Annotated in this window: 54 protein-coding genes (2 of these 54 running past the window's edge); 21 read left to right on the plus strand and 33 right to left on the minus strand. The window is 60.6% G+C overall.

Going from position 1 to position 55,863, the window contains the following annotated elements:
- The 4 genes from AC1Q9F_RS01960 to AC1Q9F_RS01975 all read right to left on the minus strand — a co-directional run.
- On the minus strand, nt 1-1,387 hold the 5' portion of the coding sequence (locus AC1Q9F_RS01960) for an aldehyde dehydrogenase family protein (protein ID WP_492619144.1). Its footprint begins 1,064 nt before the window's first position; 1,387 of the gene's 2,451 nt are visible here — the first part of the coding sequence; its start codon is at nt 1,385-1,387; its stop codon lies off the left edge, out of view.
- A gap of 1 nt (nt 1,388) precedes the next feature.
- Nucleotides 1,389-2,519, minus strand: a complete 1,131-nt coding sequence (locus tag AC1Q9F_RS01965) for a LuxE/PaaK family acyltransferase (protein WP_492619143.1) — start codon at nt 2,517-2,519, stop codon at nt 1,389-1,391.
- A gap of 15 nt (nt 2,520-2,534) precedes the next feature.
- Entirely contained in the window at nt 2,535-3,782 is a 1,248-nt protein-coding gene (locus tag AC1Q9F_RS01970; protein ID WP_492619142.1) for an MFS transporter, read from the minus strand.
- 261 nt (nt 3,783-4,043) lie between these two features.
- Nucleotides 4,044-4,181 (minus strand): hypothetical protein, encoded by a 138-nt coding sequence (locus AC1Q9F_RS01975; RefSeq protein WP_007957554.1) that lies wholly within the window; start codon nt 4,179-4,181, stop codon nt 4,044-4,046.
- A 157-nt stretch (nt 4,182-4,338) separates the two neighbouring features.
- On the opposite strand from AC1Q9F_RS01975, the gene AC1Q9F_RS01980 reads away from it, so the two are divergent.
- The gene (locus AC1Q9F_RS01980) at nt 4,339-4,527 is read left to right on the plus strand and encodes a hypothetical protein (RefSeq protein ID WP_007957552.1); all 189 of its coding nucleotides are present in this window, start codon (nt 4,339-4,341) and stop codon (nt 4,525-4,527) included.
- An 18-nt stretch (nt 4,528-4,545) separates the two neighbouring features.
- Here the strand turns inward: AC1Q9F_RS01980 and AC1Q9F_RS01985 are convergent, their stop codons facing one another.
- Nucleotides 4,546-4,923 carry a fe2+ zn2+ uptake regulation protein gene (locus AC1Q9F_RS01985; RefSeq protein WP_207982607.1) on the minus strand — a complete coding sequence of 126 codons (378 nt, stop codon included), beginning with the start codon at nt 4,921-4,923 and terminating at the stop codon, nt 4,546-4,548.
- Nucleotides 4,924-5,217: 294 nt separating this feature from the next.
- Here AC1Q9F_RS01985 and pvdQ point away from each other — a divergent pair, with 294 nt between their 5' ends.
- Nucleotides 5,218-7,554, plus strand: coding sequence for a bifunctional acylase PvdQ (gene pvdQ, locus AC1Q9F_RS01990; RefSeq protein ID WP_492619141.1), 2,337 nt, complete (start codon nt 5,218-5,220; stop codon nt 7,552-7,554).
- A gap of 62 nt (nt 7,555-7,616) precedes the next feature.
- On the opposite strand, the gene AC1Q9F_RS01995 is transcribed toward pvdQ, so the two are convergent.
- Nucleotides 7,617-8,618, minus strand: a complete 1,002-nt coding sequence (locus AC1Q9F_RS01995; RefSeq protein ID WP_492619140.1) for a FecR family protein — start codon at nt 8,616-8,618, stop codon at nt 7,617-7,619.
- Between the two features lie 154 nt (nt 8,619-8,772).
- Between AC1Q9F_RS01995 and AC1Q9F_RS02000 the strand changes: the two genes are divergently transcribed.
- Nucleotides 8,773-9,042: a PepSY domain-containing protein gene (locus tag AC1Q9F_RS02000; protein WP_085745803.1), complete on the plus strand. Its 270-nt coding sequence runs from the start codon at nt 8,773-8,775 to the stop codon at nt 9,040-9,042.
- Nucleotides 9,043-9,096: 54 nt separating this feature from the next.
- On the opposite strand, the gene AC1Q9F_RS02005 is transcribed toward AC1Q9F_RS02000, so the two are convergent.
- Complete coding sequence (locus AC1Q9F_RS02005) at nt 9,097-13,920, minus strand: dermonecrotic toxin domain-containing protein (protein ID WP_492619139.1); 4,824 nt, start codon at nt 13,918-13,920, stop codon at nt 9,097-9,099.
- A 189-nt stretch (nt 13,921-14,109) separates the two neighbouring features.
- Here AC1Q9F_RS02005 and AC1Q9F_RS02010 point away from each other — a divergent pair, with 189 nt between their 5' ends.
- Complete coding sequence (locus AC1Q9F_RS02010) at nt 14,110-15,141, plus strand: Ldh family oxidoreductase (RefSeq protein ID WP_492619138.1); 1,032 nt, start codon at nt 14,110-14,112, stop codon at nt 15,139-15,141.
- 56 nt (nt 15,142-15,197) lie between these two features.
- Here the strand turns inward: AC1Q9F_RS02010 and AC1Q9F_RS02015 are convergent, their stop codons facing one another.
- The gene (locus AC1Q9F_RS02015) at nt 15,198-15,515 is read right to left on the minus strand and encodes an ElaB/YgaM/YqjD family protein (protein ID WP_007957537.1); all 318 of its coding nucleotides are present in this window, start codon (nt 15,513-15,515) and stop codon (nt 15,198-15,200) included.
- Between the two features lie 153 nt (nt 15,516-15,668).
- Here AC1Q9F_RS02015 and AC1Q9F_RS02020 point away from each other — a divergent pair, with 153 nt between their 5' ends.
- A complete protein-coding gene (locus AC1Q9F_RS02020; RefSeq protein ID WP_007957535.1) occupies nt 15,669-15,923 on the plus strand; it encodes a hypothetical protein in 255 nt (84 codons plus the stop codon).
- Here AC1Q9F_RS02020 and AC1Q9F_RS02025 read toward each other — a convergent pair whose 3' ends face one another.
- Complete coding sequence (locus AC1Q9F_RS02025) at nt 15,924-16,838, minus strand: LysR family transcriptional regulator (RefSeq protein ID WP_492619137.1); 915 nt, start codon at nt 16,836-16,838, stop codon at nt 15,924-15,926.
- A gap of 84 nt (nt 16,839-16,922) precedes the next feature.
- On the opposite strand from AC1Q9F_RS02025, the gene AC1Q9F_RS02030 reads away from it, so the two are divergent.
- Complete coding sequence (locus AC1Q9F_RS02030) at nt 16,923-17,846, plus strand: carbon-nitrogen hydrolase family protein (protein WP_492619136.1); 924 nt, start codon at nt 16,923-16,925, stop codon at nt 17,844-17,846.
- Here the strand turns inward: AC1Q9F_RS02030 and AC1Q9F_RS02035 are convergent.
- The 4 genes from AC1Q9F_RS02035 to AC1Q9F_RS02050 all read right to left on the minus strand — a co-directional run bounded on the left by AC1Q9F_RS02035 (nt 17,836) and on the right by AC1Q9F_RS02050 (nt 21,453).
- Nucleotides 17,836-18,393: a GNAT family N-acetyltransferase gene (locus tag AC1Q9F_RS02035; RefSeq protein ID WP_492619135.1), complete on the minus strand. Its 558-nt coding sequence runs from the start codon at nt 18,391-18,393 to the stop codon at nt 17,836-17,838. The two genes, AC1Q9F_RS02030 and AC1Q9F_RS02035, sit on opposite strands and share 11 nt — an antisense overlap.
- A gap of 50 nt (nt 18,394-18,443) precedes the next feature.
- Nucleotides 18,444-18,917, minus strand: coding sequence for an LEA/WHy family protein (locus AC1Q9F_RS02040; RefSeq protein ID WP_007957522.1), 474 nt, complete (start codon nt 18,915-18,917; stop codon nt 18,444-18,446).
- Between the two features lie 70 nt (nt 18,918-18,987).
- On the minus strand, nt 18,988-20,454 hold the full coding sequence (locus AC1Q9F_RS02045; protein ID WP_492619134.1) for a nucleobase:cation symporter-2 family protein: 1,467 nt from the start codon (nt 20,452-20,454) through the stop codon (nt 18,988-18,990).
- Nucleotides 20,455-20,553: 99 nt separating this feature from the next.
- A complete protein-coding gene (locus tag AC1Q9F_RS02050; protein ID WP_492619133.1) occupies nt 20,554-21,453 on the minus strand; it encodes a LysR family transcriptional regulator in 900 nt (299 codons plus the stop codon).
- A 99-nt stretch (nt 21,454-21,552) separates the two neighbouring features.
- Between AC1Q9F_RS02050 and AC1Q9F_RS02055 the strand changes: the two genes are divergently transcribed.
- The 7 genes from AC1Q9F_RS02055 (at nt 21,553) to AC1Q9F_RS02085 (ending at nt 27,164) form a co-directional block, all read left to right on the plus strand.
- The gene (locus AC1Q9F_RS02055) at nt 21,553-22,644 is read left to right on the plus strand and encodes a polyamine ABC transporter substrate-binding protein (protein WP_492619132.1); all 1,092 of its coding nucleotides are present in this window, start codon (nt 21,553-21,555) and stop codon (nt 22,642-22,644) included.
- 26 nt (nt 22,645-22,670) lie between these two features.
- On the plus strand, nt 22,671-23,630 hold the full coding sequence (gene speB, locus AC1Q9F_RS02060) for an agmatinase (protein ID WP_085745795.1): 960 nt from the start codon (nt 22,671-22,673) through the stop codon (nt 23,628-23,630).
- A gap of 88 nt (nt 23,631-23,718) precedes the next feature.
- Nucleotides 23,719-24,435, plus strand: a complete 717-nt coding sequence (locus AC1Q9F_RS02065; RefSeq protein ID WP_492619131.1) for a helix-turn-helix transcriptional regulator — start codon at nt 23,719-23,721, stop codon at nt 24,433-24,435.
- Nucleotides 24,436-24,486: 51 nt separating this feature from the next.
- Entirely contained in the window at nt 24,487-24,828 is a 342-nt protein-coding gene (locus AC1Q9F_RS02070) for a nuclear transport factor 2 family protein (RefSeq protein ID WP_134019821.1), read from the plus strand.
- Between the two features lie 22 nt (nt 24,829-24,850).
- Entirely contained in the window at nt 24,851-25,969 is a 1,119-nt protein-coding gene (zapE, locus tag AC1Q9F_RS02075; protein ID WP_207982618.1) for a cell division protein ZapE, read from the plus strand.
- Between the two features lie 17 nt (nt 25,970-25,986).
- Nucleotides 25,987-26,568 (plus strand): DinB family protein, encoded by a 582-nt coding sequence (locus AC1Q9F_RS02080; RefSeq protein WP_207982619.1) that lies wholly within the window; start codon nt 25,987-25,989, stop codon nt 26,566-26,568.
- 98 nt (nt 26,569-26,666) lie between these two features.
- Nucleotides 26,667-27,164 carry a GNAT family N-acetyltransferase gene (locus AC1Q9F_RS02085; RefSeq protein WP_007957513.1) on the plus strand — a complete coding sequence of 166 codons (498 nt, stop codon included), beginning with the start codon at nt 26,667-26,669 and terminating at the stop codon, nt 27,162-27,164.
- Between the two features lie 83 nt (nt 27,165-27,247).
- On the opposite strand, the gene AC1Q9F_RS02090 is transcribed toward AC1Q9F_RS02085, so the two are convergent.
- The 4 genes from AC1Q9F_RS02090 to AC1Q9F_RS02105 form a co-directional block, all read right to left on the minus strand.
- Nucleotides 27,248-27,454, minus strand: a complete 207-nt coding sequence (locus tag AC1Q9F_RS02090) for a hypothetical protein (RefSeq protein ID WP_085603949.1) — start codon at nt 27,452-27,454, stop codon at nt 27,248-27,250.
- 185 nt (nt 27,455-27,639) lie between these two features.
- Nucleotides 27,640-29,886, minus strand: a complete 2,247-nt coding sequence (locus tag AC1Q9F_RS02095) for a TonB-dependent siderophore receptor (RefSeq protein ID WP_492619130.1) — start codon at nt 29,884-29,886, stop codon at nt 27,640-27,642.
- A 147-nt stretch (nt 29,887-30,033) separates the two neighbouring features.
- Nucleotides 30,034-31,785 carry a phosphoethanolamine transferase CptA gene (locus AC1Q9F_RS02100; RefSeq protein ID WP_207982621.1) on the minus strand — a complete coding sequence of 584 codons (1,752 nt, stop codon included), beginning with the start codon at nt 31,783-31,785 and terminating at the stop codon, nt 30,034-30,036.
- A 212-nt stretch (nt 31,786-31,997) separates the two neighbouring features.
- A complete protein-coding gene (locus AC1Q9F_RS02105) occupies nt 31,998-32,180 on the minus strand; it encodes a DUF6026 family protein (RefSeq protein ID WP_007957508.1) in 183 nt (60 codons plus the stop codon).
- A 272-nt stretch (nt 32,181-32,452) separates the two neighbouring features.
- Here AC1Q9F_RS02105 and gnd point away from each other — a divergent pair, with 272 nt between their 5' ends.
- The 3 genes from gnd to AC1Q9F_RS02120 are packed head-to-tail and all read left to right on the plus strand — an operon-like array spanning nt 32,453 to nt 35,759.
- The gene (gene gnd / locus AC1Q9F_RS02110) at nt 32,453-33,433 is read left to right on the plus strand and encodes a phosphogluconate dehydrogenase (NAD(+)-dependent, decarboxylating) (RefSeq protein ID WP_207982622.1); all 981 of its coding nucleotides are present in this window, start codon (nt 32,453-32,455) and stop codon (nt 33,431-33,433) included.
- On the plus strand, nt 33,430-34,953 hold the full coding sequence (gene zwf, locus AC1Q9F_RS02115) for a glucose-6-phosphate dehydrogenase (RefSeq protein ID WP_207982623.1): 1,524 nt from the start codon (nt 33,430-33,432) through the stop codon (nt 34,951-34,953). Before gnd ends, zwf begins: the two co-directional genes overlap by 4 nt.
- Nucleotides 34,950-35,759, plus strand: coding sequence for an HAD family hydrolase (locus AC1Q9F_RS02120; RefSeq protein ID WP_492619129.1), 810 nt, complete (start codon nt 34,950-34,952; stop codon nt 35,757-35,759). Before zwf ends, AC1Q9F_RS02120 begins: the two co-directional genes overlap by 4 nt.
- Before the next feature lie 45 nt (nt 35,760-35,804).
- On the opposite strand, the gene nhaB is transcribed toward AC1Q9F_RS02120, so the two are convergent.
- The 3 genes from nhaB to AC1Q9F_RS02135 all read right to left on the minus strand — a co-directional run bounded on the left by nhaB (nt 35,805) and on the right by AC1Q9F_RS02135 (nt 39,224).
- Nucleotides 35,805-37,307: a sodium/proton antiporter NhaB gene (gene nhaB, locus AC1Q9F_RS02125; RefSeq protein ID WP_492619128.1), complete on the minus strand. Its 1,503-nt coding sequence runs from the start codon at nt 37,305-37,307 to the stop codon at nt 35,805-35,807.
- Nucleotides 37,308-37,381: 74 nt separating this feature from the next.
- Entirely contained in the window at nt 37,382-38,671 is a 1,290-nt protein-coding gene (locus AC1Q9F_RS02130) for a hypothetical protein (RefSeq protein ID WP_492619127.1), read from the minus strand.
- Nucleotides 38,672-38,957: 286 nt separating this feature from the next.
- Nucleotides 38,958-39,224: a hypothetical protein gene (locus AC1Q9F_RS02135; RefSeq protein WP_085683766.1), complete on the minus strand. Its 267-nt coding sequence runs from the start codon at nt 39,222-39,224 to the stop codon at nt 38,958-38,960.
- 345 nt (nt 39,225-39,569) lie between these two features.
- Between AC1Q9F_RS02135 and AC1Q9F_RS02140 the strand changes: the two genes are divergently transcribed.
- The gene (locus AC1Q9F_RS02140; RefSeq protein ID WP_096820316.1) at nt 39,570-40,895 is read left to right on the plus strand and encodes a sigma-54 dependent transcriptional regulator; all 1,326 of its coding nucleotides are present in this window, start codon (nt 39,570-39,572) and stop codon (nt 40,893-40,895) included.
- 82 nt (nt 40,896-40,977) lie between these two features.
- On the opposite strand, the gene fapF is transcribed toward AC1Q9F_RS02140, so the two are convergent.
- The 9 genes from fapF to AC1Q9F_RS02185 form a co-directional block, all read right to left on the minus strand.
- Entirely contained in the window at nt 40,978-42,282 is a 1,305-nt protein-coding gene (fapF, locus tag AC1Q9F_RS02145; protein ID WP_085603928.1) for a fibril amyloid transporter FapF, read from the minus strand.
- 45 nt (nt 42,283-42,327) lie between these two features.
- Nucleotides 42,328-43,074 carry a fibril amyloid subunit FapE gene (gene fapE / locus AC1Q9F_RS02150; RefSeq protein ID WP_207982627.1) on the minus strand — a complete coding sequence of 249 codons (747 nt, stop codon included), beginning with the start codon at nt 43,072-43,074 and terminating at the stop codon, nt 42,328-42,330.
- Between the two features lie 43 nt (nt 43,075-43,117).
- On the minus strand, nt 43,118-43,798 hold the full coding sequence (fapD, locus tag AC1Q9F_RS02155) for a fibril amyloid maturation endopeptidase FapD (RefSeq protein WP_007957477.1): 681 nt from the start codon (nt 43,796-43,798) through the stop codon (nt 43,118-43,120).
- A gap of 63 nt (nt 43,799-43,861) precedes the next feature.
- A complete protein-coding gene (gene fapC, locus AC1Q9F_RS02160) occupies nt 43,862-44,881 on the minus strand; it encodes an amyloid-like fimbrin subunit FapC (RefSeq protein WP_207982628.1) in 1,020 nt (339 codons plus the stop codon).
- A 68-nt stretch (nt 44,882-44,949) separates the two neighbouring features.
- Nucleotides 44,950-45,522 (minus strand): fibril amyloid subunit FapB, encoded by a 573-nt coding sequence (gene fapB, locus AC1Q9F_RS02165; RefSeq protein WP_492619126.1) that lies wholly within the window; start codon nt 45,520-45,522, stop codon nt 44,950-44,952.
- Nucleotides 45,523-45,972 (minus strand): functional amyloid chaperone FapA, encoded by a 450-nt coding sequence (gene fapA, locus AC1Q9F_RS02170; protein ID WP_179695100.1) that lies wholly within the window; start codon nt 45,970-45,972, stop codon nt 45,523-45,525. It lies immediately after the preceding gene.
- Between the two features lie 356 nt (nt 45,973-46,328).
- Nucleotides 46,329-46,853: an AAA family ATPase gene (locus AC1Q9F_RS02175; protein WP_207982630.1), complete on the minus strand. Its 525-nt coding sequence runs from the start codon at nt 46,851-46,853 to the stop codon at nt 46,329-46,331.
- Nucleotides 46,850-47,413: a nicotinamide riboside transporter PnuC gene (pnuC, locus tag AC1Q9F_RS02180; protein ID WP_492619125.1), complete on the minus strand. Its 564-nt coding sequence runs from the start codon at nt 47,411-47,413 to the stop codon at nt 46,850-46,852. Before pnuC ends, AC1Q9F_RS02175 begins: the two co-directional genes overlap by 4 nt.
- An 82-nt stretch (nt 47,414-47,495) precedes the next feature.
- Nucleotides 47,496-49,130, minus strand: a complete 1,635-nt coding sequence (locus AC1Q9F_RS02185) for a methyl-accepting chemotaxis protein (protein WP_492619124.1) — start codon at nt 49,128-49,130, stop codon at nt 47,496-47,498.
- Between the two features lie 304 nt (nt 49,131-49,434).
- On the opposite strand from AC1Q9F_RS02185, the gene AC1Q9F_RS02190 reads away from it, so the two are divergent.
- Both AC1Q9F_RS02190 and AC1Q9F_RS02195 read left to right on the plus strand, forming a co-directional pair.
- Entirely contained in the window at nt 49,435-50,265 is an 831-nt protein-coding gene (locus tag AC1Q9F_RS02190; RefSeq protein ID WP_179695096.1) for an undecaprenyl-diphosphate phosphatase, read from the plus strand.
- Nucleotides 50,262-50,690 (plus strand): DUF1294 domain-containing protein, encoded by a 429-nt coding sequence (locus AC1Q9F_RS02195; protein WP_492619123.1) that lies wholly within the window; start codon nt 50,262-50,264, stop codon nt 50,688-50,690. Before AC1Q9F_RS02190 ends, AC1Q9F_RS02195 begins: the two co-directional genes overlap by 4 nt.
- On the opposite strand, the gene AC1Q9F_RS02200 is transcribed toward AC1Q9F_RS02195, so the two are convergent.
- Together AC1Q9F_RS02200 and AC1Q9F_RS02205 are read right to left on the minus strand one after the other, a co-directional pair.
- Nucleotides 50,687-51,046 carry an MmcQ/YjbR family DNA-binding protein gene (locus tag AC1Q9F_RS02200; protein ID WP_127798052.1) on the minus strand — a complete coding sequence of 120 codons (360 nt, stop codon included), beginning with the start codon at nt 51,044-51,046 and terminating at the stop codon, nt 50,687-50,689. The genes AC1Q9F_RS02195 and AC1Q9F_RS02200 overlap by 4 nt on opposite strands.
- A complete protein-coding gene (locus tag AC1Q9F_RS02205; RefSeq protein WP_207982634.1) occupies nt 51,043-51,951 on the minus strand; it encodes a LysR substrate-binding domain-containing protein in 909 nt (302 codons plus the stop codon). Before AC1Q9F_RS02205 ends, AC1Q9F_RS02200 begins: the two co-directional genes overlap by 4 nt.
- Before the next feature lie 127 nt (nt 51,952-52,078).
- On the opposite strand from AC1Q9F_RS02205, the gene AC1Q9F_RS02210 reads away from it, so the two are divergent.
- Complete coding sequence (locus tag AC1Q9F_RS02210) at nt 52,079-52,690, plus strand: FMN-dependent NADH-azoreductase (protein ID WP_085745771.1); 612 nt, start codon at nt 52,079-52,081, stop codon at nt 52,688-52,690.
- A 235-nt stretch (nt 52,691-52,925) separates the two neighbouring features.
- Nucleotides 52,926-53,963, plus strand: a complete 1,038-nt coding sequence (locus AC1Q9F_RS02215; RefSeq protein WP_007957461.1) for an alpha/beta hydrolase family protein — start codon at nt 52,926-52,928, stop codon at nt 53,961-53,963.
- A 4-nt stretch (nt 53,964-53,967) separates the two neighbouring features.
- Here the strand turns inward: AC1Q9F_RS02215 and AC1Q9F_RS02220 are convergent, their stop codons facing one another.
- Both AC1Q9F_RS02220 and AC1Q9F_RS02225 read right to left on the minus strand, forming a co-directional pair.
- Complete coding sequence (locus AC1Q9F_RS02220; RefSeq protein WP_492619122.1) at nt 53,968-55,155, minus strand: MFS transporter; 1,188 nt, start codon at nt 55,153-55,155, stop codon at nt 53,968-53,970.
- A gap of 143 nt (nt 55,156-55,298) precedes the next feature.
- On the minus strand, nt 55,299-55,863 hold the 3' portion of the coding sequence (locus AC1Q9F_RS02225) for an ABC-F family ATPase (RefSeq protein WP_115077870.1). The gene runs 1,022 nt beyond the window's last position; the window shows 565 of its 1,587 coding nt (coding positions 1,023-1,587); the start codon falls outside the window, past its right edge; it ends in the stop codon at nt 55,299-55,301.

The raw sequence follows: 55,863 nt of genomic DNA on the forward strand, positions 1-55,863 counted from the left end.
GGAAATACAACCGCGCCGCCGGATGGATCGGGCGGGCGACAAAGGTGTCCTTGCTCATGATCGGCAGATTGGCCACGCAGGATGGCGTCGGCAGCGGATCGAGCGTGACACGTGTGGCCAGCTCTGTAGCCGGCAGACTGACCGACACCCGTCGGCTCAAGCGCTGCAAGGCATACACACCGTCGTGGGGTTCGCCCTCATAGCCCTCGTGAATCGCCTGCACCGGGGTGACCCGCGTGACGCCTGCAGCGATCAGGGTTTGAGCCAGTTCGGCCATTTCGTGTTCGGCACACATCAACCCGGCGCTTTGCAGCACGTTTCGCCAGGGCAGCAGCGCCTCGGTGATCCGTGCGCGCGGCATAGGTTTGAGCAAAAGGCTGCGAAACAGCGGCGAGGGGCCGAGTGTCTGGTCGTGGCTCCAGATGACGCGCCAGTCCGGGGTTTGCCAGACCTGACCGCTGACACCGGCAAAGCTGTGAGCCAGTCGCGCCATCGCCGTGCGGGTGGTGATTTCCGAGGTCTCCTGAATCGACGGCAACAGGGCTGGCCAGTGTCGGGCGCGGCGCTCGAACGCCTCGGCCAGTCCCTCGCCGATTGAACGCAAAGTGTTTTCATCGTCACTGTCCACCAGCAGCCATTGCGGGCTGGAGCAGGCCTGCTGATCGAGGCGACAGACTTCATCGGCCACGGCGTCCAACGAGTCTGGCGTGACCGCTACCGGTGTCAGGTAGATGAAGCTGATGCGGTGGCCCCAGTCGATCCAGCGACATCCGGGCGCCAGTTGCTGGCGGATGGCTTGCAGCGCCGACTCACCGCCCCACGCCGATACGCCGTTGGCTTGTTGGCACAGCTGACCGATCCGGGCCGTGCTGGCCGGAACGACGGCGACATGCCCGGCGATCTGGCCGCTCGCATCGCACTGCGCCAGTCCATGAAGCAATTGAGCGGTCACCCCCTGATCGCTGCTGCTGGGGCGCAACCAGTTGACGTTGCCGGCCAACAGGCCTTCGATCACCGCGCAGAAGGCCAGCAGCGGCGCATTGCCGGGGGTGATGTGAACCACGAGACCCAGCGGGCTCCAGCGTTCGAAGCGCGGCTGGCGATAATCGATGCGGCGCAGGCTGCCCGGTTGTTCGCCGAGTTCACGCTCAAGCTTGCGCCGCAGGGCAGCGGGTTGGCAGAACTCGATCAGTGACTGGCGTTGCTCGGGATCGATGGGCAATGCCGTGTCCGGATCCTGCAGACGTTTGGCAAAAGCGGCTGCTGCGCCCAGCACGGTCGCTGTTTCGAGTGTTTTGGCCAATCGTTCCGACAACTCCAGGTAAAGCTGTTGCAGTGCGCCGTCGAGGGTGAAGTCGTCGTGAAGCTGTCCGTTGATCAAGTACATATCAGTGCTTCCCCAGCAGTTCAGAGGCGGCCATGGCGCAGCTTCGGCCAGCCGTGGTGGCGGCGCGGCCATGCAGTTCGAACCAGTCGCCAGGCAGCCCGCAGCCACAGCTGGCGCCGGGGTACAGAGTGGCGAGATCGCTCATGACCACCGCGTGCGCGGGGCTCGATGAAATGTACGGCGAGACAAAACTCAGCAAGCCCTGACGACCGTAAGGCTGCACCGTAAAGTCAGCGGGATGACGCACGAAAACCTTCGAATAGACCGGCACATGGAAATGATGGTGAGCACACTCGAGGTAAGGCACCGCATGCTCGACCGCGCCATAACCATCCCGGCAGCGGGACATCTCGATGCCCAATTGGCGGTGAATGCGCTCGTACAGTTGCTGGCGGGGAATCTCTTGCGCCGCGTGGGTTTTCCAGCCGCCGCCAAACAGCGTCAACGAGCCTTCTGCCAGTTGCAGGTCCGCCACCCCGGTGGCCTGCATGCGTTGCAGTGTCTGCCAGAGAAACGCCGGGAAGCCGAAAATCCGTACCGGCAAACCTTCTTCGGCGAAGGACTGCAAGGCTGCGATCACGCCAAAGCCGTCGAACTCATGACCGCCGCCCGTACGGCGCAGTGCGTAGGCCACGCGATTGACGGGAGCAAACCGGCACAGGAACTGATCGGTAAAGGACGTTCCCAGGCTGATGCTGCCCTCGGGCTCATAGCTCAGCAGCAGGTAGTTGCACGGGGAGTGCGGGGTGTTCCAGTCGTAGTGTTGGAAGATTCGTTCGACCATGTTCTGGGCCGCCCCCAAACTACGTTCGTCGTAACGCATGCGGCTTTTCTCGCCGCTGGTGCCGGAGGAAGTAAGTTCCAGTGCGTCCGTTGCGGTGGAGCTGAGCAAGGACTGGCGCTTGAAATAACTGGCGAAAACGGGCGGGAGCCGTGACCAGTCATCAAGGTGATCCAGGTCACCTACTGTCAGGCCATTGGCGTTCAGCCAGTGTTCGTAGCCGGGAGTGTGCTGGCAGTGAAATCGACTGATCTCGGCCATGGCCTGGTCGAACAGGCCGTCCGGCACTGAATCCGGACAATAGGGTTGCGTCAACGCGCAAAGCGCGTCGCTGTGGGGGAAGTGGTTCATCAGGCGTCCTTGTTGTTATGTGGAAGTGGCGGAGTCTGTCGGGATGTGTGGCAGAAACCGGTACAGCAGGGGCAGGCTGAGCAGACCGCCCAGCGCCGCCAAGATGGCGAAGGATTCAAGACGGGTGCCGCCACCGATAGCCGCGATCAGCGAACCACCGATACCCATCACGGCAATCGAGATCATGCCGATCGCGGCGGAGACCAGACCTTTGCTGTCATCGCTGGAAAACAGTGCCAGTCGGTACAGGGCGGCGTTGCTCATGCCCAGCCCCACGGCATACAGCGCAAGGCCGGTCATCAACCCTGCAAGGGACATACTGGTCAGTGCGATGACGATCAAGGTCAGCAAACCCAGGCAGAACGGCCAGAGCGCCAGACGAATCAGTTGCGGCAGATCCCGTGACGCGAGCAGTCGATCGAGGATCAGATTGCCGACGATGACCGCCGAAAAAACCGGAATCTGCCACAGCGCATATTCGCGCGTGGTCAGTCCCAGCAACTGGACGAGCAGCAGCGGCGCCAGTCCGATCCAGGCAATCAGCGGCAGGCTCATCAGACCCAGTGCCAGGCAGATGCCGACGAACCGCTGGTTGCGCAGCAGCGCCAGATAACGGCTGCTGATCTGGCGAAAGGAGAAGGGGATCGGCGCTTGCTGACCGCCGTCGTGACGGACAACGCCGATCGTCTCCGGCATACAGGCATACAGTCCGATCCAGGTCAGCGTCGCGATCAGGCCCAGACCGAGGAACAGCTCGCGCCAGCTCAGCCATTCCAGCAGCAGACTGCCGAGCAACGGGCCGAGCAGGGGCGAAAGCAGGGCGACATTGCCCAGCAGCGCCATGAGGCGCACCGCATCCGCCTCGCAGAAGACTTCCTGAAGCGCGGGGTAACTGACGGCCACGACAAACCCCAGGCCCATGCCTTGCAACAGGCGCAGGGCGTTGAACACTTCGATGCCGGGCGTGGCGACAGCTGCCGCGCAGGTCACGCCGAACAGTGCGCAACCGCCCAGCAGCAACGGGCGCCGGCCGAACCGATCGGACAGCGGCCCGATCAGCCATTGCAGGCAGATGCCACCGATCAGATACAGATTGAACGCGTTGGGGATGTGAGCGGCCTCGGCTTTCAGATCACGGGTGACGGTCAGCATGGCCGGCATGACCATGTCGCTGGCCATGTAAGTCAGCCATTCGAACAGCGTGATCGCCAGACAGAAGCCGAGCGCTTGGCGTGGCGGGAGGTTGATAAGAGTTTTTTGCATGCGCTTTCACGATCGTCGAGAGGGAGCGCAAAGGGTAGGGAGGAGAAGGGATTGATCCTACGTCGTTGGTGTGACGGCCTGTGACGCGGTTATGCGTGATGTTGCGGAGGGCGACATTCCCGCTCGACCAGGCGAAATTCCCTACATCAGTAATCGCCGAGCCATAAAAAATGCCCACATTCCTGTGGGCATTTTTCCTGACGCTAAAATCCGTTGTTGCATTTGAACGGACGGATACGGGCATCCTTTCCGTGAGATGACTTAACGATGGTAGTAGTAGCCCGGGCCAGGCCCATAGTGACGATGATCGCCATGCCAGCCGCCGTGGGGAAAGATGATGCAGCCGCTCAGGGTGAGCAGTGCAAGGACAGGAATCAGCCAGGTGATTCGACGCAGCATTTCAAGGATCCTCATGGTTAACGCCGTTTGAAGCCAAAGCTCTTCATCGGCTGTAACATGAGACCCCGTTTACTGCGGCGCATCCCCGTCAAAGGGTATGCGCATGGCATCAACGCCGATACAAACCCGATACATTCCAACGGTTCAGGAACCTGTAATGACCCATAAGCAACGCTTGATATATTCGATTCTGATCGCCGTCGCCGTACTGCTGATCATGCTTGGCCTGTCCTGGCTGCAAAACGCCGGCAAGCTCAGCGAACAAACCTTCCAGTACATCGCCATCGGCGTGGCAGTGGTGGTCGTGGTGATCAACGGCGTGATGCGCCGCAAGGTCAAGCCCTGACGGCGTCTGCCGGGCGCGTCAGTCGTTGTTGAGCACCGCGGCAGCCTGGGGATGGAGGCTGTAGCTCTTGTCATCGTTGAACGTGATCACGCCTTCGGCGCACAGGCGCTTGAGTACTTCGCGCACGCTGAGGAAGGACAACGGAATGTCAAGATCCAGCAACTGACTGTGGACACCACGCACACCCAGACGACGGTCGTCCTCGGCGGCGACCAGCAGGGTGTCGATGACCTTGAGGCGAATCAGGCTGGTGCGCAGGCCGAAGCTTTTGAGCAGCAAGCGGATGCGTTCATTGCCGTGACGCTCGACCCGTTGCCCGAATACGTCAGCGTGTGAACCCATGTGCGCTCCTTGTGGGGTCTGGCTACCTTCCGATGGTAGGGGTGGGTTGTACATGCGATTACTCCTTTCAGAGCCTGATCAGGAAAGGTTTTTTGTGCTCTCTCTAAACAAGACGTTTCAGCTCGACAAATCATGAAGCGAAAAATGTAGAAAATTTGTCGCCGTTTTGTCTTTTCCCCGTGATTACGGTGCGAGAGGGCTGTGTGACCGACTAAATTTTTTTTCCGCGGCTTCGTTTTCTGGACAGGCTCATTGCGCGTGACGCGTGGGTGATTTCAGAGCGAGCCGGGCCCGACGTGTTCACGGTGGCGGGCGGTTCGCTCTTCGGCATTTCGATCAGGAGCGAGCGTGACTATTTCCAGGCAATTCACCGGACTGACCCTTGCCGGCCTGTTTCTCGGGCTGAGTCTGTCGGCGCAGGCGTTCAGCCCTTCCGGCCAGACCGGCGCCGACATCCGCCGCACAGGCTTTGGCGTACCGCACATTCGTGCGGAAAACGAACGTGGTCTCGGGTTCGGCATCGGTTATGCCTATGCGCAGGACAACCTGTGCCTGCTGGCCAACGAGATCGTGACGGTCAACGGCGAGCGGTCGCGGTACTTCGGGCCTGAGCAATTGACGGTCGAAGAGCGCGAGAACCGCGTCAGTGACGTGTTCTTCCAGTGGCTCAATACCCCACAGGCGGTGAATGCCTTTTGGCAGGCGCAGCCAGTCGAAGTGCGTGATCTGGTGGAAGGTTACGCCGCCGGCTACAACCGCTACCTGGCCGAGCGTCGCCAGCAGGGATTGCCGCAACAGTGCCAGGGCGAATGGGTGCGCGATATCGCCGCCGAAGACCTGGTGAAGCTGACCCGTCGTCTGTTGGTCGAGGGCGGTGTCGGCCAGTTTGCCGAAGCGCTGGCAGGGGCTACACCGCCGCAGGCCACTGCACAGATTAAAAACGATGCGCGGGCTTACCAACTGGCGGACACGCGCCTGCAACGCTTCGCGCTTGACCGTGGCAGCAACGCAGTCGCGGTGGGCAGCGAGCGCTCGTTCAATGGCCGCGGCATGCTGCTGGCCAACCCGCATTTCCCGTGGGTCGGCGGTATGCGCTTCTATCAGATGCACCTGACCATTCCGGGCAAACTGGATGTGATGGGCGCGGCGCTGCCGGGTCTGCCGATGATCAATATCGGTTTCAACCAACACCTGGCCTGGACCCACACCGTCGACTCGTCCAAGCATTTCACCTTGTATCGCCTGCAACTCGATCCGAAGGATCCGACCCGTTACCTGCTCGACGGCCAGTCCCTGCCGATGAACAAGCAGACCGTCACGGTGCAGGTCAAACAGGCGGACGGCCAGGTCGTGCCGGTCCAGCGGGATGTCTACAGTTCGCAGTTCGGCCCGATCGTGCAGTGGCCCGGCAAGCTCGACTGGGACAACCACTACGCCTATAGCCTGCGCGATGCCAACCTCGACAACGACCGGGTGCTGAAACAGTGGTACGCCATGAACCGCGCCGGCAATCTCAAGGATCTGCAGGATTCGGTGCATACGATCCAGGGCATCCCGTGGGTCAATACCCTGGCCGTGGATGACAAGGGCCAGACGCTGTACATGAACCTGTCGGTGGTGCCGAACGTCAGTGCCGACAAACTGGCCAGGTGCAGCGACCCGCGCATCGGCCTGCAAATGATCGTGCTCGACGGCTCCAACAGCGCCTGCGCGTGGGACATCGACCCGCAAGCAGCACAGAAGGGCATTTACGCCTCCAGCCAGTTGCCGCAGCTGTTGCGCAAGGACTTCGTCCAGCACTCCAACGACTCGGCGTGGCTGGCCAACCCGGCGCAACCGCTGACCGGTTTCTCGCCGTTGATCAGCCAGGACGGCCAGCCACTGGGCCTGCGTTCGCGCTTTGCGCTGGATCGCCTGACGACGCTGAGCAAGAAAGGCCCGGTGTCGGTGCAGGACCTGCAACACATGGTGATGGACGATCAGGTATTCCTGGCGACTCAGGTGGTGCCGGATCTGTTGAAGTTCTGTGCGTCGCAGCCTGAGGCAGCGTTGAAACCGGTGTGCAGCAGCCTGAAAGCATGGGACGGCCGGGCGAATCTGGAGTCAGGCATCGGTCTGGTGCATTTCCAGACCATCATGCAAGCGATGCAGGAATTGCCGCAGGCCTGGCGTGTGGCGTTCGATCCGAAGGATGCGCAGCACACCCCACGCGGGCTGGCCATTGAAAAGCCGGAAGTGGCCAAGGTTCTGCGCGAGGCGATGCTGGCGTCGGCCGAGTCGGCTGCCAAAATGGGCCTGACCGAGAAAACACGCTGGGGCGATGTCCAGGTGGTCAGCAGTGGTGGCCAGCAAACGCCGATTCACGGTGGCCCGGGTACGCTTGGCATCTACAACGCCATTCAGAGCGTGCCCCGTGAAGACGGCAAGCTGGAAGTGGTCAGTGGCACCAGTTATCTGCAAGTCGTGACGTTCGACGACAAGGGCCCGCATGCCCAAGGGCTGCTGGCATTCTCGTTGTCCAGCGATCCGGCGTCGAAATATTCCCGCGATCAGACCGAGGCTTTCTCGAAGAAACAGTGGAGCGTGTTGCCGTTCACCGAGCAGCAGATCAAGGCCGATCCGCAGTATCAGGTGCAGACCGTGCGCGATGATCTGGAAAAGGCGGGGAAGGTCGCGGCGCAATAATCAACGTTGAAAGACGCTGACAGGCACGAAAGCAGAAGGCCGCTCCCTCACGGGAACGGCCTTCAGTTTTTTGGCGGTTGCTGCGGCATCGGATTGATGACTGGGTTACCGTCCTTGTTGCGGGTCAGGAAGACCGGCAATACTTTGGGCAGGGAGCTGGCGAAGCTGTTCAATTCCTTGATGTTGTAGATCCCGCCGATCCGGATCGAGCCGGTCGAGTTGTCGGCGAGCATCAGAGGCTTGTCCAGGTAACGGTTGATCTGCGGCAGCGCTTCGTTCAGCGACAGGTTGTCGAGTACCAGTTTGCCGCTGCGCCAGGCCAGCGAAGTGTCGCTGGCATAGGTCTGGCTGATTTGCGGCATGAAGTCGCCGTGTCGGTAGCGAGCCTGCATCGAAGGGCCGAGGCGCAAGCCATCGCCTGACAGCTGAGTGTTGCTGGTGACCAGCACCGAACCCTCGATCAGGTTCACCTTTACCTGATCTTCGTACATCCATACGTTGAAGCGGGTGCCTGTGACGCGAATCTTGCCCTCTGCAGCCCTGACGACAAACGGATGGCTCAGGTCATGGCTGACTTCGAAGAAGGCCTCACCCTTTTTCAGGGTGACGCGACGCTCGTCCTTGTAATTGCTGTAGGTCAGTTCGCTGTTGAGATTCAGCTCGACCTGGCTGCCATCACCCAAAGTGACATGGCGCACATTGTCGGTGGCGGCGAAGTGTTGATAGCTGTTGGGCAGCCACCCCAGATTCCATCCGGTCCAGGCCGCCAGCGGCAGCGCCAGCGCGCAAACGGAGGCGGCTACCGCGTATTGGCGCCACGTCCTGGCGGGCGGAGTGATCGGTATGACGACCGCAGGTTCCGGGCGTGGCAAATGTTCGGCGACATCCCAGATCTCCAGCATGGCCTCGTATTCGAACGCGTGCAGTGGATGCGCGTTGCGCCACTGTTCGAACGCCAGCCGCTCCTCAACGGTGCAGTCGACGGCGTGCAGACGCATGCACCAATGCGCGGCGGCATCGGTGATCGCATCGTATTCGGCTTCCGAGAGGGTGTTCTGGGTCATTGACTCGTCCTGATTTCCCGCATTCTAACCTTTGGGGGGAGGTGCCGAGAACAACCGTCATGGCAATTACCCATCAAACGTGGAACTTTTTTTCGCTCAAACGCCCCAAAAACCAGGACGTATCGAGAACATTAACCATAAATGGAGTGAAAAAATGATCAAAAGAACTTTGGCCGCTTTCGTTGCGACAGCCAGTCTGCTGAGTGCCGGCGCGGCATTGGCCGACCGGCCGGGGGCTGGATGGATCACCATCGAAAAAGCCATCGAAATCGTCAAGACCAAGGCCGGTTATGTCGAGGTCTACGAGATCGAGGCCGACAATGACGGCTACTGGAAAGGGGAAGGGCGCAAGGCTGACGGTGTGGTGTACGAGTTCCGCATCGACGGTGCATCGGGCAACGTCCTGCGTGACCAGAAGGACTGAGTCCACGGTTGTCGAGCAATGCGCAGGTGTCGAGCCTGCGCATTTTTTTGCGAGTCAAATGGTCGGGACAGGATCCAGTTGCCGGCCGACTTCGCAGATCAGCAGGGCGATCGAGTCGGCGTTGTGCAGGATGACACCGACCCGGGCATCCGATGACTGCTGATCCATGAACGCATTGCGCGCCTCGTTCATTGTCGTACTGTTCGTTTGCTTGAAAATCTCCGCAGCCGTGGTCTCTTTTTCGGGAACCCTGTCAAAGTCGATCCAGATCGCGCGATCCGGGTTCCATTCCGCAAACAGTTGTGCCCGGGGAGTGGCCAGTGACAGTGCCATTCTCCGTTCGTCCTGCAATGACTGGAGCAACTTCGCGCCGTCGGGTGTCACGGACGATATCAGGTCACAGAAAGGCTCTCGCCCGCGTACGGTTGCGATATCCCAGGCGTTGCTCAGTTGATGGGCGAGTTCGTGGATCAGGGTCTCGGCTTGCGCATGACCGTCAATATCAAACCCTTGCGCAACGACGGGGACGTAGTCCCCCAGGTCCTGGTCAAAAAAGTGCTGGGTGAAATGGACCTTGTTCTGCTGATCGCCATCCAGGACAAACGCAATCACGTCGTGAAACCACCGGGTCGAGCCGACGATGAACCGGTCGGTGTTGAGCAAATCATCAGCGGGATCCACCAGGGCGTTGCAGATCGGCAAAATCGCCGTTTTTATCCTGGACAGGATCTGCGTTGTGATGCGCGGGACATCAAAAAACTCCATGAGAAACCGGTTGACCCGCCCACCGGGCACAGCGTTGATGTCCAGAATCGCCAGGTTGTGCAGGCAATTGAACGCATAATCCCGGGCCAGCCCGACTGCATGCCCGATAACCCGGGCTTTTTCGGGGTAGCGTCGAGTGATTTCTTCCATGCCGTGGGCTTCGATGTTGAGCATCGTGCGGCGAAGGCGTGTGTATTTGTTGTGCTCCAGCATTTTTGAGAACGCTTTGCCGTAATGAACGGTCTGGCCGTGAGCGATCTGCACCATCCGCGAACCGCTTTTTAACAGCAACGGTCCGCGTTCCTGATCTTTGGCCAATTGCCAAGTCGAACCATTCTTGACGACCTGATAGACCTTGCCATCAACCGCCGCATAGCTGCGGTTGTTCGCGGCCTTCTGATAGACGCCCTGCGCGGTGCTGTACGTGAGGTCCTTGAGCGCTACATCCGTCGCCTCGAAACGCTGCAGGCGTGTGCGTTGTGGCGAGGTGGTTTCGATCTCGGCCAAGGTCGGTGCAATCAGGTTTTCGACTTTTCCGGTACCGGTTGCGAGCGCCTGCTCGCCGACCTCGGCGCTCACTGCGCTTTCTGCCGACATCTCCGGCATTAGACCGACGAGCACCATCTGCTCTGCGCCGTCGATAAAAGACTTCAGTGCTCTTTTCCAGTGATGATTCTGCAGGGCTTCGGCCGAGTCCTTGAAGTCGTCGTAGGCTTGCCAGAGAAAGCGCCCATAGGCGAGTTTGCCTTGCAGCATGTCCGTGACCTGTTTGATCTCGTCACTGAACAGGACTTTGGCGTTGTCCCAGTCGGATTGCCCGTCGCTGTCTTTCTGCGACCCGAGCATCTGCTTCAACAAATCGAGGTTGTCCCGGAACAGCCGTTCCAGCAGGTTGCCCCCGATCGGGCGGTAATCGAGCGTTATTTCACTGGTCTGGCCGAAGGTGTCGGCGAACAGGCTGCGAAATGTTGCGCGTTGTGTTGGTGGCAGGCGACGGAGCAACAGATTCTGCAGCAGCCCCGGAATATTCAGGGCGGCAATCAGACCCTGTTCATCGGGGAATTCGTGAAAGGCCTGCTCGGCATACGGGGTATAAAGCACCAACGGGCCTTTGTGCCCGGTACCGGGAGCCAACACATACAGTCCACATGTTTCGACGGCGCTGGCCTTTTCCGTCTTGATCAATGACAGCGGGCACACGATGGCGTGTGTCCCGGCGACGGCGGCGCGGGCGATGGCATCCGGCATGTCCAGTACCTGGCGGATGTAACTGAAGGCCGTCTCGGACAAATGCTGCTGAAGTTTCAGGGCATGAGCGTGTTGCAGCAATTGCCAGGGCACCTGGCGGGAAAAAACCTGTTGCCGGGCCAGACCCGCCACCGATGTCGTCGATAGCGCCTCACGGACCTTGTCGCTGTAGGTGGTCGGTATCGCCAGGGACAGCAGCAGCTGTGTCACAGCGCTTTGGTTCAGCCCGTCCGGAAGGGGCTGGGTGGTTCTCGAGCTGACCTTGAAGCCAGTGCCCTGAGCGATATTGATGTGATTGAGGGCAAACTCGACCAGGTTTCTGGCAGGCCCGGCCAGCGCCAGATTGGGCGTTATCTGAATGTGCCTGGGATTGAGCACGCTCTTGGGGAATCGACTGTCGAGCAGTGATTTCAAGGTCTGCTCGACATGGCTGACCAGTGTCGGCACGCCTGTCAGGTAGTCCTTGTCGTCGACGACACTCTGGCGCCACTGCTCCATGAGTTCGACGTGCAGTTTCTGCTGCGCGTTCGCTGCCATGCCCAGCCACGCCGGGTAGGTCTGTTGTGTGGCAATGGCCCGGGCATGGGCCGTCGCCAGTTTGAGGTTGGTGTGAAAAGCCTGATTGCGCAGTTTCGTCAGAGCATTGTTGCGTCTGACGGGATCTTTCACGCCGGTGCGCACCTGCTCGCAGCGCCCGAGAAAATGCTCGATGGCCGATTGCATGCGATTGTGCAGCACGTTGTGTTCGATGATTTGAAATGCCCCAAGGGTGTAGCGCTGATGTGGCTGAAACTGCGCGGGCAGCAGGTTCTCCAGTAACGACAGACGTTGCACGCTGTGCAGCAGCCGCTGATCGAGCATGCGCCGTGCAGCGGCGACAGTGTCGAACACTTCAAGACCCAGCTCGGGTGTCCAGATCACTGCCCGTCCGGAGTGACTGACGTCGAGGCCGCCGCGTTCGGTCATCAGCAGGCAATGGGCGAGCGGCAGCAGATTCTGCTGACCTGAAGACTCAAGGCTGAGCGTATAGGCATCGGGGCGAAAGCCCTCGAGGGAGTGCCGCAACGCACGGGTCGGCTGATCAGCGTTGATCACGGTGTTGACAATTGCCTGTACGGAGGCCGAAAGGCTGTCACCCAGCACCCGCAACCGGGCTTCGCCGGTGACACCGATAGACCATGCATGAGCAAGCATCGACTTCAGGCTTTCGAGAACCGGCCGTTGGGCCTCCTGATGCGCCATGGGTTGGGTCTCGAGCATTGTGACAAGCGGGCCCTCGACGCTGCTGAATGTCTTGATCGCCGCACGCGCCTTGTCTGCCAGTACCTGAGAGGGTTGCTGGTTGCCTGCAAGCACCGGATGCGTGCTCCATCGACCTGCACTGTCCAGCGCCAGCAAACGCTCATGAATCATCGAGCGGATGTCCAGGCTCTTGTCGAACAGGGCGTGCAGATTTACCGCGCCATCGCTGTGGCGAAACACTTGCAAGGCGTATTCGATGTTTTGCCGCTGCTTGGTGATGATCAATTCGAAGAGGATCTTGAAGATTTCTCCGATGATCCGGTCTCCCGATACCTGCGGCTGGTCGAAACCGAGAAATCGGTTGCGCTCTTCCAGGCTGAGCAGGCCGTAGAGCTCGTCTTCATGGCCCTTGGCAATGAACTTGCTCTGCAACGTCTGTTTCAGGTCTTTGTAGTCGGTGAGAACTTGCAGGCCCTGCACCGGCGTGTAAAGAAATGCCTGACTGGCGCTTATCATCAGCGACCCCGCCAGTTCGACGTAGTTGGCTTCGTGCTCCCATAGCCGCACGGTTTCGGTGAGAGGGCGTTGCGGGCCTTGTGCATCGTGCGTTATCAGCTGATGCAGTGCGTTGAACTGCGTTGCATCGAGAATGCCGTTTTCGCGTTTGATCATCCATTCGCTGCGTGCCTGGTCTTGCAGCACGTCGGCGAAGAACGTGCGGCGCGGCGACCCGTCGGCAGATGCCGCATTCCAAAAGTGTTCCAGTTGCCGGAACAGCAGCGCCGGCAACATTCCGGACGCGCCTTTGACAGCCTCTTCCCATTGCGTTTGATCGCCTTTGGTGACTGATCTGCCTGGGTTGCTGAACTCCCGCAGCGCGGCGGTCGGCCACTGTTGATGCCGGTAATGCAACAGCACCGCATCGCTCAGGCTCATGGAGTCGAGCCAATGTCTGGTTGGCATCGCGGCATCGGCGCCGGTGGCATCGTCCAGGGTGTAGAAGCCGACACGAGTACGGTTTTGCTGCAAGCTGCCGAAATGCGGCTTGAGCAATTCATCCAGAATGCTTTCCAGCAGGCGATTGAGTGTCGGCAGCTGCTCCAGCTCCGCACGCATGGCTTGCGCATTCAGAACTTGCCCCTGTTGGATGGCCGCGGTGTTTTCATCGAATACATCACCTTCGATGAGGCTGAACGACACCGTTATGTTTTCGGCGTCGAACAGCCGCTTGCGTTGCGGCAACGACAGGAACGCAAACAGATTGGCCTGGTTATCGGCATTGTTCAGTCGTCGCTCCAGCTGTTGTTTCAAGTCGGCGCGGTCATGGAATTTCTTGATGCCGTCATAGGCGGTGTAAAGGATCAGGGCCTTGCTGACGGGCGCTTCACCGAGAACAAAAGCGCCCGCCAGCGCCACGGGGATTTCACTGCCAACGTTAAGCAGAACCTGTTCGGCGCGCATGGCCGGGGTCTGCTGGCTGCGCAAGGCATGGGTGGACAGCTTTGCATGAGCGAGCCATCTGAATTCGTGCTCCGACAGGCCATGGGCCTTGCCCAGATCGGTCCAGAGTCCGGGGGAATCGAAGACTTCGGGGAACAACAAGGGTTTGATGGGGGCAGACATTGTCGAGTCTCTCGGGAGCGTGCGCTGGCGCACACGGGTGGGTCGAGACGCAAGGCTAGGGCGGCTGAAGAGGGCGAAGGTGGTAGATAAATATTGCGGGGTTGACAGGCAACCGGCCGGCCATGGTTAATCCTCGGGCGGGTTGTTCGTTCGCTGTTGTTCCCTCCAATAATTACTCTGGAGCTTCAGATGTCTGCGCCACACGATCATGCGGTCTCGTCCACGGTGTCCCTGGACGAGCTGACTCAATTGCTGGAAAGGATTTTCACCCGTCACGGCACCTCGGCCGAAGTCGCCCGAACGCTGGCCGCCAATTGCGCCAACGCCGAGCGGGACGGTGCGCACAGTCACGGCGTATTCCGGATCCCCGGTTATGTCTCGACGCTCAACAGCGGCTGGGTCAATGGTCAGGCCGTGCCGAAGGTCGAGGACGTGGCGTCAGGATTCGTCAGCGTCGATGCCGGCAACGGTTTTGCTCAACCTGCGCTGGCGGCGGCACGTCCACTGCTGGTGGAAAAGGCCCGCAGTGCCGGGATCGCGGTGTTGGCGATCCGTAATTCCCATCACTTCGCCGCGCTGTGGCCGGACGTCGAGCCTTTCGCCGACGAAGGCCTGGTGGCGCTGAGCGTGGTCAACAGCATGACCTGCGTGGTGCCTCACGGCGCCGACCGGCCATTGTTCGGCACCAACCCGATCGCCTTCGCCGCGCCCCGGGCCGACGGTGCGCCAATCGTGTTTGACCTGGCCACCAGCGCCATCGCCCATGGCGACGTGCAGATCGCCGCGCGCAAGGGCGAGAAACTGCCGGCAGGCATGGGCGTCGACAGTCTCGGCCAGCCGACCTGTGACCCGAAGGCGATTCTGGAAGGCGGCGCATTGCTGCCGTTTGGCGGGCACAAAGGCTCGGCGCTGTCGATGATGGTCGAGCTGCTGGCCGCCGCGCTGACCGGTGGCAACTTTTCGTTCGAATTCGACTGGAAGAACCATCCGGGGGCCAAGACCCCGTGGACCGGTCAGTTGCTGATCGTGATCGACCCGAGCAAGTCCGCCGGGCAAAGCTTCGCCGAACGCAGTCAGGAACTGGTGCGGCAGATGCACGGGGTCGGGCTCAAGCGTTTGCCGGGGGATCGGCGGCATTTGCAGCGGGCCAAGTCATTGGCCAGGGGTATCGAACTGGATCAACAGACCCTGTCGCAACTGCGTGAACTGGCCGGCGAATGAGTTTTTGCCGGACATGAAAAAGGCGAGCCCGAGGGCTCGCCTTTTTTTGTTCGCGCTCAGCGGCGACCGAGCAGCAATCCGACCACCAGACCGAACCCGGCGGAGATCGCCACGGTCTGCCACGGGTGCCCGCCGATGTAGCTCTCGGTGGCGTCCACCGCCGGTTTGGTGCGGTCGCGTACGCTGGTGACCGAATCCAGCGCCTGCTGCAGTTTCTGGGCGATTTGCCCGCGCAGGGTCTCCGCTTCCTCGCCGACCAGCGAGGCACTGCTCTTGAGCAGTTTTTCCGACTCTTCGATCAGCGCCTGAAGTTCGCTGAAGGCCTGGTCCTTGATTTGGTCTTCGGCGGCTTGAACGGCGGTTTTCCGGGCCATTGGGTGACTCCTTGCAGGTGAATGGACAGTGAACAATGGAGTGCGGCGCGACTTGAAAAGTTGCAGCGATTTTCCATCCGGATCAAAAACCAGCGTCAGAGGTTTCCGTCCAGCGTGTAAGATGTCGCCATTTCATGCAGCAGGTAATTCCCGATGAGTTTCAATCTGGCCGACAAATCCCTCGCAGAGCGCGCCGCGCTGGAAGATGAAAAATCCCGACTGTTCGAACTCTGGCAGAACAATCTGGGCAAAGCCAAGGGCGAAGCCGCGCGGTTGTTCGGCGAGCGCTCCAAGCGTAAGGGTAAATGGGCGGAATTCGTGCGCGCCGAACTGGACGGCATGTCGCCGCCGGAATTCGCCAACATGGTACGCAGTGAAGTCAATCGCCTGATGGCGGCCAACAAGTAATCACTCGGCCCTGAAACTGGCGCCAATCGCTTCGCGCACCGTCAGCACCACCGGATCGATCTGGGTGCTGGTGCGCCAGCCCAGTTCGATCGGGTAACGCGGCAGCGCCAGCGGGCAGGGCAGCAGCGCCAGCCCGCTCATTGCGGCAATGGCCTGCGCGGCGTGGGTCGGAATGGTCGCCACCGCATCGCTGCCCTTGAGCAGATGCGGCAACGCCGCGAAATGCGTGGTCGAGGCGCAGACCCGGCGACTGCGGCCCAGTGCCGCCAGCCCTTCATCGGTGATCCCGATAAAACCGCCCGACGACACCAGCAGGTGCTCACGGGTGACGAATTCTTCCAGATCGATCTGCTGCTGGCCCGGCGCCAGGCTCGCCGGATCCACCAGACACGCATAGCCCCCTTCACCCAACACCTGACGGCTGAGCAACCGCTCGGCGAACCCGCCAGCGGTGATCGCCAGATCGATGCTGCGCTCCATTAACGCCCGGGCGACGATCTGGCTGTGGGTCTGGCGGAAGATCAGCCGCAGTTTCGGTGCGCGGCGGGCGATTTCCTCGATCAGCCGGCGGCCATAAGCAATCTCGAAATCGTCCGAAAGGCCCACGGTGACCGAGCGTCCTTCGTAGTGATTGGCGGTCGGGTCGACCATGGCCAGGCTTTGTCGGCATTTGTTCAGGGCATCGCTGACCACCGGTTTCAACTGGTTGGCCTTGAGCGTCGGCGCCAGCCCCCGGCCGGTGCGCACGAACAATTGATCGCCATACAACTCGCGCAACCGCCGCAAAGCCGCGCTGACCGCCGACTGGGTCACGCCCAGACGCAACGCCGCGCGGCTGGCGCTGGACTCTTCATGCAGGGCTTCGAAGACTTTCAGCAGGTTGAGGTCGACGGTCGCGATATTCATCTGGCTCATATCATTCAGCAGTGGGTCGGTCTTTATTCATGATCCCGTGGCGCCGGAGAATGAGCAACACCTGAACTTCACGGAGTGACCGCCATGCCCAAATCAATCGTTGCCGCCCTGCAGATCGGAGCCTTGCCCGGTGGCAAGGCTGAAACCCTGGAACAGATCCTGAGCTGGGAAACCGCGATCATCGAGTCCGGCGCCGCGCTGGTGGTGATGCCCGAAGCGTTGCTCGGCGGTTATCCGAAAGGCGAGGGCTTCGGCACGCAGCTGGGTTATCGCTTGCCGGAAGGCCGCGAGGCCTACGCCCGTTACTTCGCCAACGCCATCGATGTGCCGGGCGCAGAAACCGAAGCACTGGCCGGGCTGTCGGCGCGCACTGGCGCAAATCTGGTAATCGGCGTGATCGAGCGGGCCGGCAGCACCTTGCATTGCACCGCGCTGTATTTCGACCCGCAGGCAGGCCTGGTGGCCAAACACCGCAAGTTGATGCCGACCGGCACCGAACGGCTGATCTGGGGCAAGGGCGACGGTTCGACGCTGCCAGTGCTCGACACTCAGGTCGGCAAACTCGGCGCGGTGATCTGCTGGGAAAACATGATGCCGCTGCTGCGCACCGCGATGTACGCCAAGGGCATCGAGGTCTGGTGCGCCCCGACCGTGGACGAGCGCGAGATGTGGCAAGTCAGCATGCGCCACATCGCCCATGAAGGGCGCTGCTTTGTGGTCAGCGCCTGTCAGGTGCAGGCCTCGCCGAATGAACTGGGTGTGGAGATCGCCAACTGGCCGGGGGATCGACCGCTGATCGCCGGTGGCAGCGTGATCGTCGGGCCGATGGGCGATGTGCTGGCCGGGCCGTTGCGCGGCGAAACCGGGCTGCTCACCGCCGAGATCGACACCGAAGAACTGGTGCGCGCCCGCTACGACTATGACGTGGTCGGCCACTATGCGCGGCCGGATGTGTTCGAGTTGAGCGTGGACGAGCGGGCCAAGCCAGGTGTGCGGTTCACGGTTTGACGGTTCGTCGGCGCCGCCATTCTTCGCGGGTGATTTCCCAGATTTCCCGTGGGAATCGGCCGCCGACGAAGTTGTCCTCATCGGTGCGGATCAAGCGCATGCCAGTGCGCTCCGAGAGCTTTCGCGAGCCAAGGTTCGGTGCGGCTTTCGGCACGCGCATCAACGGTTGATCGAGGGTTTCGAACCAGTACCGGTTCACGGCTTCGCTGGCTTCGGTCATCAAGCCCTGACCCTGCCAGGCCGGGGCGAGCCAGAACCCACGGTGGTTGTCCGGCTCGTCCATCAGGCTGATGTTGCCGATCAATTGCTCCGGTGCCGACTTTAGGCGAATCGTCCAGTGCCACTCTTTGCCCGCTGCAATGGCAGGCAGCGCAATGTCACGCAGGTAGGTGAGGGCGCCGTCGTCCGGATAAGGCCAGGGCACGAAGGCGTTCAGATATCGCACCACTTCCCAGTGGGGAAATTGCTGCTGGATGGCCTCGGCATCCGCCAGCTCAAGCGGACGCAATATCAGCCGTTCGGTGTACAGCGTGGGAGTGTCTTCCATAAACCACGGCTTCCATGTTCTGACAGTGGGCCGTGCAGGCTACCGCATCTTTACCAGGTTGCGGCACTGGCCCTCGGCAGACTCAGCTTGCCGGTATCGACAAAACGCATCGTGCCGAACAAACCGCCCGCCAGTTTGCCGCGCAGCACATAGGGCAGGTTGTCGAGGGTTTGGGTCTGGCTCAGGCCGAGGGTCTGGCGCAGCACCGAGAACGCGGAAATGCTCACCGGGACGCTGACGATGGTTTCGGAGAACCGTGGAATCGAGCCGCTTTGATCGCTCACACCCGACGCCAGCGAGTGACCGTTGACCTCCAGATCCAGCGCGATGCCGTTGTAGTCGATGGGCGTTTCGTTGGGATTCTGCACCCGCAGCTTGATCGCGAAACGTACTTCCAGATCCTGGCTCGGCAGCGGTTCCAGGCCGACCACGTTGATGTTCACCGGGTCGCGGTTGGGGAACAGCGCACAAGCGCTGAGGGAGAGCAGAAGCAGGGACAGGATGACGGCTTGGAGACGGCGCATTGATGCTCTCTCATTGAAAAAGGGCTGAACCGTCGTCGGTATCAGCCCTTTTTTCATGGAGCGGACAGGATCAACGGTTCAACTGTGCGACAGCGGGCTTGGTTGCGGGTTCAGCTTTGGCCGGCAGGTCGGGGTTTTCCATGACTTGAAGGATAGAGGCTTCCGGGTCGAAATCATCTTCTTCCAGTTCGATGAATTCTTCCGGCAGGAAGATATTCAGCACGATGGCACACAGTGCGCCAACGGTGATCGGCGATTCGAAGATGTTGCGCAGCGCCTGCGGCAGTTCGCGCAGCACTTCCGGCACGGCGGCGATGCCCAGGCCCATGCCGACGGAAATCGCCACGATCAGCATGTTGCGCCGATGCAGGCCGGCCTCGGCGAGGATCTTGATTCCGGCCACGGCCACGGTGCCGAACATCACCAGCTCTGCGCCGCCGAGCACCGGTTTCGGCATCAGTTGCAGCACCGCGCCGATCATCGGGAACAGCCCCAGCAACACCAGCAGGCCGGCGATGAAGAACGCCACGTAACGGCTGGCCACGCCGGTGAGCTGAATCACCCCGTTGTTCTGGGCGAAAGTCACCATCGGCATGCTGTTGAATACCGCCGCCATTGCCGAGTTGAGGCCATCGGCGAGCAGCCCGGACTTGATCCGGCGGATGTACAGCGGGCCTTTGACCGGCTGACGGGAAATCATCGAGTTGGCTGTCAGGTCCCCGGCGGCTTCCAGCGGCGACACCAGGAAAATCACCGCCACCGGCACGAACGCCACCCAGTCGAAGTTGAAACCGTACTTGAACGGCACCGGTACGCTGACCACCGGCACTTCGGGCAGGTTGGCGAAATCCACGGTGCCCATCAGCCACGCCACCACGTAGCCGAGGGTCAGGCCGATGACGATCGCGCCCAAGCGCAGGAACGGCACATCAACCCGGTTCAACACCACGATGGTGCCCAGCACCAGCGCCGCCAGGAACACATGACTGGCCGCGCCCAGATTCGCCGCGCCGAAGCCGCCGGCAATGTCGGTCATCGCCACTTTGATCAGCGACAGGCCCATCAACGTGATGATGGTGCCGGTCACCACCGGGGTGATCAGCATGCGCAACTTGCCGATGAACTGGCTCAGCACCACTTCGATGAAAGCGGCGAAGAAGCACACGCCGAAGATCGTCGACAGGATTTCATCGGTGCCGCCGCCCCGGGCCTTGACCATGAAACCGGCGCTGAGGATCACGCTGATAAAGGAAAAACTGGTGCCTTGCAGGCACAGCAGCCCCGAACCGACCGGGCCGAAGCGCTTGGCCTGAACGAAGGTGCCGAGGCCCGAGACGAACAGCGCCATGCTGATCAGGTACGGGATTTCGCTTTGCAGGCCGAGGGCGCCGCCCATGATCAGGGTCGGGGTGATGATGCCGACGAAGCTCGCCAGCACGTGTTGCAGCGCGGCAAACACCGTTGCGGTGAAGTGCGGACGGTCGTTGAGGCCGTAGATCAGATCGTTGTTGCGCGGGGCTTTTTCAGAGACGGTCATGGTGGTTTGCGTGCCGCAATGCGGGGCCGGGTCGGAAAATGGGTGCGCAGGATGCCGTAAGCGGGAGGCGAGGGCAACGCATTAAAACTGCCCAAAAGGTCAGGTTCGACCAAAGGCGCAGAGCAAATCGTGCTCAAAGGCTTTCTGTGCATCTCCAGGCACCTGCGCCCGATGGCGGGCCAGATGGAACGCCACGTCAAAGCTCAATTCGCCTTCGCGCACCGGTCGCAACAGGCCCTTGTCCTGCCATTGGCGCGCGTAATGGTTGGGCAGATAACCGACGTGTTTGCCGGACAGAATGAAGGCGAGGGTGCCTTCCACCTGTTCCGAGCGCGCCGAGCAGACCTTGCCCTGAAACGGCTCGTCACTGCGCAGGAATCGATAAGGGTGATCGACCCGGTCGCAAGCCTGCAACGCGGCGTCATCGGGAGCATCGTTGGTGAACAGAGGATGGCCGGGCGCGCAGTACAGATGCTGGGTCTCGCTGAACAGTTCGCGGTAGTCGAACGCGCTCTGCACCTGGGAGAAATAACCGATGGCCAGGTCCAGCCGCTGTTGCAGCAACAGACGCTCCATTTCGCCGGGCATGGCGCTGATCAGCTCGATGCGCACCGATTCGTCCCGTTCGCGAAAACGCCGGATCGCCTCGGCCACCCGTTGCAGCACCGATTGATCGACCGCCTCCGACAGACCCAGGCGCACCTCGCCGATCAGGCGCCCGGCGACGCCGTTGGATTGATGGCGGAAGGTTTCGATCGAGTCGAACAGCGCCCGCGCGGCAATCAACAGTTGCTCGCCCTTGGGCGTCAGGCTGAAACCGCCCTTGCCACGGTTGCATACCCGATAGCCGAGACGCGTCTCAAGCTTGGCCATTTGCTGGCTGATGCTCGACTGGCTCAGCCCCAGTTCACCCTGCGCGGCGCTGAAACCGTTGGATTCGACCACGCCGAGAAACAGCCGCAGAAGCTGAAGATCGACATCGTGGAGCTGACCGAGCATTACATTGCTCCTGGATAAAGTCAGGTTAACAAACTTGATATTTCTCGAATGTATCCGACGGCGCATCCTGCCACCACTTCCTTCGGTCAGGTGTTCGTCATGGCTCCCGTCTTCAAGCTGTGTTTGCCCGCTTTGTTGCTTACCGTCTCCATCGCCGCCCAGGCCGAAGAGAAAACCCTCAATCTTTACAGCTGGGCCGATTACGTGGCGCCTGAAACCTTGCAGCGCTTCGAAAAGGAAACCGGCATCCACGTGCGCTACGACACCTTCGATACGTCAGAGGTGCTGGAAACCAAACTGCTCACCGGCGGCAGCGGTTATGACGTGGTGGTGCCTTCGTCCAGCGTGCTGGCCCGTGGCCTGGCCGCCGGCGCGTTAAAGGAAATCCCTCACGAAGGGCTCAAGGGTTACGCCAATCTCGATCCGGATCTGCTGGAAAAACTGGCGGCGGTTGATCCCGGCAACCGCTACGGCGTGCCGTACACCTGGGGCACGCTGGGGCTGGGCATGAACGTCGAAGCCGTCAAACAACGGCTGCCGGATGTGCCGCTCAACAGCCTCGATCTGCTGTTCAAGCCGGAATACGCCAGCAAGCTCAAGGATTGCGGGATCGCCATTCTTGACTCACCGCAGGAAGTGATCGGCCTCGCGCTGCACTATCTCGGTAAAGATCCCTACAGCACCGACAAGACCGATCTGGCCGCCGCCGAGGTCTTGTTGCAGAAGTTGCAACCCTCGGTGCTGTACGTCGCCACTGGCCGGCAGATCAGCGATCTGGCCAACGGCAGCGTCTGTCTGGCGTTGACTTACAACGGTGACGCGAGCATGGCCGCCGATCAGGCGCGCAAGGCCAACAAGCCGTTTGAAGTGGCCTACCGGATCCCCAAGGAAGGCACGCTGGTGTGGCAGGACAACCTCGCCATCCCGAAAGACGCGCCGCACCCGGAAGCCGCACGCGCCTTCATCGAGTTCATGTTGCGCCCCGAATCCGTGGCGGCGCTGACCAATACGCTGTTCTTCGCCACCGCCAACCAGGCCGCCACGCCGCTGGTGGATGAAGCAGTGCGCAACGATCCGGACATTTTTCCCCAGCCAGAAGTGCGCGAGCGGCTGTACGCCGACCACAGCATGAGCCTCAAGGACATGCGTCAGCGCACGCGCTTGTGGACCACTTTCCGTAGCCGTCAATAGCCCTTCATAACAACAGGAACACACCGATGGACGTGCCCATGCAAAACGATCAGGCCCTGACCCGTGACAGCCTTTTCGGCACCGCCGCCGAAAGCACCTACGCCGGGATCACCAGTTTCATGCGCCGGCGCTACAGCCGTGACCTGCGCGGCGTGGACGTGGCGGTCAGCGGTGTGCCGTTCGACACCGCGACCAGCAACCGTCCGGGCGCGCGTTTCGGGCCGCGCGGGATTCGCGCGGCGTCCACCGGGATTGCCTGGGAACGGCACTGGCCATGGGCGTTCGACCCGTTCGATCATCTGGCGGTGATCGATTACGGCGACTGCGACTTCGATTACGGCTCGCCGCACACCATCCCGGAAAGCATTGAGGCCCACGCCGAGCACATCCTCAGCTCTGGCAGCGCGATGCTCACCTTTGGCGGCGATCACTTCATCAGCTATCCGCTGCTCAAGGCCCATGCGCGCAAGCACGGCACGCTGTCGCTGATCCACTTCGACGCCCACAGCGACACCTGGCCGGACGAGGGTGGCAAGCGGGTCGATCACGGCACCATGTTCTGGCACGCCGCGCGAGAAGGGCTGGTGGATCCGGCGCGTTCGGTGCAGATCGGCTTGCGCACCACCAACGACGATCATCAGGGCTTTCAGGTGCTGGACGCCCGGCAGGTGCATCGCCGTGGCTGCGAAGCGATCGTCGAGGCCATTCGCGCCCGAGTCGGCGATAACCCGGTGTACCTGACGTTCGACATCGATTGCCTCGATCCGGCCTTTGCACCCGGCACCGGCACTCCGGTGTGCGGCGGGTTGAGCACGGTGCAGGCGCTGGAGATCCTGGGCGGCCTGCGCGGGATCAATCTGGTGGGCATGGACGTGGTGGAAGTGGCCCCGGCCTATGACCACGCGGACGTGACGTCGCTGGCGGCGGCGACCCTGGCCATGGAGATGCTTTGCCTGTACGCGGCCCGGCACAAAGTCGACGCGTGACCCCCTCCGAGCCTGGTGAACGCTCCTGACAATTTCTGACACCAGGCTCTGCTAAGCTCCGGCAAGTTTTTGCCCGGAGCCTCACACCGTGTCGCGAACCACTCGTCTGTTGACCCTGCTGCAAGTGCTGCGCGGCAAGAAACGCCCGGTCACCGCGGCGACGCTGGCCTCCGAGCTGGAAATCTCCGAACGCACCCTCTATCGCGACATCGCCGAACTGACCGCACTCGGGGCGCCGATCCATGGCGAGGCGGGCATCGGTTATGTGCTGCGCAGCGGTCTGTTTCTACCGCCGCTGATGCTCAACGCCGACGAGACCGAAGCCATCGTGCTGGGCCTGCGTTATGTCGATCAGCGTGGTGACGAAGTCCTGAGCAAGGCTGCGGCGGATGCGCTGGCGAAAATCGCTGCGGTGCTGGACCCGCAGGCCCAGGAAGCGCTGCGCAATCCGACCGTCATGCCCGGGCCGTCGGGTTACGGCTTTCCGCAAAACGCGGTGCCCTTGAACGTTTTCCGTCACGCGATCCGCGATCAGTCCAAGCTGCACATCGATTACGCCGATGCGCAGCAGGTGCAGAGCCAGCGTTTGATCTGGCCGCTGGCGCTGGGCTTTCTCAACGAGGTGCGGATCATCGTCGCGTGGTGTGAATTGCGCGGCGCCTATCGCACCTTTCGCACCGACCGGATTGCCGCCGCCAGCGTGCAGGGTGAGCGCTATCCGGGGCGTCGCAGCGACCTGTTGCGCACCTGGCAACGGCAGATGCAACTGGACGAAAACGGCCGTTTCACTCCTGACAGGAACTGACGCAGGGCTGTTCTAGGATGGCGACAGAACCCGAAAAAAGGAGCTGTAACCATGTTCCATCCCACCTCGATCCTCGCCCCGGCCATCGTTGAGTACATCAACGCCGCCAATGCTCGCGATACGTCCCGGGTCGGCAGTTTTTTTGCCGAGGATGCCCACGTGTTCGATGAAGGCCATCATCAGGTCGGCCCGCAGGCCATCGCCAACTGGATGCAAGACACCGCCAAGCGCTATCAGCCTCGGGTCGAAGTGCTCGGAGTCCAGCAGCGCACCGGTAAAGTGCTGGTGCAGGGACTGATCTCCGGAACGTTTCCCGGCAGCCCGCTGGAGTTGCGCTACACGTTCCGGCTCAACGAACAGGGCAAAATCGCTCGGCTGGATATTTCCCTGTAGCCATCGTGGCATACTGCCGCGCATGACTTTCGACTCCCCCCTGAGCGCCTGGCAATACGCCGTCGACCACAAGGGCTTCATCCAGGATGAAGCCCAGGAACACGCGGTCTGGGCCTTGCAAAAATGCCATGAAGCCCTGCACGCCGGTGCCCGTTCGGTCACCGGCGTTTACCTGTGGGGCCCGGTCGGGCGCGGCAAGACCTGGCTGATGGATCAATTCCACCAAAGCCTGCGGGTGCCGGCGCGGCGGCAGCACTTTCATCACTTCATGGGCTGGGTGCACCAGCGTTCCTTTCAGTTGACCGGGATCGCCGATCCATTGCGGGCGTTGGCTCGTGAATTGGCGGCCGAGGTGCGGGTGCTGTGTTTCGATGAGCTGTTCGTCAATGACATCGGTGACGCGATCATTCTCGGGCGCCTGTTTCAGGTGATGTTCGACGAAGGCGTGGTGGTGGTCTGTACCTCCAACCTGCCGCCGGATCAGCTGTATGCCGACGGCTTCAACCGCGACCGCTTTTTGCCGGCGATCACCGCGATCAAGCAGCACATGCAAGTGGTCGCGGTGAACGGCGCTGAAGATCACCGCCTGCATCCCGGCGCCATCGAGCAGCGTTACTGGGTCGCTCTGCCGGAGCAGCAGAGCGCGCTAAGTCAGGTGTTCGACGCATTGGCCGCCGGGCAGACCGTCAGTGCCGAGCCGGTGCCGGTCGGTTACCGCGCCCTGAACGTGGTGCAGGCCAGCGATTCGGTGCTGTGGTGCCGTTATGCCGACCTGTGCGAGCAACCGTTCGCGGCCATGGATTTCATCGCGCTGTGCGACACCTACCGGGCTATCCTGTTGAGCGAGGTGCCGAACCTCAGTGCTAAAAAGCGCGAAGGGCGGATCGCCCGTGGTACCGAGGATGGCGCGGAGCGGGTGGTAGCCGGCGATCGTGAATTGCCGCAGTTGTCGGTGCACGACGACGGCGTGCGCCGCTTCATCGCGCTGGTCGACGAGTGCTACGACCGCAAGGTGCCGCTGTACATCGAGGCCGAAGTACCGATGGACGCGCTGTACACCGAGGGCTACCTGGAGTTCCCGTTCCGCCGGACCCTCAGCCGCTTGCAGGAGATGCAGTTGCAACGCTTCGCCGAGACTTGAAACACGGAGGGCGCGACATGACTCAGCCACTGTCCCACCATTTGCTGACCATGGCCTACCAGAACGCCTGGGCCAACCACCGACTGGCCAAGGCCTGGAGCCAGCTCGACGACGCGCAGCTGGCAGCGCCACGGGTGAGTTTCTTCCCGAGCATCCGCCTGACCCTCAACCACATCCTCACCTGCGACTGGTTCTACGTCGACGCGCTGGAACGCGAGTTGCGCGGTGACGAGCCGCATCCCGATTGCTACGTGTTCTTCAACGCTGACGAGCCCTTTACCGAGGCGCAGGCCTTGCGCCGTGAACAGGCGCATGTCGACCGCCGCTTGATCGCCTACTGCGAGCAACTGCGCGATGCCGATCTGGGGCGCATCGTGACCATCGCCCGCGACACGCCGCAGCACGACAGTCGTCTGCGGATGATTTCGCATCTGTTCGAACACCAGATTCACCACCGTGGCCAGGTCCACGCGATGCTCAGCGGCACCTCGGTGAAACCGCCACAACTGGACGAGTTTTTCTGTGCCGGCGAGTCCGGTTTGCGAGCCGAGGATTTCACCGAACTGGGCTGGACCGAAGAACTTATCTGGGGGCACTGAAAACGCCGGGTTGTCGCCGGGACCTGCCTCGCGCTAAGGTCGACGAGCCTATCAGTGCGTATCAAGCGCGCCGGGGCTCCGTGCGATCGAGGAAGGAAATGGATTCCGCAGAAATTCTTGTGCTTCAAGCCAGTTACACCAACCCGGTGCATGCCGAGGCCATCGGTGTGGTGCTTAATCATTACGCCGAAGACCCGATGGGCGGCGGCCATCCGATTGCCCCCGAACTGTTGCAGCAACTGCCCGCCGAACTGGCCAAGCGGCCCCACGCGTTCAGCGTCCTGGCGTTTGTCGGTGGCGAGCCGGCAGGGCTGGTGAACTGTTTTGAAGGGTTTTCCACGTTTGCCTGCAAACCGCTGGTCAATGTGCATGACGTGTCGGTGGTGACGAAGTTTCGAGGTTTGGGGCTGAGTCAGAAAATGCTGCGCAAGGTCGAGGACATCGCTCGTCAGCGCGGGTGCTGCAAGATCACCCTGGAAGTACTTGAAGGCAACGCCGTGGCGCAAAATTCCTACGCCAAATTCGGCTTCGCGCCGGGCATGTTCGACCCCAGTCACGGGCGCATGCTGTTCTGGATCAAGGATCTGCAGGCATAAAAAAAGGCGCCCGGAAAGGGCGCCCAACTGTCATCTGCGGGGCCAGAGCGGAGCCATCGCAGGTCCATCGGTAAAACGTTCGCTCAAGGGCGATAGGACTCGGTGACCTGGGCAGTCTGGTCGTCCGGAACCTTGAGTTCATTGGTCTTCGCCTCAGCCTGCTGACTTTGTGCGGAATGAACCGGGAAATTGGCCCAGTAATGTCTCATGCGCTCGGCACCGCCTTCGGCGAATGCGCTGGCGGATGCCAGGGTGAGTAGACCGGCAAGGATTGCAGTCGTGGTTTTCATGGTGCCTCCTACGAAAAATGTCGGAGCCGTTCGTCCATGAATCTGGTCCTCGGGGCGCAGTGTCCGTCGAGGGCATTAACGAGAGGTTAACGCTCGTTCAGTGTAGGTTTTACCGGGTGTTTCCACGGCGTATCGGACGAACGCTGCACGCGTCAATGACGCGTGCAGGTCGCAAGGGAAGGGTGTCAGAGTTTCCAGTCGAGGCTCAGCGTCACGGTACGAGGATCGCCCCAGAACACGCCGTTGTAGAAGCCGACGTTGTCGTAATACTTCTTGTCGAACAGGTTGTCGACGTTGAGGGATGCCGACAGGTGTTTGTCGAACTCGTAGCGCGACATTAGCTTGACCACGGTGTACGCCTCCTGACGAATGCGCGCAGGTTCTGTGATGATCCGGCCGTTGGCGCCACGCCCGATCGGCCGTTTGGAATTGCCGTACACATCGCTCTGCCAGTTCACGGCACCGCCGACGGTTAGCGCATGCCAGTTGCCCGGCAGGCGATAGGCCGTGGACAGGCGGAACAGGTTCAGCGGCTGATTGGTGTTGCTGCGCTGCTTCTCACCGTTGAGCGAGTGGGTGTAGGTGTAGCCGGCGGTCATGTTCCAGCCGTCGAGGATTTCGCCCGAGACTTCGGCTTCGAAGCCGTTGACCTTATTGCCCTTGCCGCCGGATTTGTAGAACTGCTCGCCGGTGTTCGGATCGGGCAACACAGACTCATCGAGCTCGGCGACGTTGTCCTGCTTGCTCCAGAACACGGCGGTGGACACGTTCAGGCGCTCCTCAAGCAAGCTGCCTTTGAGCCCCACTTCGTAGTTGCTGCCAACCACCGGATCGATGTATTTGCGGCTGGCATCCCGCACGCCCTGTGGTTTGAAAATGTCGGTGTAGCTGACGTACGCGGTGTATTCCGGCGTCAGGTCGTAGAGCAGGCCGGCGTACGGCGTCCACATGTCGTTGTGTTTCTGGCTGCTGGCATCGACGCCAGTCAGTTGCAGGTTCTGATCGTAGGCGTAGGTCTTGCTCGAGGCTTCCCAGCTACCGTAGCGACTGCCCAGCACGGCGTGCAATTCATCGGTCAGGCTCAGGCGCGTGGCAAGGTAGCCTGCCTTTTGCCGAGTGCTGTCCTTGAAGCTCGGCAGGTTGGTGGTGGTGTCGGGGTACTTGTTGATGCCGCCCATGTATTTCCAGTCGCGCACGCTTTCGTAATCGGAAGCGCGCGGGCCATCAACGTTGTACGGATCGTTCGAGCGACGCTCGGCTTCACCGTAGCCGAACATCAATTCGTGTTCACGGCCAAACAGCGAATAAGGGCCGGCCAGATTGAGGTCGTAAGCGCGCATGCTCTGGTCGCCGATCATGTGGCCGATGGTCGCGGTCATGCCGCTGCGGTCGGGCTCCGGGTAACCGGAGCCGGCGTAGTAGACCTTGCCGTCACCGTCGCTCTTGCGGTGGGTGTAGGCCGCCTTCAAATGCCAGCCAGCCGCCAGTTGCTGATCGAGGGTGGCGAACGCGGTCTTGTCGCGCAACGGCCAGGAGCTCCACGAAGTCGCCATGTTGGTCGAGCGACCGAGGCCGGCCTTGCTGCCGTCGGCATTCCAGTACGGCGTGGTGCCCCATGAGGTGCCCTGCACCTGCTTGTCCTGATAGTCGTAACCGACGGCCAGCACGGTGGAGTCGGTCAGATCCGCTTCGAGGATGCCGTAGCCGACTTCCCGTTGCAGGGCATACTTGTCGCGAAACGAACCGCTGTCGCGATAGGCCAGCACACTGCGCCCGCGCAGGCGTCCGTCGAACGCCAGCGGACCGCCGACATCGACGTAGCTGTAGTAATCGTCATAGCTGCCGCCACTGACGCCGGCCTGAGCCTGCCATTGTGCGGTGGGACGTTTGCGCACCATGTTGATGGTGGCAGAGGGGTCGCCTGCGCCGGTCGTCAGGCCGGTGGCGCCGCGAACCACTTCGATACGATCGTAGATGATGGTGTCGGCATCGCTCTTCATGTAGCTGAAGGTGTTCAGCATCCCGTCGATCTGGAAATTGTTGATCGAGTAACCGCGGGACGAATAGCTGACCCGATCCGAATCGTTGTGCTGCACCACGATGCCGGTGGTCTGGCTCATGGCTTCGGACAATGTACCGAGCTTGAAATCATCCATCTGCTGGCGGGTGACCACGGACACCGATTGCGGGGTTTCCTTGATCGACAGGTTCAGCTTTGTCGCGGTGCTCATCGCGCCGGTGGTGTAGGAATCGGTGTTTTCGGTGTTGCTGCCCAGGCCTTGGGCAGTGACGCTGGTCGAGGCCAGTTCGAGTGCCGTAGAGGCGGGCTCCGGCGGCTTTTCGGCGGCGGTTTCAGCCAGCAGATCCGGGCTCAGTGCAACACTGCACAGACCGAGGGTGAGGGTCATGGAACGGGTGATGGGCGCGAACATCGCAGCCGACTCCTTGTCTTCGAGGGAAAAAATTCCGTTTGCTCAAAGACGAAGACGAGCGGTGCGATTTAGTATCAAACGAGAAATATTGTTATTTGAGGATGTTTCAATTACATGAAAAAAGGGCCGTTTCCGGCCCTTTTTTTGTTACTGCTGCAGAACCACTTCTGTGGTCGTGGTCGCGGGTTTCTTCGGTTTCATCAGGCTGAAATCGATCAGGGCCCGCTGTTCGCGTTCGTAAGGGTTGCCGATCAACAGCGGACGCGGCTTGAAGCTGTCGCTGACCAGGCTTTTGGTGCGGTCGAGTTCATCGAAACTCAAACCGGCCAGATCCGCCCAGGTGTGGATCAGGTGCGAGCTGCTGTACGGCCGGCTCAGATCCCCGGCGAAACTCCAGTCGTGGTTTTCACGCCATTTTGGCGAGGCCCAGGCCATGAACGGAATGGTGTACATCGGCGCCGTCGGCTTGTTTTCGTTGCGGCCCAGGGTGCTGTGGCCCACGGAGTCGAATACGTCTTCACCGTGGTCGGAGAGGTACAGCAAAAAGCCGTTCGGATCGGATTTGGCGTAGTCCTTGATCAGGCTCGAGACCACGAAATCGTTGTACAGCACCGCGTTGTCGTAGCTGTTGTAGGTCGGCACCTGATCGTCACGCACGCCGGCCGGAACGCCGTTGCGGTCCTGGAACTTGTCGAAGCTCGGCGGATACCGGTACTGGTAGCTCATGTGCGTCCCGAGCAGATGCACGACGATCAGTTTGCGCGGTGCCGCGTCGGCCAGGGCCTTGTTGAACGGCTCGATCACGTCGCCGTCGTACTGGGCGGCGTTCTGGTTGCGGTTGTTGTTCAGGTACACCTGCTCGTCGGCCTGTTCGGAGAAGGTCGTGAGCATGGTGTTGCGCTTGGTCATGGTCTGCTGGTTGGTGATCCAGAAGGTCTTGTAGCCGGCCTGTTTCATCATGCTGACCAGCGACGGCGTGGACAGGTACAGGTCCGGGTTTTCTTCGTCGGCGAAGGTCAGCACCTGTTGCAGCGCTTCGATGGTGTACGGGCGCGGGGTGATGACGTTGTCGAAGACCGACAGCTGATCCTTGAGCTTGTCCAGTTCCGGCGTGGTTTTGCGCGGGTAGCCGTAGAGGCTCATGCGCTGGCGGTTGGTGGATTCGCCGATCACCAGCACCAGGGTCGCCGGCTGGTTGGCGCCCGAGTCCTTGAGGTTTTTCAGCGGCGGAATCTTGCTCGCGCTGTGCAGCATGCCCTGCATGTCGGCCAGGGTGTCCTGATAGCGGTGATAAGCCACGGCCATCTGCCACGGCACGGCCGGCTCGATGCGGGTCTCGAATTTCTCGAAACCGCCAGCAAAGCTGCCCGTGCGCATTGTCTGCTTGACCAGCGGATAACCGATCACGGCAACCAGAATCGCCATGGCGGCGACGAGTGCCCGGCCACGGGGCAGGTACACCGGACGCAGGCGGGTCCACAGGAAGTACGCGAACGCAGTGTGTGCGAGGAACGCCGGAACCATCCACCAGGCGAAGTACTGGGTCATGTACTCGCCGGCTTCGGACACGTTCGACTCGAACATGATGAAGATGACGCTCTGGGAAAACTCTTGCTGATAGATGAAGAAGTAACCCAGGCTGGCCATCGAGCAGGCCCACAGCACCACGCCGATCAGCGCGGCGAGCAGACGGGTGCGTTTGGGGAACAGCAGCATCGGCGCGAGCCACACGGCGCTCATCACGAAGGCCTGGCGAAACCCGGTGAACCCTGAGGTGCCCGTCAACTGGATCAGCAGTTGGGTGATACCGGAGAAGTACCAGAAGAACACGAACAGCCAGATAAAACCGGCCCAGTCAAAACCAGTCGCAGGCGTATTGCTGCGTTTGAACACCGCCATTCAGCACTCCAGCTCAGTCGTCACATCCAGTGCCGGGCGCCTCATGCAACCGGCGCATGAACCCGACGAACGGAGGCCATGCGCACACACGCACGGCCAGAATGCGCCGGAGTATCAACAAGCGAATGTGAAAACTTTGTTAGTTGCCGTAAAAGGCCAGAGGTGCAGCATGTCGGGAACGGCAATGGCCGCTCCCGAAGCGGGCGGGGAGATCAGGCGTGGGGCGAGCGCTGTACGCGCGGCAAGGGCTGTGGCTCGGCGCCCTGGGTCAGCAGGCGCAATTGCGCGAGTTCCTGCTTGAGCTGATCGCGTTCATCTTTCAACTGTCGCAATTCATCGCGACGGATGGTGACGTACAGGGTTTGTGGCGGCATTGCTGTGTGTACTGTGCCCATTGCTCACCTCGCAAATGGCGTGTCTCAACTGCAGATCAGCCCCGGTTTCGGGCCTTGACCTGCTATCGGCGCCGATTTTGATTTCTTTTGCTCGTGATTGGAACTTTTTTATTTTTCATGGTCGTTGTGTCTTCGGCACGTTTCCAGACGTTATCAGTCTGGATCGGGCACAATGCACGGAAACTTCAACCCGACGCTCTGGACTAACCTCCATTAGTCGCGTTGGGCTATACCTTTGACACACTTTTATTTGTAGTAAGGAGCATCAGCACATGCAACTCGGGATTATTGGACTGGGCCGCATGGGCGGCAATATTGCGCGACGTCTGATGCTCAACGGTCACACCACCGTTGTTTACGACCGCAATACCGCCTTTGTCGACACCCTGGCCGCCGAGGGCTCTACCGGCGTCGCCGACCTGCCTGCACTGGTCGCAGGCCTGGCCAAGCCGCGTGCGGTGTGGGTCATGCTGCCGGCCGGCGCACCGACTGAAGACACCATCGAAACCCTGAGCAACCTGCTCGAGGCGGGCGACACCATCATCGATGGCGGCAACACCAACTACAAGGACGACATCCGCCGGGCCAAAAACCTGGCCGAGAAAGGCCTGCACTACATCGACGTCGGCACCTCCGGCGGCGTCTGGGGCCTGGAACGCGGCTACTGCATGATGATCGGCGGCGATGCCGAGACCGTTAAGCGTCTCGACCCACTGTTCGCCGCGCTGGCGCCAGGCATGGGCGACATCCCGCGCACCAAGGACCGCAAGTCCGATGACCACCGTGCCGAGCACGGCTACATCCACGCAGGTCCCGCCGGTGCCGGTCACTTTGTGAAGATGATCCACAACGGGATCGAGTACGGGATGATGGCGGCCTTCGCCGAAGGCTTCGACATCCTCAAGACCAAGTCCAGCGAGCTTCTGCCGCAAGACCAGCGTTTTGACCTGAACGTGGCCGACATCGCCGAAGTCTGGCGTCGTGGCAGCGTGGTGTCGTCGTGGCTGCTCGACCTGACCGCCGATGCCCTGGCGGTCGACCCGAAACTCGACGGTTTCTCCGGCTCCGTGGCCGACAGCGGCGAAGGTCAATGGACCATCGAAGCGGCAATGGAACAAAAGGTGCCGGTACCGGTGCTGTCCAACTCGCTGTTCTCGCGCTACCGCTCGCGCGGTCAGGGCACTTTCGGCGACAAGATTCTTTCGGCCCAGCGCTTCGGCTTCGGCGGCCATGTGGAGACTCCGAAGAAATGACCCATACGATCCGCAGGAAATCCAAGGCAGAACCCGCACCACCGACCACGCTGTTTTTGTTCGGCGCCCACGGTGATCTGGTCAAGCGCCTGCTTATGCCGGCGCTGTACAACCTGAGTCGCGACGGCCTGCTGGATGATGGCCTGCGGATCGTCGGCGTTGACCACAACGCCATCACCGATGAAGCCTTCGCGCAAAAGCTCGAAGACTTCATCCGCACCGAAGTGGCAGCGAAAGTCGGCAAGGGCGATCAGATGCTTGATCCGGCCTTGTGGGCCAAGCTCGCCAAAGGCATCAGCTACGTCCAGGGCGACTTCCTGGACGACAGCACCTATTCAGCCCTGGCGGCGAAAATCGCCGACAGCGGCACTGGCAATGCGGTTTTCTATCTGGCCACCGCGCCACGTTTCTTCAGCGAAGTGGTGCGCCGTCTCGGCAGCGCCGGGTTGCTCGAAGAAACCCCGGAAGCGTTCCGAAGGGTGGTAATCGAAAAACCGTTCGGCTCCGACCTTCAGACCGCCGAGGCGTTGAACGCCTGCCTGCTCAAGGTCATGTCGGAAAAGCAGATCTACCGGATCGATCATTATCTGGGCAAGGAAACCGTGCAGAACATTCTGGTCAGCCGGTTCTCCAACAGCCTGTTCGAAGCGTTCTGGAACAATCACTACATCGACCACGTGCAGATCACCGCCGCCGAAACCGTCGGCGTCGAAACCCGTGGCAGTTTTTACGAACACACCGGCGCCCTGCGGGACATGGTGCCCAATCACCTGTTTCAGTTGCTGGCCATGGTCGCGATGGAGCCGCCGGCTGCGTTCGGCGCCGATGCGGTGCGGGGCGAGAAGGCCAAGGTAGTCGGTGCGATCCGGCCGTGGACTACCGAAGAAGCACGGGAAAACTCGGTGCGCGGCCAATACGGCGCCGGTGAAGTCGCCGGCAAACCGGTGGCCGGTTATCGCGACGAGAACAACGTCGCCCCCGAAAGCACCACGGAAACCTACGTGGCGCTCAAAGTGATGATCGACAACTGGCGCTGGGTCGGCGTGCCGTTCTACCTGCGCACCGGCAAACGCATGAGCGTGCGCGACACCGAGATCGTCATCTGCTTCAAACCGGCGCCGTATGCGCAGTTCCGCGATACCGAGGTCGACGAATTGCAGCCGACCTACCTGCGTATCCAGATCCAGCCCAACGAAGGCATGTGGTTCGACCTGCTGGCCAAACGGCCGGGGCCGGCGCTGAACATGGCCAACATCGAGCTGGGCTTCGCCTACAAGGATTTCTTCGAGATGCAGCCGTCCACCGGCTACGAAACCCTGATCTACGACTGCCTGACCGGTGACCAGACGCTGTTCCAGCGCGCTGACAACATCGAGAACGGCTGGCGCGCGGTGCAGCCGTTCCTCGACGCCTGGCAACAGGACGCGAGTGTGCAGAGCTATGCCGCCGGCGAAGACGGGCCGAAAGCTGCCGATGACCTGCTGACTCGCGATGGTCGCGTCTGGCATGGTCTCGGATGAACGAGCCGATCCGTTTTCTGTTGAGTGACATGGACGGCACGCTGTTGCTGCCCGATCACAGCCTGAGCCAGCGCACGATTGATGCGGTTCGTTCACTGCGCGAGGCGGGCGTGTTGTTCAGCCTGGCCACCGGGCGTCCGCCCAAGGCCATGCTGCAACAGATCGAAGCCCTTGGCGTCGATCTGCCGACGGCGGCGTTCAATGGCGGCACGATCGTCAATCCGGATGGCAGCATTCTGGTTGCTCATTACCTGCCCGCGACCGCAGCGCTGACCGCACTGGCGCTGTTCACCGATCAGCCGGATGTAGAGATCTGGGTGTTCAGCGGCGGCGACTGGCTGCTCAAGGATCCGCACGGGCCGATGGTGCCGCGCGAGCAGCACGGGCTCGGTTATCCGCCGGTGGTGGTGGATAGCTTCGAGCCGTATCTCGAGCGTATCGACAAGATCGTCGCGACCAGCAACAACACGGATCTGCTGATCGAACTGGAGGCGCAGTTGCTGCCGAAGGTCGAGGGCATGGCGCAGGTGTCGCGCTCGCAACCGGTGTATCTGGATGTGACGGCGGTCGAGGCCAACAAAGGCTCAGCGCTGGTCACGCTAGCTGAACACCTGGGCGTGCCGCTGGCGCAGACCGCTGCGATTGGCGATGGCGGCAATGATCCGGCGATGTTCCATGTTGCCGGTTTGTCGATTGCCATGGGGCAGGCCGAGGATGCGGTGAAGCGTCAAGCCGACGTGGTGACCGGGCCGAACACCGAGGATGGCGTGTCGCAGGCGATCGAAAAGTACATCCTGCCGCGTTGATCGAGGCATAAAAAAACGGGAGCCCCAGGGCTCCCGTTGTTGTTTCTACAACCAGTAACTCACGGCATACCAGCCGAGCAATCCCATCACCACGGTGTAAGGCAACGCCATCCACACCATCCGCCCGTAGGACAGGCGCACCAGCGGTGCAATCGCCGACGTCAGCAGAAACAGAAACGCCGCCTGACCATTGGGCGTCGCCACGCTCGGCAGGTTGGTGCCGGTATTGATCGCAATTGCCAGTGTCTCGAAATGCTCACGGCTCATGTGGCCGGACAGGAATGCCTGCTTCACTTCAGTGATGTAGATCGTTGCAACGAACACGTTGTCACTGATCGCCGACAGCAAGCCGTTGGCGATGAACAGCATCCCCGGCTGTTGATCGGCCGGCAATGCCAGCACCCATTGAATCAGCGGCGCGAACAGTTGCTGGTCGTGGATCACCGCAACCACAGCAAAGAACACCACCAGCAGCGCGGTGAACGGCATGGCGTCCTTGAAGGCGCTGCCCAGTCGGTGCTCGTCGGTGATGCCAGTGAAAGCCGTGATCAGCACGATCACCATCAGGCCGATCAAGCCGACTTCCGCAATATGGAACGCCAGCCCGGCAATCAGGATCAGCGCAGCGCAGCCTTGCACCAACAGGGCGGCACGTTGGCGCGGGGTGCGCTCGGCGTTGTCTTCAGCGGCGTAGTTGGCCAGCACGGCGCGTACGTTGTCCGGCAGCAGCGTGCCGTAACCGAACCAGCGCAGTTTCTCCAGCAAGATGCAGGTCACCAGGCCCGCGACCATAACCGGCAGGGAAACCGGTGCGACTTTTTGGAAAAATTCGGCAAAGTGCCAACCCATCTCGTGGCCGATCAGCAGGTTTTGCGGCTCGCCAACCAGGGTGCAGACGCCGCCCAATGCGGTGCCGACGGCGCCGTGCATCAACAGGCTGCGCAGGAAGGCGCGAAACTGCTCCAGGTCCTCGTGATGCAGTTGAGGCAAATGCTGGTCATCGCTGAATTCGCTGTCCTGTCGAGGATCGTTGCCGGAGGCCACCCGGTGGTAGACCGAATAGAAGCCCACGGCGGCACTGATGATCACTGCGGTCACGGTCAACGCATCGAGAAACGCCGAAAGAAACGCCGACAAAAAGCAGAACATCAGGGCCAGCAGCGCCTTCGAACGTACGCCCAGCAAAAGGCGCGAGAACAGGAACAGCAGCAGGTCTTTCATGAAGTAGATGCCGGCGACCATGAACATCAGCAGCAGAATCACCGGGAAATTGTGCTGCAGCTCTTCATACAGCGCCTGGGGCGTGGTCATTTTCAGCAGCAGCGCTTCGATCAGCAGCAAGCCGCCAGGCATCAGCGGGTAGCACTTGAGCGCCATGGCCAGGGTGAAAATGAACTCGATCACCAACAACCAGCCGGCCGCGACCGGGCCTACGGTCCACAGCACCAGCGCGTTGAGAATCAGAAACCCGACGACGCACGCCTTGTACCAGCGGGGCGAATGCCCGAGAAAATTGTGCGCGAACGCCTGGGCCATCGAACCGGACATCGGTTGCTCCTTGTTTTAAGAAGCGCGCAAGTTGCCGTAAGCGATGGGCAAGATCAAGTGTGGGAAGGATCGCATCAGTGATTCAGATAACGCGCGACCACTGCACGGTAGTTGCCATCCAGCGAATAACCGCCCACCAGAATTTCGCCACCCGGCTGGATCGCCACTGATGTAGCGGTATCGAGGCTGCGCCCCAGTCGCGTGCGCAACCAGCCGTTACCCGACCCGAAGCTTCGGTCAAGGCTGCCGTTGACCAGATAACGGGCGACAATGAAATCGGCTTCAACTCCGCCGATCGTCGCGCCGACCGCAATGATGCGACCGTCCGGCATCACTTGCGCTGCACTCCACTGACAGCCGCTGGGGCCGATTTCCAGCAGGTGCGGCTGACCGCCGTTGCAGTGCAGGTCGGGGCGACCGTTGCCATGGACCGACTGGGCCATGCATCGAATCGGATCGCGACTGCTGCCAAAACAATGCAAATGTTCTGCGGATTCGATGACTTGATTGACCAGCGCACTGCGTCCCTGGACTTTGAAGGCCATGAAACCGTCTACCGCGAAACGTTCGTCGAGTCGCCCGTCCGGCAGGTAGCGGGCGAGCAGGCCTTCCTGTGGGAAATCGATGGAGCCGGCCACCACGATTCTTCCGTCTTCTTGCAACAGCAGGCCGCCGAGCCAGGTATTGAGCAGCAAGTGGCGAACCATGACGAAACCGCGACCGTTGAAGGAGGGATCCAGGCAGCCGTCGGGTTTGAGGCGGATCAGCATGCCGACGTGATCGGCGAGGGCGCGGTGGTGATTGGCAATCAGCAGGATATGCCCGTCCGGCTGTACTGCGAAATCACAGGCTTCGGCGCCCGGAACACCCGGCGGCAACCAGGCGTCACGGGTGCCCATGGAAAGGTCGCCGGGCAGATGGACGATTTTCTGACCGTTGTCACCGAAATCCGGGTCAGGTCGACCCTGTGCATCGAACATCGCCAGCGCGGGCAGAGTGCAATGTTCTGATTCATAGTGCAGACCCGCCAGCAGAATCCGCCCGTCGGGCAAGACTTGAACCTTGCTGCCCGTGGCTTCAAAACCGGCGGCGAACCGGCCGATGACGCTTCCTTGAAAACCGAACCCCAGATCTGCCGAGCCGTCTTCGAGCAGACGTGCCAGGCCGAAACGACTGCCTTGCGCAGTGCCCACCTTGGCAGCGACCAGAGTTCGACCTTGCGCATCGAGCGCCACGCTCTGGGTAAGGCTGGATGTACTGCCGGCGAAGTAAACCTGCGCCACACCGTTGCTGGAAAACGTCTTGTCGAGTTGTCCGGGGTTATTCGCTAGCGTCGGCAGCGCTATGGCGATCTGGGATGACATGCATGCTTCTCCTTGCGAGTCGACCGATTTCCGGGAGGCGGATCGGGTAACTGCATGAGCGAAACATTCAATCCCTGAATACGCGCAAGTACAACTGACATAACTAACAGGTGGAGGGTCGCACTGTGCCAGAACAGTGTCTTTTTGAACCAGTCGCAAGCCTGCCAAGCATTCAGGCGCGAAAGTATTGAGGAAAGTTGTACAAAAAAGACTGAAGTTGGAAAAAGATCCGAAACTAACAGAAGAGGGCGGATGACTTGAGCGTCATCCGCATTGCCCGCAGTTATCAGTGTGGCATCGACCAGGATTGCAACGCGTAGCCTTCTTCGCTCAGTTCGGCGCGAGCCTGTTGCAGCAGGTGTTCAAGTTGCGCCGGATCGGAGTAGGCGCTGCTTGGGATTTGGGTGCGACCGATGTGAGAGTTGGTACGGTCGATAACGGTCAGGCTCAGTTCGCCATTGCCGTCTTGTGGGGCCCAGGCGACGCATTGAAAAGGTTTAAATGCGCGGTTGGCAATCAAAAGAGCTTCGTTGATACGGAGCGGGGCGGTCATGGGGTCTTCTCTCTATTAGTGCCCAATCAAGTGATGTGCCGTCGGTTGGGCTTACCGTTCGGCGAGTTACTTGTACTGATGCACGCAACCCGCTGGCGGGTCACACAGAATCTGAAGAAATTTCGACTTTCTTTCATACACTCAATATTCAGACAGGTTTTGAAAGCCTGGCGAAAGAATCAAGTCGATAGCTAACTAATAAAGCAGTTTCTTATAACTGGTTCACTTGTACACCTATAAGCAATCGATACAAGACGCCGTCAAATTCTTGCTAATGTAACAGTCAGGTTTGCCAAATGACTGTTTTTACGATCATTTCCTAAAATTTGGCGCCAAGGAACAGTCATGAGCGAAGCGCCTGCATTAAGACGTTTATTGGTCGTCGACCCGTGCGACGACTGTCACCGATTGCTCCCGGGTTTACGTGCCGTGGGTTGGGACGTCGACAGTTGTAGCCTGGAAAATGCCGCCGACCGAAGTTGCGATGTCGGCCTGTTGCGTTTACAGCCTTTTCACCTGGAACGTCCCGAGGCAGTCAAAGAGCTGATCAGTCGCAGCGGCACTGAGTGGATCGCCGTGTTGAATCAGGAGGTGCTGCGCTTGCAGAACGTTGGCGATTTCGTCTGCGAGTGGTTCTTCGATTTCCATACTTTGCCGTTCGACGTGTCACGGGTGCAGGTCACCCTCGGACGCGCGTTCGGCATGGCGCGCCTGCGCGGTCAGGGCACGATTCACGTCGATCAGCCGGAACATGAGTTGCTCGGCGACAGCAAGCCGATCCGCGAGCTGCGCAAGCTGCTGAGCAAACTGGCGCCCACCGAGTCGCCGGTGTTGATCCGCGGCGAAAGCGGTACCGGCAAGGAGCTCGTCGCCCGTACCCTGCACCGGCAGTCGCAACGGCACAGCAAACCGTTTGTGGCGATCAACTGCGGGGCGATTCCCGAGCATTTGATCCAGTCCGAGCTGTTCGGTCATGAAAAAGGCGCGTTCACCGGCGCTCATCAGCGCAAGGTCGGGCGTATTGAAGCGGCCAATGGCGGCACCTTGTTTCTCGATGAAATCGGCGATCTGCCACTGGAATTGCAAGCCAATCTGCTGCGCTTTCTTCAGGAAAAACACATTGAACGGGTCGGCGGAAGTCAACCGATCCCGGTGGATGTGCGGGTGTTGGCGGCAACGCACGTCGACCTTGAGGCGGCGATCGAGAAAAAGCGCTTCCGCGAAGACTTGTACTACCGTCTGAACGTTTTGCAGGTGGTGACCGCGCCGTTACGCGAGCGCCACGGCGACCTGTCGATGCTGGCCAACCATTTTTCCCATTTCTACAGCCACGAAACCGGCCGTCGTCCGCGCAGTTTCAGTGAAGACGCGCTGATCGCCATGGGCAAGCACGACTGGCCGGGCAATGTCCGCGAGCTGGCCAACCGCGTGCGCCGGGGCCTGGTGCTGGCCGAAGGGCGGCAGATCGAGGCCCGTGACCTGGGGCTGATCAGCCAGCAGTCGATCGCGACACCCATGGGTACGCTTGAAGACTACAAGACCCGTGCCGAACGCCAAGCGTTGTGCGATGTGTTGAACCGGCACAGCGACAATCTCAGCGTTGCTGCCAAGGTGCTGGGGGTTTCCCGGCCGACTTTCTACCGTTTGCTGCACAAGCACCAGATCCGCTAGGGCGCGGCGCTTCCTGAAGACAGGAAGCTGAAAAGGCCCGCTGCGATGCAAGTCGCAGCGGGCCTTTTTATGATGTTGCGGTTTAGAAGTAGTACGGGAATTTCAGGCTGAAGGAGAAATCCGGGGCATCGTCCGTCATGCCGATGGACAGGTTGGGCACGATGGTCAGGTTGTCGGTGGCCGCAATGGTCATGCCGACGTTGAAGTAACCGGCGTTGGCGTCGCTGGACACCACCGATTCCCAATCCCCGCCATCCTGTTTCAGCTTGCTCTTGCGTTGCACCAGGTCGGATACGGAGAACGACATACTCATCTTCTCGTTCAGCGCGAAGGCAACACCTGCGCCAATCTGGAAGCTGTCGCCGATGCGTACCTTGCCCGGGTTTTTCTGGTTGACGGTCGAGCTGATGTCGTCAAACGATTCCTCGAAGTTATGGGTGTAGGACAAGCTGCCGAACAGCACGGCCGGGTCAAACGTCTTGACCAGCGAGATGCCCGGGGTGATCGACCAGACGCCGTTGCCGGTGGGCAGGGTGTCAGGCACGAACAGGTTCGAGTTGGCATCGGTCTGGCGCAGCTTGATCCCGAACGGATCCTTGCCCGTAGGCGCCTTGACCCGCAAGGAAACCACGGCATCCGGGGTGTTGACCGACTCGTCCAGGAACTTGTAGGCAATGCCGAAGTTGACGTCACCGATGGTCGGATCGCGGCTGACGTCCTGTTCGGTGGTGACGTTGGATGCGCCGCCGTTGCCGCCGCCCGATTGATAAGTCGATTCGCGATACACGACAGGCACGTTCAGGTCGAACTGCCAGCGGTTGTCAAAGTTGTAGCGTCCCGTCAGGTCGAGGGTCCAGGTATCGGCCTTGATCCGGTCGAGGTTGATGTTGCCCAGGAAGATCGAGTCCAGTGCGAGGAAGCCGTTGAGGATCAGCTGGCGGGTGTCGTAGCGTGAATAGGTCACGCCGGTTTCAAAGCTGAACTTGCCGCCGCCAAAGAAGCCGCTGGCTTCGTCGTACAGGTTGGAAACGCTCTGCGCCGGTTGCGAATCGTCGGCCAGCGACTGGCCATAGGATGCACCACTACCCCCGGCAGCGCCCCCCGACGCTGCTGCAGCCCCGGTGCCGGTGGCGACCCGGTTGCCTTTCATGTCCGAAGGCGATTTGGCCAGGCGTTTTGGGGGTGGGGAGGCGGGTTGTTCTTCGACCTGGCGGACCCGTTGTTCGAGCACCGCCAAGGCTTTTTGTTGTACTTCGTATCGTTGCTTAAGCTCCAGAAGTTCCTGTTTCAGGGCTTCTACATCTGCGTCAGGTGCTGCTTGCAGCATCGCCGCGGGTAGAAGAGTACTCAAACATACAGCGGCACGCAGTGATACTGATCGATACATGAATAAGCCGTCCCTTTAAGCCCAATGATCGAGACTCAGCGTAGTTCAATATCCGATGTTGCGTAGTGCCCTGAGTTGAGTCAGGTTGCAGTCCAGTGCGCCGGCACTCATGCCGTTATTGTTAAGGACAACGTTGAGTTGTGTCAGGTTGTTGACTACGTTCGCGTTACCCAGCAAACGGGTGTTTTGCAGCAGTCCGCCCTGGGCGACCTGTTGCAAGGCTGTACCCTGATTGCCGGAGGCCTGAATGGCCATTTGTACACCGCCGCCTGTGGCCGAAACCGCGACGCTGCCGGCGCCGTTGCTGCCGGAAATGGTCTGGCCGGACATCAAGGCCTGGCCTTGGGTGGGCACGAGGGCAGGGGCCTGACTGGCTTCTTTGACGTTGATCGCAACGTTGTTGTAGGCGGCGTTGCCGTCGCCAGCGGCGCGCACACTCTGCGTCACGCCCTGGCTGGAGTTGAGTCCCGCGCCACCCACGACCGAGCCAGTCCCCAGTTCCGGGGTGCTGCCATTGCCGTGTTCCTTGATGGTCGAGACATAGAATTCGGGTTTTACCGAAGCTGCCTGCAATTGCATCGTGGCCGAGGCCCCGATCAGATCTCCACTGGCGTTGCGCCAGGTACTGCTCATGACGACACCGAAGCTGATGATCCGGCCCGGCATGACATAGCGACCGCGTAGCTCAGCGAGCTCCTGGTCCTTGATTTCGATGGGTTTGAATCCTGCATTGGCATAGCCTGACGCGCTCGCTGCCAGGCAGGCGGCGGCCAGCCAGTATGAGGTTTTCATCTGCTGCTCCCGGGACATCCAGCCCCACTCTTGTAATCGGCGATTAAAAGAAGTCGCTCTGTATGAACCCGAAGTCCATCAATTCAGCATCTTTGACCGGGTTGAAGGCATCCAGCTTGTTTTTGGCCGTCACCGGTACCGGAGGGCTGCGCAAGGCATTGGCCTTGTCGTATCCGGGGCCGACGATGGCAAAGACAATGCCGTTCCAACCTTTGACAAAGTCATCATGGGAGTAGCGTTTGTGTCCTAAAACCGGGTCTCCGATGTAAACCCAATCCTTGTCCGCCCGCTGCATCACCACGAAATGCTTGTAGCCGCGAATTTCCATCAGTACCACCACCGGGATCGTGACTGCGTCGAGTTTTTCCGGCGGAATCTTGTAGCCTCTGGCGCGCATGCCGATGCTTTCTATGTAGCGCTTCATGTCCAGCATGGAGAAACCTTGAGTACGAACAAGGTCCTGGTCAGCGTTGACCAGCATGCCTTTGATGATGTGCTCCTCATCGACGTCGAGCCAATAAGCCTGGCGCAATACCGTCGCCAGCGCGGCGGCGCCGCAGCTGAAGTCGGTTTTCTGTTCGACGATGTCGGCAAACTTGCGCTCACGAATGCTTTGCACGTTCTTGTAGACAAGCGTGCCGCCAGGCAAGGCGGCAACGGGCATCTGGGCAGCCTGGGTCAGGCCACAGAAGCAAAGCAGAGCGAGGAGGGCAGTCTTACGCATGATCGATACGCCTTTGCGGACTGAGGAAAAGCCCCGTTTCCGGGGCTTTCGTTTCGATCGCGATTACATGCAGGCTTTGCAACCTGCGGCGATGGACAGCGAGTTGCTTTGTTGGTTGCCAACACCAGCAGCGTTGTTGTAACCAGCGTTACCCGAGAAGTTGTTACCAACGTTGGAGATAGAAGCGTTGTTGGTCACAGGGTTTTTCCAGCCATCAGGAGTCATCACTTGTTGAGTGGTCACACCTGCCAGGCCGAAGACGCCCACAGCTTCGAAGGTGGCTTTTTGATCTTTGCCGCCGCCGTTTCCGCCGTGGCCACGATCGTTGTTGCCATAACCGCCACCGCCGTGACCGTGATCGTCATCTTTGATGGTAGCTTCACCCACGGCGCCGAACACGCCGACGGCGGCAACAGTGCCAGTGAGGGTGTCTTTTTTCCAGGTTTGAGTGCCGTTGTTGGCGACAGTCAGGCCAGTGGAGCTTTGGTTCGCAGCAGCAGCGGCGTTAGCTACACGACCACCCGATACAGCAATTGCCAGGTTGTTTTTCTGTTGGTTGAAGTTACCGGCACTGTTGTTCACGCCAATGTTGCCGGAACCGCCGTTACCCACGTTGTTGAGGTTGGCGTTGTTGGTGGTGGAGTAGTTCGCAACAGCGTTGTTGTTGTTGACCTGAGTAGCGCTGGACACAGACACCGCAGAGCCGAAGATGAAGCTTTCGTCGGCAGTTGCCAGAGCAGCAGCGTTGTCTTGCTGGTTGCCATCGCCGGCGGTGTTGTTCATGCCAACGTTGCCGTTGGTGCCGTTGGCCGAGTCGCGAACCGAGGCATCATTTTTGGTGCCTTGGTTGCCAACCAGGTTGCCATCGCTGTTTTGAGTGTCGAGCACTGCTGCGCCGGCGCCAGCGCCGATTTGCAGCAGTTGTTCCAGGGTTGGGCCTTTTGGTTCATGGTTGCCATGACCATTGCCGTGCCCGTTACCATGACCGTGATTGTCATCATCACGACCGCCTGCCTGTGCTGCGATTGCCATCACTGCTGCGAGTGCGAAAACCAGTGGTTTGAGGGCCATTGTAGGTTTCATGGTGTTTCTCCGTGCTTATTAGTTGGTTAAGTGTTGGTACTTTCTAATTGCACTGCTTTTTGTTTGGGTCAGTCTGCGACCCGGATGCTCAGGGTGTTAGCCATTCGGTTCCCCACCCCGGCACTCTGGTTCACCTGGATTACCCCTCGGCTGCCGGTGAAGGCCTGGTCACTTGTCGTGACCTGGCGACTGCCGGGTGAGGTACCAGTTGCTCCTGAGCTCGGTAACAACGCCACGTTCTGTTGGGAAAGGGCGCTATCGTCAACGCTCTGCGGGGCAGCACTGATGCTGACGCGCGTAACGTTGGCCATCTGGTTATTGGCCCCGGCGCCCTGGTTCACGCCCAGGATCCCGTTGCCATTGGTGAAAGAGTTGCCGCCAATGGTGGCGCTGGCATTGCCAGTGCGGTCGGCAGGCGTGTTGATGTGCTGGATGACGCTGGTGGTCGCGCTGGCATTGGTGCCAATGGCGATCGCTTTGGTGTTGGTCTGTTGCATCTGGTCGCCGGCCGCCTGGTTGACGTTGTAGTTGCCGCGATACTGGATGCCGGTTTCCTGAATGCTTGCGTTGTTCACAGAGCTTGGGTCGGCCATGACGCTGGTGCAGCCGAGGAGGGCGAGCAGGAGCAGAGAGCGATTCATTTATTGGCCTCCAGCCATGCGGGTCAGAGGAGCAAGGCCGGAGCTCATGGCTCGGTTGACGGTATTGGAGATCGAGCCGCCGGCACCGCCGCCGTGACCGCCTCCCATGCCAGGCAGACCATTCGGGTTGGTCACGGTGTTCATGCCGGGAATGTTTGAGGTCGGGGTGGTGATGCTGCCGCGAATCGAGGAGCCGCTGGCTACACTGGCAAATTCACCGTCGTTGAGTTCGGTGCTGGTCATCGCTTGATCGATTCGGCCCGAAGGGTTGGCATTGACGGTGGTCGGATAGGGGTCTTTGCCGCCGCTGCGGCCGATCGGGATCGGCTGGACGTCACGATTGAGCACGATCACGCCATTGCCTTCGGCCTGAACGTTGAAACTGAGAAACGGGCTGGCGGCTGATCCGATCAGCAGAAGGCAGGTAAAGGCTTTATTGATATTCCCCACGGCGGCAATTCCTTCTTCAGTGGGCTGGGCCTGGTCAGCGTTGTGAAGGAGAGAGCGAAAGCTGTGCCGCTTTTTAAATATCGTTGTATTTCAGCGAGTTGAACTGGATTAGCGCAGAGCTGATACAAATACTGTTTCAACGTTGAAACAAGCCAGGGGCTTCCCAGCCCCCCAAAGCCATTGCAAAGCTCTGGAACAAGGGTTTGCGCGCAGGTGTTTCAACTTCGTAACAAGTCGCGTGACAAAGAGATGAAGGGGCCTGAGACGGGCACTTTGCACTCGCGGGAGTGTTTCAGGAATGGACACTTTGGCCCCAAAACAGGGGGATCTGCGGGTCAAGCGCCCCGAAAGCCGGGTCAGTCCGCAAGCAGCGCTCGAACCGCTTCGAAGGCTTGATGCTGGCGTTCGGCCCAGTTGCCCTGAATGATCTGCAAGGGTTGATGATGGGTTTGCAGCCAGGTCCGAGTGGCCTGATAGAACGCGAGTCGTTGATTCAAGTCGGGCTGGCAGCGCTGACCATCGTCCGTCCATTCGATCTGCTCGGGGGAGAGCAGCAGGTGCAGGTCGTAATGACGCGCCAGCAGCTCGGTTTCCAGCCAGGCCGGGCAGTCGCCGAACAAGGTCTGGCTCCACAGGATGTTGCTCAACAGATGCGTATCGAGTATCAGCAATCGCGGTTGCTGCGCGCGTGCTTCATCTTCCCATCGCAACTGGCCGCGAGCGATCTCGGGAATATCGGCCAGGCACGTATCCCGCGGGTTCTGCTCAATGAACCAACGCACATACTCGTCGACCCGCAGACCGCCGAACCGTTGTTGAATTCCGGCTGCCAGCCAGCTCTTGCCCGTGGACTCGGGACCGGTCAGAACGATTACTTTCATCGTTGCAACGCCGGATCGGCACGCCATTCGCGCCACCCTTGCACCGCGATCAGGGTGAACAAGGCATACAGCGCCGCCGTCAGGTACAGCCCTTTATAGAGGAACAGCCCGACGAAGATCACATCCAGCACGAACCACAGCGCCCAGCATTGCAGGCGTTTGTGGGCCATCCAGAATTGCGCGACCAGGCTGAAACCGGTCAGCGCCGCGTCGAGCCACGGTTGTGCCGCGTCGGTCCAATGGGCCATCGCAGCGCCCAGCAGCAGACTGCCCACCGCGCCGATGGCCAAGCCCTGCGCAATCGAGCGATTGTCTAGCCGGGTGACCTCGCGCCCGTCATGCATCGTCCCGGCCCGCGTCCATTGCCACCAGCCATAGACTTGCAGCCCGGCATAAACCACCTGCAGCAGCATGTCCGAATACAGCTTCACTTCGAAGAAGACCCAGGTGTAGAGCGACACCATGACCAGCCCGATCGGCCAACACCACGGATTCTGTTTGACCGTGAGCCACACGGCGATCACACCGAGAGCGGCGGCAAACAGTTCAAGCCCGGACATGCAGGATCCTTGGGGGGAATAGAAGAGGGAGCGGATTGTACCGAAAAACAGGTGGGAAACGCGTTCCCACCTGCAAGGGCTATCAGACGCGGAACTGACGCAGCAAACCGTTCAACTGCTCGCTGAGCTCGCCCAGGTGCACACTGGCCAGGCTCGACTGTTCGGCCGCCAGCGCGGTGCTGTGGGACAAACCCGCCGCCTGGGTGACGTTCTGATTGATGTCTTCGACCACGTGCGCCTGTTGCAGCGTTGCGCTGGCAATCGAGGCGTTCAGGCCATTGAGGTTGCGCAGTGCCTGGCCGATGGCGTTCAGGCTCGCGCTGGCCAGACCGGCCTGCTCGATGGTCAGTTGCGAGGCCTTGCTGCTGTCGCCGATCACTTTCACGGCGGCTTCGGAATGATTTTGCAGGCGCTCGATCATCGTCTGGATTTCCGCCGTGGACTTCTGCGTGCGCTGTGCCAGCAAACGCACTTCGTCAGCTACTACGGCAAAACCGCGACCCTGTTCACCGGCGCGGGCTGCTTCAATCGCGGCGTTGAGGGCGAGCAGGTTGGTCTGCTCGGCAATCGAGCGAATCACCTCCAGCACACTGCCGATCTGCGTGCTTTCGGTCGCCAGAGTGCGGATGACTTCGACGGCCTGATCGATGGTGCCGGACAGCTTGTCGATCTGTTGCAGGCTGCTGTCGATATTCACCTGGCCTTGCTGGGCCTGGGCCTCGGCGTCACGCATTTCGCTGGCGGCATGTTCGGCGTTCTTCGCCACGTCCTGCACGCCGTAGGTCACTTCGTTGACTGCAGTGGCCACCAGTTCCATCTGCTGCGACTGCTGCTGGCTGCGTTGCTGGGCCTGCGCCGCATCATTGCCCAGTTCGCTGGACGACTGGCCCAAGGCACTGGCGGACACCTGCAAGTCAGCGATCACCCGGCGCAGCTTGGTGGTGAAGGCATTGAAGTGATGGGCCAACTGGGTGACTTCATCCTGGCCATGCGTGTCGAGGCTGCGGGTCAGATCGCTCTCGCCGCTGGCGATGTTGGCCATGGCGTTCACGGTCTCCTGCAACGGACGGACGATGCTGCGGGCAATCAGGATCACCAGCAGGGCCATGATCACCGCGATGACCAGCCCGACCACCGACGCCTTGATCACCTGACCCTGAAACTCGGCCTGCACATCGTCGACGTACACGCCCGAACCAATCACCCAGCCCCACGGCTCGAACAGTTTCACATAGGAAGTCTTGGCCACCGGTTCACTGGCGCCGGGCTTGGGCCAGCGATAATCCACCATGCCGGCGCCCTTGGCCTTGGCGATGGCGACCATTTCGTTGAACACCGCAAAGCCGTCCGGGTCGCGGATCGCCGAAAGGTTCTGGCCTTCAAGCTTCGGATTGGTCGGGTGCATGACCATCACGGGCGTGAGGTCGTTGATCCAGAAGTAATCATTCTGGTCATAACGCAGGCCACGAATCGCGGTCAGCGCCTGTTTCTGCGCCACATCGCGGGTCAGGGTTCCTGCTGCTTCGAGGCCTTGGTAGTAGGTCAGCAAACCGCTGGCGGTCTGCACGACATGCTGGGTTTTCTGGGCCTTGGCGTGGTAAAGGTCATCGTGGATCTGCTTGAGCATCAACACGCCCAATGTCAGCAGCATGACTACCGCCACAATCAAGATGAGCCACAAGCGTCGGCTGATCGACACACTGCGCAAGCTGTTCATAACGCTGTCACTCCGGATTCTTTTTCTTGTAATAAACCACCGCCAGCATCCAACCACGTTTCAGTGATCGGGCATACGCGACCCAAGTCGTAGAACGCGGCAGCGCTATTACGGCTTGTCTGTTAAGATTTCGGCTCCGCGCGTGAAAACCTGAATCCGAATTGATTTTTCACGGAATTTTGACTGTTTCGTGTGGATCCTGCGCGTGCGGAATCGGTACAGCTACAACTAGCTACGCTGAACGAAGTGAACGTAAAAAAATACTATCGGAGCATGCCACTGAGCATCGCTCTCTGGGGGATTGATGGATCTTTGGACGGCCTTGCAGGCACTAATTCTTGGAGTTGTAGAGGGGCTGACGGAGTTTTTGCCCATTTCCAGTACCGGACACCAGATCATTGTTGCCGACTTGCTCGATTTCGGAGGCGAGCGGGCCATGGCGTTCAACATCATCATTCAGCTCGGCGCGATTCTCGCGGTGGTCTGGGAGTTTCGGCGCAAGATTCTCGACGTGGTCATCGGCTTGCCGACCCAGCCGAGTGCGCGGCGCTTCACCGTCAACCTGCTGATCGCTTTCATGCCCGCCGTGGTGTTGGGCGTGATCTTCGCCGACCTGATCCACCATTACCTGTTCAACCCGATCACAGTTGCCGCTGCGCTGGTGGTAGGCGGCATCGTGATGTTGTGGGCCGAGCAGCGTCAGCATGAAGTTCACGCCGAAACGGTCGACGAGATTCGCTGGACGGATGCACTGAAGATCGGCTTCGCCCAGTGCCTGGCGATGATCCCCGGCACCTCGCGTTCCGGCTCGACCATCATCGGTGGCCTGTTGTTCGGCCTGTCGCGCAAGACGGCCACCGAGTTTTCGTTCTTCCTGGCGATGCCGACCATGGTCGGTGCGGCGGTGTATTCGGGCTACAAGTATCGCGACCTTTTCGTTCCGGCAGACTTCCCGGTGTTCGCCATTGGTTTTGTCACGGCCTTCATCTTCGCCATGATCGCGGTGCGCGGCCTGCTCAAGTTCATCGGCAGCCACAGCTACGCGGCGTTCGCCTGGTATCGGATCATCTTCGGTCTGGTGATTCTGGCGACCTGGCAGTTCGGCTGGGTCGACTGGACAGCAGCCAAGGCATGAGTGATTCCCGCGCACGCCGCCCGGATCGCGGTTCTTCCGGTGGCAATATCCAGCATCTGAAATTGAAGCTGGTGGTGCTGCTGATCGTCTGCGCGTTGCCGTTGTCCGGCTCGCTGTCGATGTGGCTGCGCGGGATTTCTTTGGTACCGCTGACCGCTTACGGGCTGGTCAGCGTGCTGGCGTTTTTCCTGTACTGGGCCGACAAGCGCAAGGCGCGCGCTGATGCCTGGCGCACTCCGGAAAACATCCTGCACGCAGTGGAACTGGCGGGTGGCTGGCCGGGCGCATTGATCGCCCAGCAGGTCTTCCGGCACAAGACGCGCAAGGTGTCGTTTCAGGTGTTGTTCTGGATGATCGTGGCGTTGCACCAGGTGTTCTGGATCGACCAGTTGTTCCTCGGTTCGAACCTGCTGGCGCTGTTCTAGAGCAACAGCCCGACCTGCACGCGCTTGGGCAACTTGCTCACCACCAGTTGATGGGAGCGCTGCAGCAATCCTTGCAACTCCTCGGCGCCCAGCGGGTAGGGCGGGTGCATGATGATCCATTGCGCCCGGGCCAGATACGGCGCCGGGTGAATGCCCGGACGGTCGCAATGACCGAGAAACAGATCCTTGTCGACCTTGAACGCCAGCGAATCGCCACGCAGCCCCTGCAAGGCGAACATCTTGTTGCCGGCGATCGAAAATACCCGCACGCCACCCCATTTGTAGTCTTCCCGGGCACCGGGCAGGGCCAGGCAGAACTCCGCGACATCCTGCTCGCTCATCTTTCCTTGTTTCATAACAGCCGTTCTCCACAGGCATTGAACGATTCGACCAGATGATCGATCCACGCGCGCACCGCCGGCATCACCCCGCGTCGATGCGGATACACCGCTTGCAGCCAGCCGCCGGGCAGTGACCAGCCCGGCAGCAATTGCACCAGCGTGCCGTTGTTCAACTCCGCTTCGCAATACATCATCGGCAACAGAGTGAAACCCTGGCCGGCCAGCACACACGCCTTGCGCACAATGAAATCGTCGATCCCCAGCCGGGCTTCCAGCGCCAGATCGCAACTCTTGCCGTGCTGATCGAGCAGGCGCACATGCACCATGCGATCGGCCTCCAGAGCGCCCAGCACCGGCAGGTTCTTCAAGTCCTGCGGATGGTTGATTTCCACGCCCTGTATAAAGGAAGGGCTCGCTACCACCACCATTTGCGCTTGCCGCAGTCGGCGGGTCACCAGCATCGGTTCTTCGTCGCCGTGCTCACGCACGCGCAGGGCGACGTCGATGCCTTCGGTAATCAGGTCGACCCGGCGATTGATCAGAGTGACTTCCAACTGCACCTGGGGGTATTTGCCAAGGAAATTGCTGATCACCACCGGCAGCATTTCATGGGCCAGTCCCGTGGGGCTTGAGACCCGCAGGCGTCCACGAGGTTCGCTGGACATGCTGGCGACCGTTTCATCGGCCATTTCCGCTTCCAGCAGCATGGCCTGACAGTGACGCAAATAGCGTTCGCCGACCGCCGTCAGCTTCAGTTGGCGAGTGGTGCGTTGCAGCAAACGTGCGCCCAGGCGTTCTTCCAGCTCGGCGATGCGCCGCGAGAGGCGTGACTTGGGAATGCCCAGCAAGCGGCCGGCGGCGGCGAATCCGCCGGCCTCGACCACTTTGGCGAAATAGTAGAGATCGTTGAGGTCTTGCATGGGGAAATCCGACTGTTCTATCAGTGGGACGAACTATCGCATTGTTGCCGTCTAATCAGCTATTGGTTTCGTCGGTAGGATTGTCTCCATTCCGTCGCCACCGGCGATTCATTCCAGGAGATTCCACATGAAACTGCTGCACATCGATTCGAGCATTCTGGGCGACAACTCCGCTTCCCGTCAGCTGAGCAGTCAAGTGACTCAAGCCTGGCAAGCCGCCGAGCCAAGCGCTGTCGTGACCTACCGCGACCTGGCCGCCGACGCCATCAGCCACTTCTCGTCGACCACTCTGGTTGCCGCCGGCACCACCGCTGAACTGCGCAACGCCGCACAACAGCACGAAGCCGAACTGAGCGCCACCACCCTGGCCGAATTCATCGCCGCCGACGCCATCGTCGTCGCTGCACCGATGTACAACTTCACCGTACCAACCCAGCTCAAAGCCTGGATCGACCGAATCGCCGTTGCCGGCCAGACTTTTCGTTACACCGAAGCCGGCCCTGAAGGCCTGTGCGGTGGCAAGAAAGTGGTGATCGTGTCCACCGCTGGCGGCATCCACGCCGGTCAGGCTTCGGGCGTGGCTCACGAAGACTACCTGAAACTGGTCTTCGGCTTCCTCGGCATCACCGACATCGAAGTCGTCCGTGCCGAAGGCCTGGCCTATGGCGAAGAAGTGCGCAATAACGCCATGAGCGCTGCCCAAGCGAAGATCAGCGAGCAACTGTTCGCCGCCGCGTAAGGCTTGCGTAAAGAACAGCTGCTGTTCAGGCAATCTCAAAAAAACTCTGTATTCTGGTTCTGCAAGGGCCAGATACGGAGTTTTTTGTTTCTGACTGTTACATAATCTGGCCCGGGTTATGCAGTCCGATGATCAACGTCTGAGTGCAACGCCGCGCCGGATCACCGAACCTCGGAATTTCGGGCGTCGAACACAACGGATCTTTCGATTGAGTAACAACAGGGTGGGGCATCCCATGATGCGTCTTTGTGCAGCGTTACTGATTTGCCTGCTCGGCAGCCTGAATTCAGTGCACGCTGCGCCCGGGCAACACCCGCGCTGGAGCGTCGGCTATCACGAGATGACGTTCCTTGACCCGCTCGACCTGCAACCGATGCGCGCCATCGCGTTCTACCCCTCCAGCGACCGCGAACACATGAGCCTGCTCGAAGGCTATTCGGTCGAGGCCGGCGAAGACACCAAAGTCGCCATCGGCCGCTTCCCGATGCTGATGCTGTCCCACGGCAACACCGGCACGCCACTGGCGCTGCATGACCTGGCCACGTCACTGGCACGCAAGGGTTTTGTGGTGGTGGCGGTGATTCACCCCGGCGACAACTCCAAGGATCACAGCCGCCTCGGCACACTGAGCAACCTTTATGGCCGGCCGATCCAGATTTCCGAAGCCATTACCGCCACGTTGGGCGACCGTATGCTCGCGCCTTATGTGAACGCTGAACAGGTTGGCGTGATCGGCTATTCGGCAGGGGGCGAGACCGCGTTGATTCTGTCCGGCGCACAGCCGGATCTGGATCGTCTGCGCCGTTACTGCCAGGAGCGCCCGGACGATCGCGACGCCTGCAATACCCAGGGAGAGTTGATTGTCGATCGCGACGATCTGCAACCGGTGGCCGATCCGCGCGTGCATGCGTTGCTGCTGATGGCGCCGTTGAGTCTTAAATTCGGCCGCCACACCCTGGCCGATGTGCATGTGCCGGTGCTGCTCTACAGCGGCGACGGCGACAAACTGGTGGCCTTCGACAAAAATGCTGCAGCCCTGGCGCGTAAACTGCCGACTGCGCCGGACTTCAAGTTGCTGGCCGGCGCAGGGCACTTCGTATTCATGGCACCGTGCACCGAAGAACAGATCCTCGCCATGCCTGCGCTGTGCACCGATGCCGATGGCGTGGATCGCGAAGACATCCACCGCAACCTGATATCCGAGGCCGGGCGGTTCTTCTCCCATGCCTTGGGCAGGCCGACCCGCGCGGGGATGCAGACGGCGGATCAGTGAGTGTTCACGCCATGGCCCGGCGCTTGAGCCACAACGTCAACGCCAGTCCGGTCACGGACAGCAGTGCTGCGATCAGGAAAATCCACGAATACCCCAGATTCAACGCCACCGCGCCCATCAACGGGCCGGCAATCGCCAGTGCCAGATCGAAAAACACCGCATAAGCACCCAGCCCGGCACCACGGCTGGAGTTGGGCACCTGCTTGATCGCTTCAACGCCGAGCGCCGGGTATACCAGCGACAGACCGAATCCGGCCAGACCAGCGCCGATCAAGGCGTACGCGGTCGAGGGTGCGAGCCACAGCAGCAACAGGCCGACGGTCTCGATGGCCATGCAGGCGATGGCGGACGCAAAACCGCCAAAACGTGCGATGGCTGAAATGAACAGCAGTCGCGACAGGATGAAGCACACACCGAACACCGTCAGGCAGTACGCCGCGCCGGTCCAGCCGCGATTGAGGTAATACAGGGTGATGAAGGTGGTCAGGGTGCCGTAACCGATCGAAGCCAGGCTCAGACTGGCGCCGAACGGTGCAATGCGTCCGAATACATTCCAGAACGGCAGGCGTTCGCCGCGCACCACCGGCACCGAAGGCTTGTTGCGGATCAGTAACAGGGCGCCAGCGGCCAATACCGAGAGCGCGATCCCGAGGCTGGTAAAGCCGTAGTCGGCCACCATCAGCACACCCAACGGCGCGCCGATGGCGATGGCGCCATAAGAGGCAATGCCGTTCCAGCCGATGGAGCGGGCGGTATGTTCCGCCCCTACCTGACCCATGCACCAACTGATGGTGCCGACGCCGATCAACCCTTGCGCGATACCGAGCAGCAAGCGCCCGGCGATCAGGATGATCAGGCTCGTCAGCGGGAAGTCCTGCAGCATCGTAGAGACAAGCGTCAACAAGCCGCTGAGTACGATCCCCGACAAGCCGTAAACAATCGCCCGTTTGGTCCCGACGGTATCCGACATGCGCCCGGCCATGGGCCGGCTGAGCAGGGTGGCCAGGTATTGCGAACCGATCACCAGCCCCGCGATCACGGCACTGAAACCCAGTTGTTCGTGCACGTAACCGGGCAGCACCGCAATCGGCAGGCCGATGCAGAGGAAGGCGACAAAGGTATAGAAAACGATGGAGACGATCTGCAGGGTGATCGCCATGGAGCTTTGCGGTGGCTGTTGCTGCGCAGACATGAGGACTCGTTCGCGGGGGCGGTGGGAGAGTCCGCATCATGGCGTGGCGCTGGAGTAAAAGGAAGCAGGCTAACGATCTTTTCCTCGACGAAAAAAAAGCCCTGTCACAAGGACAGGGCTTTCTGTTTACCGCTCGATTCGACTCAGAACACTACGCCTTGGCTGCGCAGGTAATCGTCGTAGGTGCCGCTGAAGTCGGTCACGCCGTTCGGGCTCAGCTCGATGATGCGGGTGGCCAGGGACGATACGAACTCACGGTCGTGGCTGACGAAGATCAGCGTGCCCGGGTAGTTTTCCAGCGCCAGGTTAAGCGCCTCGATCGACTCCATGTCCAGGTGGTTGGTCGGTTCGTCCATTACCAGAACGTTCGGCTTTTGCAGGATCAGCTTGCCGAACAGCATGCGACCCTGCTCACCACCGGAAATCACCTTCACCGACTTGAGGATCTCGTCGTTGGAGAACAGCATGCGACCGAGGGTGCCACGGATCACTTGCTCGCCCTGAGTCCACTGACCCATCCAGTCGAACAGGCTGACGTCGTCTTCGAAGTCGTGAGCGTGGTCCTGAGCGTAGTAGCCCAGCTCCGCGCTTTCAGTCCACTTCACCGTGCCTGCGTCCGGGGTCAGTTCGCCCATCAGCGTGCGCAGCAGGGTGGTCTTGCCGATACCGTTCGGGCCGATGATCGCTACGCGCTCGCCGGCTTCAACG

The sequence above is a fragment of the Pseudomonas sp. GW823-FHT04A03 genome, assembly GCF_058796615.1.

Bases quoted from the DNA above. Each gene is read 5' to 3' on its own strand.
- AC1Q9F_RS02220 (WP_492619122.1), bottom strand. From the start codon at position 55,155: ATGTCTGCGCAGCAACAGCCACCGCAAAGCTCCATGGCGATCACCCTG.
- speB (WP_085745795.1), top strand. From the start codon at position 22,671: ATGGACGTGCCCATGCAAAACGATCAGGCCCTGACCCGTGACAGCCTT.
- AC1Q9F_RS02085 (WP_007957513.1), top strand. From the start codon at position 26,667: ATGGATTCCGCAGAAATTCTTGTGCTTCAAGCCAGTTACACCAACCCG.
- AC1Q9F_RS02010 (WP_492619138.1), top strand. From the start codon at position 14,110: ATGTCTGCGCCACACGATCATGCGGTCTCGTCCACGGTGTCCCTGGAC.
- AC1Q9F_RS02105 (WP_007957508.1), bottom strand. From the start codon at position 32,180: ATGGGCACAGTACACACAGCAATGCCGCCACAAACCCTGTACGTCACC.
- AC1Q9F_RS02100 (WP_207982621.1), bottom strand. From the start codon at position 31,785: ATGGCGGTGTTCAAACGCAGCAATACGCCTGCGACTGGTTTTGACTGG.
- fapF (WP_085603928.1), bottom strand. From the start codon at position 42,282: ATGTATCGATCAGTATCACTGCGTGCCGCTGTATGTTTGAGTACTCTT.
- AC1Q9F_RS02050 (WP_492619133.1), bottom strand. From the start codon at position 21,453: ATGCTCGGTCAGCTCCACGATGTCGATCTTCAGCTTCTGCGGCTGTTT.
- AC1Q9F_RS01980 (WP_007957552.1), top strand. From the start codon at position 4,339: ATGACCCATAAGCAACGCTTGATATATTCGATTCTGATCGCCGTCGCC.
- AC1Q9F_RS02185 (WP_492619124.1), bottom strand. From the start codon at position 49,130: ATGAACAGCTTGCGCAGTGTGTCGATCAGCCGACGCTTGTGGCTCATC.
- AC1Q9F_RS02015 (WP_007957537.1), bottom strand. From the start codon at position 15,515: ATGGCCCGGAAAACCGCCGTTCAAGCCGCCGAAGACCAAATCAAGGAC.
- fapE (WP_207982627.1), bottom strand. From the start codon at position 43,074: ATGAAAACCTCATACTGGCTGGCCGCCGCCTGCCTGGCAGCGAGCGCG.
- AC1Q9F_RS02080 (WP_207982619.1), top strand. From the start codon at position 25,987: ATGACTCAGCCACTGTCCCACCATTTGCTGACCATGGCCTACCAGAAC.
- AC1Q9F_RS02055 (WP_492619132.1), top strand. From the start codon at position 21,553: ATGGCTCCCGTCTTCAAGCTGTGTTTGCCCGCTTTGTTGCTTACCGTC.
- AC1Q9F_RS02090 (WP_085603949.1), bottom strand. From the start codon at position 27,454: ATGAAAACCACGACTGCAATCCTTGCCGGTCTACTCACCCTGGCATCC.
- AC1Q9F_RS02030 (WP_492619136.1), top strand. From the start codon at position 16,923: ATGCCCAAATCAATCGTTGCCGCCCTGCAGATCGGAGCCTTGCCCGGT.
- gnd (WP_207982622.1), top strand. From the start codon at position 32,453: ATGCAACTCGGGATTATTGGACTGGGCCGCATGGGCGGCAATATTGCG.
- AC1Q9F_RS02070 (WP_134019821.1), top strand. From the start codon at position 24,487: ATGTTCCATCCCACCTCGATCCTCGCCCCGGCCATCGTTGAGTACATC.
- fapC (WP_207982628.1), bottom strand. From the start codon at position 44,881: ATGAAACCTACAATGGCCCTCAAACCACTGGTTTTCGCACTCGCAGCA.
- AC1Q9F_RS02200 (WP_127798052.1), bottom strand. From the start codon at position 51,046: ATGAAACAAGGAAAGATGAGCGAGCAGGATGTCGCGGAGTTCTGCCTG.
- AC1Q9F_RS02025 (WP_492619137.1), bottom strand. From the start codon at position 16,838: ATGAGCCAGATGAATATCGCGACCGTCGACCTCAACCTGCTGAAAGTC.
- AC1Q9F_RS02020 (WP_007957535.1), top strand. From the start codon at position 15,669: ATGAGTTTCAATCTGGCCGACAAATCCCTCGCAGAGCGCGCCGCGCTG.
- AC1Q9F_RS02205 (WP_207982634.1), bottom strand. From the start codon at position 51,951: ATGCAAGACCTCAACGATCTCTACTATTTCGCCAAAGTGGTCGAGGCC.
- AC1Q9F_RS02210 (WP_085745771.1), top strand. From the start codon at position 52,079: ATGAAACTGCTGCACATCGATTCGAGCATTCTGGGCGACAACTCCGCT.
- fapB (WP_492619126.1), bottom strand. From the start codon at position 45,522: ATGAATCGCTCTCTGCTCCTGCTCGCCCTCCTCGGCTGCACCAGCGTC.
- AC1Q9F_RS02195 (WP_492619123.1), top strand. From the start codon at position 50,262: ATGAGTGATTCCCGCGCACGCCGCCCGGATCGCGGTTCTTCCGGTGGC.
- AC1Q9F_RS02135 (WP_085683766.1), bottom strand. From the start codon at position 39,224: ATGACCGCCCCGCTCCGTATCAACGAAGCTCTTTTGATTGCCAACCGC.
- zwf (WP_207982623.1), top strand. From the start codon at position 33,430: ATGACCCATACGATCCGCAGGAAATCCAAGGCAGAACCCGCACCACCG.
- fapD (WP_007957477.1), bottom strand. From the start codon at position 43,798: ATGCGTAAGACTGCCCTCCTCGCTCTGCTTTGCTTCTGTGGCCTGACC.
- AC1Q9F_RS02000 (WP_085745803.1), top strand. From the start codon at position 8,773: ATGATCAAAAGAACTTTGGCCGCTTTCGTTGCGACAGCCAGTCTGCTG.
- AC1Q9F_RS02040 (WP_007957522.1), bottom strand. From the start codon at position 18,917: ATGCGCCGTCTCCAAGCCGTCATCCTGTCCCTGCTTCTGCTCTCCCTC.
- AC1Q9F_RS02140 (WP_096820316.1), top strand. From the start codon at position 39,570: ATGAGCGAAGCGCCTGCATTAAGACGTTTATTGGTCGTCGACCCGTGC.
- AC1Q9F_RS01970 (WP_492619142.1), bottom strand. From the start codon at position 3,782: ATGCAAAAAACTCTTATCAACCTCCCGCCACGCCAAGCGCTCGGCTTC.
- AC1Q9F_RS01995 (WP_492619140.1), bottom strand. From the start codon at position 8,618: ATGACCCAGAACACCCTCTCGGAAGCCGAATACGATGCGATCACCGAT.
- AC1Q9F_RS02215 (WP_007957461.1), top strand. From the start codon at position 52,926: ATGATGCGTCTTTGTGCAGCGTTACTGATTTGCCTGCTCGGCAGCCTG.
- AC1Q9F_RS02175 (WP_207982630.1), bottom strand. From the start codon at position 46,853: ATGAAAGTAATCGTTCTGACCGGTCCCGAGTCCACGGGCAAGAGCTGG.
- AC1Q9F_RS02035 (WP_492619135.1), bottom strand. From the start codon at position 18,393: ATGGAAGACACTCCCACGCTGTACACCGAACGGCTGATATTGCGTCCG.
- pnuC (WP_492619125.1), bottom strand. From the start codon at position 47,413: ATGTCCGGGCTTGAACTGTTTGCCGCCGCTCTCGGTGTGATCGCCGTG.
- AC1Q9F_RS02095 (WP_492619130.1), bottom strand. From the start codon at position 29,886: ATGTTCGCGCCCATCACCCGTTCCATGACCCTCACCCTCGGTCTGTGC.
- AC1Q9F_RS01965 (WP_492619143.1), bottom strand. From the start codon at position 2,519: ATGAACCACTTCCCCCACAGCGACGCGCTTTGCGCGTTGACGCAACCC.
- AC1Q9F_RS02130 (WP_492619127.1), bottom strand. From the start codon at position 38,671: ATGTCATCCCAGATCGCCATAGCGCTGCCGACGCTAGCGAATAACCCC.
- nhaB (WP_492619128.1), bottom strand. From the start codon at position 37,307: ATGTCCGGTTCGATGGCCCAGGCGTTCGCGCACAATTTTCTCGGGCAT.
- AC1Q9F_RS02190 (WP_179695096.1), top strand. From the start codon at position 49,435: ATGGATCTTTGGACGGCCTTGCAGGCACTAATTCTTGGAGTTGTAGAG.
- AC1Q9F_RS02120 (WP_492619129.1), top strand. From the start codon at position 34,950: ATGAACGAGCCGATCCGTTTTCTGTTGAGTGACATGGACGGCACGCTG.
- AC1Q9F_RS02045 (WP_492619134.1), bottom strand. From the start codon at position 20,454: ATGACCGTCTCTGAAAAAGCCCCGCGCAACAACGATCTGATCTACGGC.
- AC1Q9F_RS01985 (WP_207982607.1), bottom strand. From the start codon at position 4,923: ATGTACAACCCACCCCTACCATCGGAAGGTAGCCAGACCCCACAAGGA.
- AC1Q9F_RS01975 (WP_007957554.1), bottom strand. From the start codon at position 4,181: ATGCTGCGTCGAATCACCTGGCTGATTCCTGTCCTTGCACTGCTCACC.
- AC1Q9F_RS02005 (WP_492619139.1), bottom strand. From the start codon at position 13,920: ATGTCTGCCCCCATCAAACCCTTGTTGTTCCCCGAAGTCTTCGATTCC.
- zapE (WP_207982618.1), top strand. From the start codon at position 24,851: ATGACTTTCGACTCCCCCCTGAGCGCCTGGCAATACGCCGTCGACCAC.